This window comes from Streptomyces sp. NPDC041713, from assembly GCF_055591085.1.
Genome location: NZ_JBVIZY010000022.1, coordinates 1 through 56,188, shown reverse-complemented (window position 1 = coordinate 56,188; position 56,188 = coordinate 1). Strand labels below are relative to the sequence as shown.

Genomic DNA, 56,188 nt, shown 5'->3' with positions numbered 1-56,188 from the left:
GGGCCGGCTGCGGCCACGGGCAGGCCGGGGCGGCCGAGCAGGCCACCGTGCAGCGCGCGCCCGCGAGCCCCGACGCGATGGACGTCGACGCGCGGGACTTCTCCGACGCCGAGGAGCTCACGGACGGCGGCACCGACTCGGAGGCGGGCGAGTACGACTACGCCTCGTTCCTGGACGAGCGGAACAAGTACCCGCGGGAGACCACGCCGACCCCGCAGCCGACGGTGGGCTTCGGGGACAGCACGTACGGCCCCGATCCCGGCAAGGTGAAGTCGATGCGCGAGGACCGCAAGCAGGGCCGGGCCCTCCCGCCGCTGCGCTACCGCAAGGACAATGAGCTCCTGTACCGGTGGGACAAGCGCACCCCCGACCAGATCCTCGGCAAGGGCTTCGACTCCTGGAACGACAAGCTGCCCGCCAGCCTGCGGCACTACCAGAAGCTGCTGACCAAGACCGGCTTCGTCAGCACCACCCGCTCCCCCGGCGGATACGTGCCCGACTGGGCGCGCCAGCCCGACGGCAGCGGTTACCGCTATGTGATCAGCGCGCCCGGCGGCATCGACCTGGTGGACACCCTGGGCACCACGTCCTTCGCCCAGCAGCAGGAGGTCATCTTCTGGCGGGGCATGACGTCCGGTCACGTCCTGCGCGCGGAGCTGTGCGACAAGGACGGCAACATCCTCAAGGTCATTCCGGCCGGCGGCGCCGGGGCGGGGCAGCAGCAGGGCGACGCGATGGACGTCGACAGCGACTGAGCGAGGGCCGCTCGCGCGGCGGTGGCGGTCCCTCGCACGGAAGCGGCGGCCTCTCGCACGGAAACGGCGGCCCCTCGCGCGGGACCTGACCGCGCGAGGGACCGCCTTTGTACGTACGGGAGTTGACGGCGGGTCAGTGGGCCACGGTCTGGCCCGGCACCCGTGTCTCGGCGATCTCCCTGCCCGGCTCCATCGGCGACGTGACGTCGTCCTCGTCGGCGCCTCGCCCGATGTGGTTGAAGACCAGGTTCAGCAGCACGGCGGCCACGCAGCCCGTCGAGATGCCCGAGTCGAGGATGATCTTCGCGGTCTCCGGGAACGCGTGGTAGAACTCCGGCGCCGCGATCGGGATCAGGCCGACAGCCAGCGAGACGGCCACGATCAGGACGTTGTTGTCCCGCTCCAGGTTGGCCTTGACCAGCGTCTGGATGCCGCTCGCCGCGACCGAGCCGAAGAGCACCACGCCCGCGCCGCCGAGCACGGGGCGCGGCACGACCGCGATCAGCGAGGCGGCCATCGGGCACAGGCCCATGAGGACCAGGAAGGCGCCGCCGACGGCGACCACGTACCGGCTGCGGATCTTCGTCATCGCGACCAGGCCGATGTTCTGGGCGAAGGCGCTGCACATGAAGCCGTTGAAGAGCGGGCTGAGCGCCGAGCCGAGGGTGTCGGCGCGCAGTCCGGCGGCGATGGTCTTCTCGTCGGCGGGCCGCTCGACGATCTCGCCGAGGGCGAGCATGTCGGCGGTGGACTCCGTCATCGAGACGACCATGACGACGCAGAGGGAGACGATGGCGGCGGCCGCGAACTGCGGGGCGCCGAAGTGGAAGGGCGTCGGGAAGCCGATGACGTCCGCCTCGCCGATCGGGCTGAAGTCGGTGGCGTCGAACGGGATCGCGATGAGCGTGCCGATGACGAGGCCGAGCAGGACCGCGATCTGCTTCACGAAGCCGGTGGTGAAGCGGCGCAGCAGCAGGACGATGACGAGGGTGAGGCCGGCGAGCCCCAGGTTCTTCATCGAGCCGTAGTCGTCGGCGCCGGGGACGGGTCCCTGGGCCCAGCCGAAGGCGACCGGCATCAGCGAGATGCCGATGAGGGTGATGACCGTGCCGGTGACGACCGGCGGGAAGAAGCGGACCATCTTCGAGAAGAACGGGGCGGCGATGAAGCCGAGCACGCCCGCGACGATCACCGCGCCGAAGATGAGCGGCAGGGCGTCCTTCTTGTCGTCGGTCGAGTCGACGACGGCGAGCATCGGCGCGACACCGGCGAAGGTGACGCCGTTGACGAAGGGCAGCCGGGCACCGATCTTCCAGAACCCGAGGGTCTGCAGGAAGGTCGCGAGGCCCGCGGTGAACAGACAGGCGCCGGTGAGGAACGTCAGTTCCTTGGCCGAGAGTCCGACGGCCGCGCCCACGATGAGCGGTGGGGCGACGACGCCCGCGTACATGGCGGCCACGTGCTGCAGGCCGGTCGTCGCCATCTTCAGGGCGGGGAGCTTCTCGTCGACCGGGTGCACGGACCCGGTCGAAGGTATGGACCTCTCGTCGCTCTGTGGTGGTTCTGGGGTGGTGCCTTGCTTGGTGAACCTGGGCTGAGTGGCCACTGTGGCTCCTCCGGTTGTTTTCCGGTCCCGGCGGGCCGCCGGCACTTTTCGCTTCTGGGAGGTGGTGCGTGATGCAAGGACTTGCTCGATGTGAAGTTGTGGGTACCGCGGAGCACCGGCGTGACCGGTGGGGTAATGCGCCCAGGTAGTACGGACCGCCCCAGGAACGCGAAGCTTTGGGCCGCGTTCCGGGGCGGCTCTTGAGCAGCCCGCTCGGCTGCTCAAGTCCGGTCGAGGGCCGTCCCCCCCGACCGGAGTTCTCGGGTTCAGCTCCCGGCGGCGATCCGCGCGAGACGCTGGGCCTGCTCCCGGGTGGAGCGGGCGATGGCGTCCTCGTCGGCGTGCAGCAGGGTGCCGTTCTCGACGACCGGCTTGCCGTTGACGAGGGACAGGGTGACCGGGGCCGCCGCGCCGAAGACGATGGCGGTCACCGGGTCGGCGATGGAGGCGTGGCCGATGCCGTCGATCTTCCAGAGCACCAGGTCGGCGAGCTTGCCGGCCTCCAGGGAGCCGATCTGCGTGGCGCGGCCGAGGACCTGCGCGCCGCCGAAGGTGCCGAGGCGCAGCGCCTGACGGGCGTTCAGGGCGGCCTCGCGGTGGGCGCCGAGGCGGTTGATCAGGAGCGCGTTGCGCAGTTCGGTGTGGAGTTCGCCGGACTCGTTGGACGCGGTGCCGTCGACGCCGAGGCCGACCGGGACGCCCGCCTTCAGCATGTCGGGGACGCGGGCGATGCCGGCGGCGAGGCGGGCGTTGGAGGACGGGCAGTGCGCGACACCGGTCTTCGTACGGGCGAAGGCCTCGATGTCGGAGTCGTTCATGTGGACGCAGTGCGCCATCCACACGTCCTCACCGAGCCAGCCGGTGGACTCGAAGTAGTCGGTCGGGCCCATGCCGAACAGCTCGTGGCAGAACTTCTCCTCCTCGACCGTCTCGCTGCCGTGGGTGTGCAGACGCACGCCCAGGCGGCGGGCCAACTCGGCGCCCTGCTTGAGGAGTTCGGTGGAGACGGAGAACGGCGAGCACGGCGCGACGGCGACCTGCGTCATCGCGTCGAAGGAGGCGTCGTGGTGCTTCTTGACGGTCTCCTCGGTCGCGGCGAGCGCGCCTTCGAGCGTCTCGACGGCGAAGTCCGGGGGCAGCCCGCCGTCCTTCTCGCTGCGGTCCATGGAGCCGCGGGCCAGGGTGAAGCGGACGCCCATCTCGGAGGCGGCGCGGATGATCGAGCCGGAGAGGTCGCCGGAGCCCTGCGGGAAGACGTAGTGGTGGTCCATGGCGGTGGTGACGCCGCCGCGGGCCATCATGCCGAGGGAGCCCTGCGCGGCCGCGTACGTCATCTGCTCGTCGATGCGCGCCCACGTCGGGTAGAGCGCCACCAGCCAGTTGAACAGGTTGTGGTCGGTGGCCAGGCCACGGGTGATCCACTGGTAGAAGTGGTGGTGGGTGTTGACCAGGCCGGGGGTGACCAGGTGGCCGGTGGCGTCGACGCGGCGCACGACGTTCGCCAGGCCCTCGGGGGCCTTGCCCGCGCCGATCGACTCGATCTTGTTGCCGGCGACGACGACGTATCCCGAGGCGTACTCGGTGTCCTGGGCGTCGACCGTGGCGATCGCGGCGTTCTCGATGACGATGCGCTCTACGGCGCCGTCGTTTCCGTTGGGGGTTGCCGATGCTGCCATGGTGCTTCCTTCTCTACTGGTGGCGATGCGATGTGGGCACGGCATGACCCTAGGAAGATTTGAGTGCCGCGGCGCTGGAGCCACGGGTGCCGAGATGGTGGAAGAACAGATTGAGCGAGACCGCGACGAGCGCGCCGGCGCTGATGCCGGAGCCGAGCACCGTCTGGGCCCAGGCGGGGAACTCCGCGTAGAAGGTGGGCGCGGCGAGCGGGATGATGCCCGCCCCGAGCGACACGGCCACCAGGATGATGTTGGAGCTGTCGTCCAGGCCCGCCTCGGAGAGCGTACGGATGCCGCTGACCGCGATGGAGCCGAAGAGGACGATGCCCGCGCCGCCGAGGACCGGCATCGGGACGACGTTGACGACCGCGCCGAGCACCGGGAAGGCGCCGAGGACGATGAGCGCGCCACCGGCGACGGCGACGACGTACCGGCTGCGCACCCGGGTCAGCGAGACGACGCCGACGTTCTGCGCGAAGGCGGAGGTCGGGAAGCCGCCGAAGACCGGTCCCACCAGGGTGGCGATGCCGTCGGTGCGCAGGCCGCGGGTGATGGTCTTCCCGTCGGTCCTGCGCTCGCAGATCTCGCCGAGGGCGAGCATGCCGGCCGCGGACTCGGTCATCAGGACCAGCATCACGATGCACAGGGAGAGGATCGCGGCGGGCTGGAAGACGGGGGCGCCGGCGGCGAACGGCGTGGGCAGGGCGGCGAGCGGGGCCGTCCGCACCGACGTGAAGTCGGCCATGCCGAACGGGATCGCGGCGAGCGTTCCGATGAACATGCCTGCGAGCAGGGCGACTTGCTTGAGGAAGCCGCGTCCGAAGCGCTGGAAGAGCAGGATCACGACGAGCGTGAAGGCGGCGAGCGCCAGGTACTTCATGTCGCCGAAGGTCGGGTCGGTGTCGTCGCCGCCCTGCGCCCACTTCACGGGCACCGGCATCAGCGTGACGCCGATGAGGGTGATGACGACGCCGGTGACCAGCGGCGGGAAGAAGCGGAGCAGCTTGCCGAAGAAGGGCCCCACGGCGAGGCAGAAGACGCCCGCGACCATCACCGCGCCGTAGATCGCGGGGAGTTGGTCGCCCTTGGCGTTGGTCTCGGCGATGGCGAGGATGGGCGCGATGCCCGCCGAGGATGCGGCGTTCACGAACGGCAGACGGTTGCCGACGAAGCCCTTGACGCCGAGCGTCTGCAGGATGGTGGCGAGACCGGCGATCAGCAGTCCGGCGGCGATGAGCCGGGTCTGCGCCACGGTGTCCAGGCCGCAGGCCTGGCCGATGATGAGCGGAGGGGTGACCACACCCGCGTACATGGCGGCGATGTGCTGGAGCGCGGCGGGGACGAGCCGCGAGGGATGGAGCTTCTCATCCACCGGGTGACAGTCGGGAGTTGATGCGCTGTCAGCTGTGTCCGATGGGGTGGAACACGGGCCTTCGGCTGCTGCCGGCCCCTTTGCAGGCTGTGCCATTGCGGATGTTCCCTCCGGTGTGGCGCGCCCCCGTCCACTGCGGTGGGGTGGGGGCGCGCATCCCGCGTCAGAGGTTGGTCATGTCGACCGGGATCTTCGGCTCGACGCCGTCCCGCAGAATCGTGGCCTCGATGAGGCCGTAGGGACGGTCGGCTGCGTAGTAGACCGCTCCGTCCTTGGCCTCGTTGTCGAGGCCGAAGGGCGAGAGGTCCTGACGGAAGTGGTGCTTGTTGGGCGCGGAGAAGCGGATCTCGTCGATCTCGCTGCGGTTGTTGATGACCCGCGAGCCCATCTGGTAGAGCGTCTGCTGCAGCGACAGCGAGTAGGTCTCCACGAAGGCGTGCAGGATGTGCTTCTTCGCCTGCGCGTAGGACCGCTCCCAGCTGGGCATGCGCTGCTCGTCGCTGGTCCAGTTGTGCCGCCACCAGGTGGACAGGGAGGTGGCGAGGATGCGGTCGTAGTCTTCCTGGAGGGTCGTGTACTTGTCCTTGATGAAGCCCCAGAACTCGGAGTTCGTGGAGTTCATCACGGTCAGGTCCTTCAGACCCGAGAGGACCTCGAACTTCTCGCCGTCGTAGGTGATCTGGGCGAGCCGCGTCTCCTGGCCCTTGCGGACGAAGGAGTGGTTGACCTCGTCGGCGCCGATGAACTTGGCGTTGCTGTCGGAGCCGCCGATGCGCTCCCAGGAGTACTCCTCGATGCGGATCCGCGCGCGGTGGATCGAGGGCTGGCTGTCCACGAAGTGCCGGGCGAGGTGGATGCCGTACTGCTCGGCGGACTCGATGCCGTATTCCTTGGCGAACGCGAAGCAGGTGTTCTTCGTCGTGTCCGTCGGCAGGCAGTTGGCGTTCGAGCCGTTGTAGTGGACGTCGTCCAGGTCGCCGGAGAGGGCGACGGAGACGTTCAGGTCCTTGATGTGGTGGGTGTCGCCGTCCCGCGTGATCTTTACGACCCGGTTCTCAGCCTTGCCGTACTGGTTCTGTCCCAGAATGGTGGGCATGTCTGCTAGCTCCCTCGGTAAACGGAGTAGCCGAACGGGTTGAGCAGCAGCGGTACGTGGTAGTGCTCGCCCGGCGTGACGGCGAACGTGATCGCCACCTCCGGGAAGAACGCTCCGGTCGCACCGCTGTCCCGATTCGCGGGGGCGTCCTGCTGCGCCTCGGCTTGCTTGTTCTGCGTGTTCGTCCTGCTCAGGAAGTACGGCTCGGTCTCGAAGTCGAGCCGTACGTGCGAGGTCCCCTCCGGCAGTGCCGGCAGGTCCTTGCAGCGCCCGTCCGCGTCGGTCGCGCTGCCGCCGAGCGTCTTCCACTCCTCGCCGGCGCCGCTGCGGGCCGACAGGGAGATGGCGACGCCCTCGGCGGGACGTCCGACGCTGGTGTCCAGGATGTGCGTGGACACCGAGGCGGTCGTTTCCGTGCTCATGCGTCGTTTCCTTCTTCTACGAGGCGGGTCAGGCGGATGCGGTTGATCTTGCCCAGTTCGGTGCGGACGATCTCGCGCTCTCCCTCCGCCTCGTTCTCGATCCGGATCTTGAGCTGGCCGAGCATGAACTCGGCGGTCGCGCCGGTCGCGCAGATCAGGAAGACGTGACCGAACTTCTCCTGGTAGGCCAGGTTCAGTTCGAGCAGTTCGGCCTTGAGCTCCTCGGAGGCGTCGGCCATGCCCCGCTGTTCGCGGGACGAGGTCGGGTCCCCGGGCTTCGGGCGCCCGATCGGCGGGTGCCCCGCCATCGCCTCGGCGAGGTCCTCGGCGGTGAGCTCGGCCATGGCGGCGTCGCTCGCGGCGAAGAGGTCGTCGGCGGTGGCGTAGGGGCGCTGGGAGAGCAGTTTGCTTCCCCAGGCCGAAGAGGCGCAGACCTCGTGGAGCGCGGCGGTGACCGCGGCCTCCTCCAAGGCATTGAACCGGGTCAGACCCGCCGGGGGGGTGGGGGCCTCCCCCACAAAACGCTGTGTACTCGAAGTCACGGGAGCCTCCGTGGCCTTGTGCTGGACGGGCTGCGGAACAGCTAAGACCTTGAACAACACCGCGTCAACAGTTTGTTGAAATAACTTGAACAAAGAAGCCGTCACCCGGTGAAAGGGTGACGGCTCGGCCGCTCAGCGTGACGAAAGGGACGGGGTGCGCGGGGGTCCCACGGGGGATTTACTCCCCCTTCGCGGCATTCTCCCTGTTCAGGTAGTTGTAGACGGTGAAACGGCTGACGCCGAGCGCCCCGGCGACCGTTTCGACGCCGTGCCGGACGGAGAAGGCGCCCCGCGCCTCCAGTATGCGCACGACCTCCTGTTTGGCCTTGCGGTCCAGCTCGGAGAGGGGTCTGCCCTGCTTGCGCTCCAGGGCCAGCAGGATGTGGTCCAGCGAGTCGGCGAGCTGCGGCAGCCGTACGGCCACCACGTCCTCGCCCTCCCAGGCGAGGACGACGTCGTCGGTCCCCGCCTGCTCGGGCGGCATCATCTCGCCGCCCATGGCGTCCACCAGCGGTTTCACCGCGGTGACGAAGGGGTCGTCCCCGAAACCGGTCACTTATCCGCCTCCCCCGGGTCCGCCGGGCCGCCCGGCTCGCCGATCACGTTGACCTGGAGCGAGACGCGGGTGGCGCCCGCGCCCAGGGACCGGCGCAGCATCGCGTCGACGGCGGTCAGCACCGCGTCGACGTCCCCCTCGGCCGTATTGCCGAACGGACCTACGTCCACGGCGTCCAGCGGGGCCCCCTGGATGACCTCACGGGCCACCAGCGCATGCGCGGGGGCCTCGTCGAGATCGAAGGGTTCGGTCGTGAACTCCACTCTCAATCGCACGTCCACAACCTAATGCCGCCGATCGAAATTTCGGCAGCCCCCTCTTGACAGCTTCCGCAGACCAGAGGCAGTCTTCCATCAAGCAGAAATGAACTTCCGCAATACGGAAGGAGCGCGGAAGCCCCATGGGATACTCCGACCAGCGCTTCAATGTGAACCTGTCGATCCTCTTCACCGAGCTCCCGCTCCTGGAGCGCCCCGCGGCCGCCGCGAAGGCCGGCTTCAGCGCGGTCGAGCTGTGGTGGCCCTGGGTCGACGCCCCCACCCCCGAGCAGTCCGAGCTCGACGCCCTGAAGAAGGCGATCGAGGACGCGGGCGTGCGGCTGGTGGGTCTGAACTTCTACGCCGGGCAGCTGCCCGGTCCCGACCGCGGCGCCCTGTCGATCCCCGGCGAGGAGAGCGAGAAGTTCCGCGCCAACCTCGCGGTGGCGGCGGACTTCGCACAGTCGCTCGGCTGCACGGCGCTCAACGCGCTCTACGGCAACCGCGTGGAGGGCGTGGACCCGGCCACCCAGGACGAACTCGCCCTGGAGAACCTGGTGCTCGCCGCCCGCGAGGCCGACCGCGTCGGCGCGATCCTGCTGATCGAGGCCCTCAACAAGCCCGAGTCGCCGCGCTGCCCGATCGTGAGCGCGCCGAAGGCGATCGAGGTCGTGGACCAGGTGAACGCGGCCACCGGCCTCGGCAACGCCAAGTTCCTCATGGACCTGTACCACCTGTCCATGAACGGCGAGGACCTGCCGTCGGTCATCGAGCAGTACGCGGCCAGGACCGGCCACGTGCAGATCGCGGACAACCCCGGCCGCGGCGCCCCCGGCACCGGCTCGCTCCCCCTGGAAGACCTGCTCGACCAGCTCGCGAAGGCGGGCTACGAGGGCTGGGTCGGCCTGGAGTACAAGGCGGGCGACCGCCCGAGCGCCGAGGCCTTCGACTGGCTGCCCGCCGAGGCCCGCGCCGCGCGCTGAGCGCCAACTCACCGTCGTACGAAAGCAGTTAGAGAGGCACCCTCATGAGCAACCTTCCCAAGATCGCGTGGATCGGCCTCGGCATCATGGGCTCCCCCATGTCCGAGAACCTGATCAAGGCGGGTTACTCCGTCACCGGCTTCACCCTTGAGCAGGACAAGCTGGACCGCCTGGCCGCGGCCGGCGGCACCGCCGCGAAGTCCATCGCCGAGGCCGTCAAGGACGCCGACGTCGTCGTGACGATGGTGCCCGCCTCCCCGCAGGTCGAGGCCATCGCGTACGGTCCTGACGGCATCCTGGAGAACGCGAAGTCGGGCGCGCTGATCGTCGACATGTCGTCGATCACCCCGCAGACCTCGGTGGACCTGGCCAAGGCCGCCAAGGAGAAGGGCCTGCGCGTCCTGGACGCCCCGGTCTCGGGCGGCGAGGCCGGTGCCATCGAGGCCGTGCTCTCCATCATGGTCGGCGGCGAGCAGGCCGACTTCGACGAGGCCAAGCCGCTCCTCGACGCGCTGGGCAAGACCATCGTGCTGTGCGGTCCGCACGGCTCGGGTCAGACGGTCAAGGCCGCCAACCAGCTCATCGTCGCCGTGAACATCCAGGCGTGCGCCGAGGCCGTGGTCTTCCTGGAGAAGTCCGGCGTGGACCTGAAGGCCGCGCTCGACGTCCTGAACGGCGGTCTGGCCGGCTCGACCGTGCTGACCCGCAAGAAGGACAACTTCCTGAACCGCGACTTCAAGCCCGGTTTCCGGATCGACCTGCACCACAAGGACATGGGCATCGTCACCGACGCCGCCCGCAACGTCGGTGCGGCTCTCCCGGTCGGCGGCGTCGTCGCCCAGCTCGTCGCCTCGCTGCGCGCGCAGGGTGACGGCGGCCTGGACCACTCCGCCCTGCTGCGCTCCGTCGAGCGCCTGTCGGGCGCCGAGCTCTGAGCCACTCCGAGCTCCCCTGAACTTCCGGGCCGTGGCGGCGCTGACACCTGTCCTGTCGCGCCCAGGCGTCGCCGCGGCCCGGAACACCACCCGCTCCACCGGCTCCACCCGTCGCACCAAGGCCCACTCAAAAACTTCAACAAACTGTTGACGTAGCTGCTCAGGGCTCCATACGCTCCCGAACACCGTCTGCAGTCGAAGCAGTTCCGTACGGAAGGTCAACCTCGCCACCATGTCGAAGCGTGTGCTCACGACCGAGTCCGGCGCCCCCGTCGCCGACAATCAGAACTCCGCCACCGCCGGCGTCGGTGGCCCGATCCTGCTCCAGGACCAGCACCTCCTGGAGAAGCTGGCCCGCTTCAACCGTGAGCGCATCCCGGAGCGCGTCGTGCACGCCCGCGGCTCCGGCGCGTACGGCTACTTCGAGGTGACCGACGACGTCACCGGCTTCACCCACGCCGACTTCCTGAACGAGATCGGCAAGCGCACCGAGGTCTTCCTGCGCTTCTCGACCGTCGCGGACAGCCTCGGCGGCGCGGACGCGGTCCGTGACCCGCGCGGCTTCGCGCTGAAGTTCTACACCGAAGAGGGCAACTACGACCTCGTCGGCAACAACACCCCGGTGTTCTTCATCAAGGACCCGATCAAGTTCCCCGACTTCATCCACTCCCAGAAGCGCGACCCCTTCACGGGCAAGCAGGAGCCGGACAACGTCTGGGACTTCTGGGCGCACGCCCCCGAGGCCACGCACCAGGTGACCTGGCTGATGGGCGACCGCGGCATCCCCGCCTCGTACCGTCACATGAACGGCTACGGCTCGCACACCTACCAGTGGACGAACGCCAAGGGCGAGGCCTTCTTCGTCAAGTACCACTTCAAGACGAACCAGGGCATCCGCAGCCTCTCCGCCGACCAGGCCGCCGAGACCGTGGGCAAGGACGCCAACTCGCACCAGACGGACCTGCTGCAGGCCATCGAGCGCGGCGTGAACCCGTCCTGGACGCTGCACGTGCAGATCATGCCGGCGGCCGAGGCGGCGGACTACCGCTTCAACCCGTTCGACCTCACCAAGGTGTGGCCGCACGCGGACTACCCGCTGCAGCGCGTGGGCCGGCTGGTCCTCGACCGCAACCCCGACAACGTCTTCGCCGAGGTCGAGCAGGCCGCGTTCTCGCCGAACAACTTCGTGCCGGGCATCGGTCCCTCGCCGGACAAGATGCTCCAGGGCCGCCTGTTCGCCTACGCGGACGCGCACCGCTACCGCCTGGGCGTCAACCACACCCAGCTCGCGGTCAACGCCCCCAAGGCGACGAAGGTCGACAACTACGGCCGCGACGGTCTCATGGCGTCCAACGCCTACGGCCGTGACCGCAAGAACTACGAGCCCAACTCGTACGACGGCCCCGCCGAGACCGGCCAGCCGCTGTCGGCGCCGCTCGCCGTCGCCGGTTACACCGGTACGCACGCGGCCGCGACCCACACCAAGGACGACGACTTCTTCCAGGCGGGCGAGCTCTACCGTCTGATGTCCGAGGACGAGAAGTCCCGTCTGGTGGCGAACATCGCCGGCGGCCTGTCGCAGGTCTCCCGCGACGACGTCATCGAGAAGAACCTCGCCCACTTCCACGCCGCCGACGCCGACTACGGCAAGCGCGTCGAAGAGGCGGTCCGCGCCCTGCGCGAGGACTGAGCGAGCGCAGTAACCCCCAGGCTGTGCCGGTGGGTTGACGGGAGGTCGACCCACCGGTGCTGAGCCCGCACCGCCACGGACCCGGATGAGGGGTGGTCCCGTGCGCACCGCGGGCAGTCCGCTGACGCGGACAGGCACGGGTCCGCGGCGGCTCTGCGAGCCAGTGCGGTGGTCAAGGTCCGACGCTTCCCTTCTCGACCTGAGGGAGGGGAATACTCGGTCCATCGCAACCGGCCGCCGCGGCCCCGACCGATCCCTCCGCCCGCCACGGAGGCCCAAGGACTCCGTCCGGCAGCGCGTATGCATGTTCCGCCAGTCGCGCGCGGTCGGGCGGTCACCACGTCACACGACGTCAGGCCAGAGCGCCGAGTACGGACGGTCCCGTACTCGGCGCTCTTCCGTGTGCGGGGCCGGCGGTGTGCCGGGAGGGTCTCGAACCAGAACTGCTGATCGTCCTGGAACATCAGCTGCCGCCTCGCATCTCCCTCTCAAGGAGCGCTCGGAAGGTGCGCGGGGGCCGGCCGGTGAGGCGCTGGACGGTGCCGGTGATGCGGTCCTCCTCCCCTTCGGCGATGGCGCGGTCCATGTCGGCCAGCATTGCGGCGAACTCCACCGGCACCTGCGTCGCGAGGCGATCGCGCATCTGCGTGTAGGACAGACGACGGTGGGCCACGGGCCGACCGGTGACCTCGGTGATGATCGCGGCGATGTCGTCGTAGCAGAGTGCCTCGGGTCCGGTGAGGAGGAGGTCGGTGTTGGGGGCTTGCTCGTCGGTCAGAGCGCGGACGGCGACGGCCGCGATGTCCTCGGCGTCGACGAAGCCGACCCGGCCGCTTTCGGTGGCGGTCCAGATGATGCCCTCGTCGCGGATGCCGTGAGCGTGCGCGTGCGTGCCGGTGAAGTTCTGCATGAACCACGAGGGCCGCAGTACCGCCCACTGGTCGAAGAGATCGGGCAGGGCTTGGTGCACCGCTCCTACCGCCGGGCCGCCCTCGGGGATGGCCGAGGAGCTCAGCAGCACTGCGCGGTGCACGCCGGCGGTGCGGGCCTGATGGAGGAACGGCAGCATGGTCGCCGCGGGGTCGGAGTCACCCAGGGGCGGTATGAGGTAGACGCGGTCGACTCCGTCGAGGGCGGCCGCGTGGGTGGCGGGGTCGTACCAGTCGAAGGGGACCGGTTCGGAGCCGGCGACCGGGGTGGCCCGGCGGCCGGCGGCTTTGACGCGGTGACCCGCGGCGGTCAGCTGTGCAGCGGTGCGGCTTCCCGTGGTGCCGGTGGCGCCGATGACCAGTGTGGTGCCGGTGGTGGTCATCGGCTGCTCCCGGTGAAGTCGGCGCCGGGCTCCTGGACGGCGAGGGGGTTCCAGTAGTCGCGGTAGGAGGTGATGTGTCCGTCTCGAACGGTCACGACGGCGATGTAGGTCATGCCGAAGGGGGCGTCGCTCTCCACCCAGCGGCCGACGCCGCGCATCTCGACCACGATGGTCTGTGGATCGGTGGTCTGGTGGATCCGCAGGTCGGGGAAGTCGTGCAGCTCGATGTGGTCGGGGTAGTGGCGCATGTAGGCGGCGATGGCCTCCTTGCCCTCCAGGCGCTGGGGCCAGCCGTCGGGGGCGAACGGGAACTCCATGAGGCCGTCCTCGGCCCACAGCGCGATCCACGCGGATATGTCCTTGTCGAGCAGCAGTCGCAGGCTGTGGCGGTACAGATCCACCGGGGAGGTCGGTGCGGACATGAGTATCCTCCAAGTATCAGAATCCGGACCGTGGGTCCGCTTCAACGATATGGACCACGGGTCCGTTTTGCAATTGGAAGGAGCGGCATGCCCGAACGCCAGTCCTCTCGCAAGGACGCCATCCGCAACCGGGAGGCCGTGCTCGCGGCCGCCGACGCCCTCTTCGTCCGCCGCGAGAGTCCCGAGGACGTGACCATGGCCGACGTCGCTGCCGCGGCCGGCGTCGGCAAGGGCACGCTCTTCCGGGCCTTCGGCGATCGCGCCGGGCTGCTCCGCGCGCTGTACGAGGCACGGCTCGAACCGATCAGGCAGGCCATCGAGACCGGCCCACCACCCCTGGGCCCCACGACCCCACCGCGGGATCGTGTACCCGCCCTACTCGATGCCGTCCTGTGCTTCAAACTCGACAACCGGCGCCTCGCGCTGGCCCTGGAGGAAGGCGGGAGCAGCAGCCCGTACCAGGCGGAGCACTACGAGCGGTGGCACAGCCTGCTCCGAACCGTACTGGAGCAGCTCCCCGGCCTGGCCGACAGCGACTTCACCGCCCACGCCCTGCTCGCCGCCACACGAGCCGACCTCGTCGAGCACCTCGCCGGAGAAGAACGCATGCCGCGGGAAGGAATGCGGTCACAGTTGGCGAACTTCGTCACCAGCGTTCTGGCCTCCGGCCCACCGCAAGGGTTGACCGCCGAGAAATGATCGAGGATCGGGCAAGTCCTTGCTCAGCGGGGCCTCTCGCAAACGGCCCGATGCCCGAACAAGAACAACAACTGCCCACCGAACCCCTGCCGATCCCCGATCGCCTCTCAGAACCCCTCGCGTCGCGACGCGGACGACGTAGAACGCCGCCCCTGCCCCCGCTGCGACGTTCAGCCCGGCTCGCGAAGCTGCTGCGGGTGCAGACCCCAGCCGACCGCGGGCCGGGACAGCCGTGGCGGCCCGGCACCCCGCCTCCGGCGCCGGCTGTCGCGGACACCCCGGCCGCGGACATCCGTATCGGCTACGCCCGTTGCTCGCAGTCACGGTGCACGAGATGAAGCGGCTGGGACGTGACGCCGCCGAGCTGACCGCGCTCGCCGACCACCTCACCGCGCACGGCCTGGTCCTGGAGATGCTCGCCGGTCCCCTGCCCGGCAGCTACGACCCCACCGGGCCGGGGAAGCTGCTGTTCGCGTTCTCCGCGGCGATGGCGGAGAACGAGCGGGAGAACATCCGGGAGTCGACGCTGGAGGGACTCGACACCGCGGCTCGCAAGGGCAAGCACGGCGGCCGGCCGCCGGTCATCACCGATGACATGCTCCACACCGTGCTCCGCCGCAGGGCGAACGGCGAGTCCGTCGAGCAGATCCAGCCCGACCTGATCATCCGCACCGGCGAGCGCAAGGGACAGAACCCCTGGGTGGCCGGCATCTACCGGGCACTCTCCGAGCACGCCAAGCGCGAGGCGTACCCCGAGGCCATCGAGGCGGCGCACGCCGACTTCGCCGCCCTCCCGGTTCGTGAAGTCCCCGGCCCTCGTAGTGACCGAGCCTGCTCGGTGACATCGAGCCCCGTCAGTGGCTACCGCTAATTCTCCGTTCGGCCGTCTCCCTCTGGAGGCCCTGGGGCAGGTGGCGCCCGGCCGCCCCGCGAGGGGGGTCGCATGCCGTCCCTGCACGGCCGCGGCACTTACTCACGCCCGCGTCGGCGGCGGCTGCCGCAAGGTGTGCCGCCCGGCACTGACAACGCCCCGCGCACGCGTCCCCCCGCACGCCCCCCCGCGCGCACGCCGAAGGGGCGGCCCACCCCCCACGGGTGGGCCGCCCCGGCTTCGGAGAAGCGGTCGGTCAGACCTTCAGCGGGCGGATCGCCGTCGGCGCGTGACCCGGCTCCGTCGCGATCTCCTCGAACTCCTTGACCGCGCTGATGTCGGCCGTGGGGCTCATGGAGATGTTCGTGATGCGCTCCAGGATCGCCTCGACGACGACCGGGACCTGGAACTCCTGGGCCATCTTCTTGGCCTGCTCGAACGCGGTGGCCAGCTCGTTCGGGTCGGTCACGCGGATCGCCTTGCAGCCGAGGCCCTCGGCGACCTTGACGTGGTCGACGCCGTAGACGCCCAGCTCAGGACTGTTCTGGTTCTCGAACTCCAGGTTGACCTGGAAGTTGATGTCCAGACCGATCTGCGCCTGACGGATCAGGCCCAGGTAGGCGTTGTTCACCAGGACGTGGACGTACGGGATGCGGTGCTGCGCACCGACGGCCAGCTCCTCGATCATGAACTGGAAGTCGTAGTCACCCGAGAGCGCGACGACCTGCGCGTCCGGGTCGGCCTTCGCGGCGCCCAGCGCGGCCGGGATGGTCCAGCCCAGCGGGCCGGCCTGGCCGCAGTTGATCCAGTTGCGCGGCTTGTAGACGTGCAGCATCTGCGCGCCCGCGATCTGCGAGAGACCGATGGTCGTGACGTACCGCGTGTCCCTGCCGAACGCCTTGTTCATCTCCTCGTAGACGCGCTGCGGCTTCATGGGGATGTCGTCGAAGTGCGTGCGGCGCTGCAGCGTCTCCTTGCGCTCCAGGTGCGAGGCGACCCACGCGGAGCGGTCCGGCAGCTTGCCCTCGGCCTTGAGCTCCTTCGCCACCTCGACGAACAGCTCCAGGGCCACCTTCGCGTCCGAGGCGATGCCGTAGTTCGGCGCGAAGATCTTGCCGATCTGGGTCGGCTCGATGTCGACGTGCACGAACTTGCGGCCCTCGGTGTACACGTCCAGCGCGTAACCGGTGTGACGGTTGGCCCAGCGGTTGCCGATGCCGAGGACGAAGTCCGACTCCAGGAACGTGGCGTTGCCGTAGCGGTGACCGGTCTGCTGGCCGACCATGCCGGCGTTCAGGTCGTGGTCGTCGGGGATCGTGCCCCAGCCCATCAGGGTCGGCACGACGGGCGTGTTGGTGAGCTCGGCGAACTCGACCAGCAGGTCGGAGGCGTCGGCGTTGATGATGCCGCCGCCCGCGACGATCAGCGGGCGCTCGGACTCGACCAGGAAGCGGATCGCCTTCTCGATCTGGGCGCGCGACGCGGCCGGCTTGTAGACCGGCAGCGGCTCGTACGTCTCCGGGTCGAACTCGATCTCGGTCTGCTGGACGTCGATGGGCAGGTCGATGAGGACCGGCCCGGGACGGCCCGAGCGCATCAGGTGGAAGGCCTGCTGGAAGACGCCGGGGACCTGCGCGGCCTCCAGGACCGTGACGGCCATCTTCGTGACCGGCTTGGCGATGGTCGCGATGTCGACCGCCTGGAAGTCCTCCTTGTGCAGGAGGTGCGTCGGCGCCTGGCCGGTGATGCAGAGGATCGGGATGGAGTCACCGATCGCGGAGTACAGGCCGGTGATCATGTCGGTGCCGGCCGGACCCGACGTACCGATGCAGACACCGATGTTGCCCGGGTTGGCCCGGGTGTAGCCCTCGGCCATGTGCGAGGCGCCTTCGACGTGGCGGGCGAGCGTGTGGTCGATGCCACCGCTCTCCTTGAGCGCCTTGTAGAAGGGGTTGATCGCGGCGCCGGGCACACCGAACGCGTTGACGACGCCCTCGCGCTTGAGGATCTCAACTGCCGCACGGACAGCGGTCATACGAGCCATGGGGTTCTCCTGCTTCGACAGCTTCGACAGCTCTTCGGCTGCCGGATACGGCTGGCGGATCCGGCTCCCGTCGCGCCCCGCGGTGAGCTTCTGTTTCCGCATTGTGGAAATTTAGTTCTGCTATATGGAAGCAATGTAAGCGGGCTTGCGGGAGACCGTCAAGAGAGGGACCACGAGAGGGGGCGGTCGGCTCCTTCTCGCGGCCCGCCGACCCGTCCCGCGGGCCGTCCGCCCCGGGGTCCGGTTCGCCCGTTGAGCCAACTTCCAGCCGCGGGGGACGCGTTGGGTGGAGGATGGGTGGGGACGGCCCGGAGACGGGCCGCACGGCACGGCATTGCGGGGCGGGCGGGGCGGTTACGGCAGGCGGTGGTTACGGTGACGGACAGCGGCGCGCCGATACGGTGTCCGGGTTGCCGGCGCGAGCATGTGTACGTTCCTCCGGCCTACCCCTGCGCGTGCGGGGCCCCTGTGACCCCTCCGGTGGACCGGGGCGCCGCGCCGGAGCCGGTGACGGACCGGGCCTGGGCGGACGAGTGGGTCACCGTGCGGTGCGGGACCTGCGGGCGCCCGGGTCACTGGCCACGGCCGGAGCTGGACTGCGTGTGCGGGGTGGTACTGCGCGTTCCGGTCATCTCGGCCGGCGGGGAGGGGTTCGGGGGCGGTCCTGGTAGGGAGGCCCCCGGTAGGGAGGACCCCGGTAGCGGTCCCGGTCGCGAGGACGCCCCACCCGAGCCGCCCGACCCACCCGCTCACATCTCGCTGCCCCGCACAGCCCCGCGCCCGCGCCCCGCCTTCCGGCCCGTGACGATCCGCGACGCGCGCGACGCGGTGACGGTGGCCGCGCTGTATCTGCGGTGGCTCGGCTACCCGGACACCCGCAGCGCCGCCCGGCGACCGCCCTCCGGCGCCCGGATCGCGGCGCGCGGCCTGCTGGCCCAGGTCGAGGCCGCGCTGCGGCCCACCACCCTGCGCGATGTCGAGTGCCTGTGGCTGACCGCCATGACCGAGGCCGGGGACACCCCGGTGACCTGCGCCTGCTTCTCCCTCGCCGGGTATACGGCGGGCGCCCGCACCCGCGCCGACACCCTGGGCGTCCCCCTGTTCACCATGGACCTGACCGGCACGCCCCAACCGGTCAACAGCGCGGCGGACGAGCTGGTCGCCACGGGGGCGTGAGGGGCCTCAACCGTACGGGCCGGGCCGTACTCCCCGTACCCCCTACCGCGCGCCCCCTACTCCGCCGCCCCCGTACCCCCCAACCGCCCCATCCGTCCCGTCCGCCCTACCCGCATCAAATGCGCCACGTGCCGCCCGAGCGCGAGGCCGGTCAGCAGGACCACGAGCCCGCACACCCCCGCCCAGCCGAACGCGCCGTACGCCCGTACCGCCAACCAGGAGCCGACGCTTCCGCCCAGGTACGCGCAGGTCATGTACGCCGTGTTGAGGCGGGCCCGCGCCTCGTCGCTCAGGCCGAAGATCCGTACCTGGTTGGCGACCGTGCCCGACTGCATCGCCACGTCCAGCAGCAGCGAACCCACCGCGAGGGCCACGAGCCCCACCGCCCCGCCGAGGCCCCCGAAGAAGAGGACCGCGGCGGCCGCGAGGACGGCGACCATGCAGACGAGGTTCACCGCGTCGGAGCCCCGGCGGTCCACCTGCCGCCCGGCGACCGGCGTACAGATCATGGTCCCGGCGTTGACGAGGGCGAGCACGCCGACCGCCGAGGCGCCGAGACCGTACGTGGGACCGGTCAGGAGCAGCGCGACGCCGGTCCACAGGGCGGAGAACGCACCGAAGATCATCGCCTGGTAGAAGCCGGATCGGCGCAGGTCGGGCTCGGTGCGCAGCAGGCGCAGCGCCTCGGCGAGCAGCGCGGGGTAGCGCTGCCGGGACGGCGCGGTCGACCTCGGCAGGGCGCGGGCCAGGACGCAGGCGATGAGCAGGGTGACGACCGCGGTCATCAGATACGGGGCCCGCCAGCCCAGCCACTCCCCCACGGCACCGCCGAAGACGCGGGAGAGCAGCATGCCGCCAATGGACCCGCTCAGCAGCGTGCCGGTGACGGCGCCGCGTCGCTCCTCGGGGACGAGGCCCGCGGCCATCGGCGCGATGACCTGGGCGATCACGGTGGTGACGCCGACGAGGACGCTCGCCCCGACCAGCGGCGAGAGCCCCGGCGCGGCGCCCGCTCCGAGCAGGCCGAGCCCGGTGAGCGTGAGCAGGGTGACGATGAGCGTCCGGTACGGGATGCGGTCGCCGAGCGGCACCAGCAGGAAGATGCCGCCCGCGTACCCGAACTGGGTGGCCGTCACGACGAGCGCCGCGGTGTCGGCCGACACGTCGAGACCGTCGGCCACCAACGGGCTGACGGCCTGTGGGAAGTAGACGTTGCCGACGGCCACACCGCAGGTGACGGCGAGCAGCAGCACCATGCCGCGACTGAGTCCGGGTGGGCGCGGCGCGCGCTCCTGCCCGGCCCTGGGGCTCGCGGGCTCACCGGTCTGGGACTGGTGCGGCTTGTGCGGCTGGTGCGGCTGGTGCACTCTCACCTCACGGAATCGGCTGCCGGGCCGGCAGGCAAGCCAACCAGCTGAAGGACCGGCTCACGATCGCCGGTCGGCCCCTCGCCGCACAACCGGTTTTGGCCACGGCATACTCGCCGCATGCCCATGCCCATGCCCATGCACATGCCCGTGCCTACGCCCCGGCCCATCCTCCGTCCCGCCACGGCCGCCGATCTGCCCGCGCTCCAGGACATCGAGCGCGCCGCGGGCGAGGCGTTCCGTGCCCTCGGCATGACAGCGATCGCCGACGACGAGCCTTTCACGATCGAGGAGTTGGAGCGGTACCGCAGCGCGGGCGGGGCCTGGGTCGCCGCCGGTGTTCCGGCCGACGCGGGCGCCACCCCGGTCGCGTACCTCATCGGCGAACTCCTCACCGACCCCGTCGCCGAACCCGTCGCCGAATCCCGCGCCGAACCGCACGACCCCGGCCCCGCGTTCCACATCGAGCAGGTGTCCGTGCACCCGCGCGCCGCCCGGCGCGGCGTCGGCCGCGCCCTGATCGAGCACGCGGCGGACCACGCCCACACGCTGGGCGCGACCGCGCTGACCCTGACCACGTTCGCCGACGTGCCGTGGAACGCCCCGTACTACGCGCGCATCGGCTTCCGCCCGCTCGCGGACGCCGAACTCACCCCGGCCCTGCGGCGGATCCGCGCGCACGAGGCGGAGTCGGGCCTGGACCGCTGGCCCCGCCTCTGCATGCGCCGCGCTCTCCCGGACGGCCCGCTCACTCCCCGTACCGCTCCCTGAGCTCGATCTTGCGGACCTTCCCGGAGACCGTCATGGGGAAGGAGCACAGCACCCGCACCCCGGCCGGGATCTTGTAATGCGCCAACTGCCCCTTGCAGTACGCCTGGAGCTCCTCGAGCGTCAGTACGTCGTCGGGGTCCCGCAGGATCACGCAGGCCAGCGGCACCTCGCCGTACCGCTCGTCGGGGACGCCCACCACCTGCACGTCGGCGATCCTCGGGTGGCCGTACAGGAACTCCTCGATCTCGCGCGGGTAGATGTTCTCGCCGCCCCTGATGATCATGTCCTTGATGCGGCCGACGATCTGCACGTATCCGTCCTCGCGCATGACCGCGAGGTCACCGGTGTGCATCCAGCGCCCGTCGTCGATGACCTCACGGGTCCGTTCGGGCTCGTCCCAGTAGCCGAGCATGACGCTGTAGCCCCGGGTGCAGAGCTCGCCGGACGCGCCGCGCGGCAGGGTGACGCCGGTCGCCGGGTCGACGACCTTCACCTCGACGTGCGGCAGGACGCGGCCGACGGTGCCGGTGCGGCGCTCCAGGTCGTCGTCGCGGCGCGTCTGGGTGGAGACGGGCGAGGTCTCGGTCATGCCGTAGCAGATGGACACCTCCGCCATGTGCATCTCGGCGACCACCCGCTTCATCACCTCGACCGGGCAGGGCGACCCCGCCATGATGCCGGTGCGCAGCGAACTCAGGTCGTACGTCGCGAAGTCGGCGAGGTTCAGCTCCGCGATGAACATCGTCGGCACGCCGTACAGCGAGGTGCAGCGTTCCCGCTCGACGGCGTGCAGGGTGGCGACGGGATCGAAGGACGGTGCGGGGATGACGATGCACGCGCCGTGCGAGGTGGCGGCGAGGTTGCCCATCACCATGCCGAAGCAGTGGTAGAAGGGCACGGGCACGCAGATCCGGTCCTGCTCGGTGTAGCCGACCGTGCGGCCCACCCAGTACCCGTTGTTGAGGATGTTGTGGTGGGAGAGCGTGGCCCCCTTGGGGAAGCCTGTGGTGCCGGAGGTGTACTGGATGTTCACCGGGTCGTCGAAACTCAACTCGGCCTCACGGACGAGCAGTTGCGTGTCGCTTACCGTGCGCCCGGCGTCCAGGAGGGCGTCCCAGGAGCTGTCGCCGATGTAGTGGACGGCGCACAGGTCGGGGCAGCGGGGCCGCACCTCGTCCACGAGCGCGCGGTAGTCGCTGCTCTTGTGGGTCTGCGAGGCGACCAGGACGGAGATGCCCGACTGGTTGAGCACGAACTCCAACTCGTGGGCGCGGTAGGCCGGGTTGACGCTCACCATGATCGCGCCGATGCGCGCGGTGGCGTACTGCACGAGCACCCACTCGGCGCAGTTCACCGCCCAGATCCCGACGCGGTCCCCCTTGGCCACCCCCGCGCCGAGGAAGCCGCGGGCCAACTGTGCGACGGCCGTGCCGAATTCGGCGTACGTCCAGCGGGTGCCGGCCGCGACGTCCACGAGGGCGTCCCGCTCGGGCCAGGCGGCGACCGCCCGGTCGAGATTGCGGCCGATGGTGTCGCCGAGCAGCGGGGTGCCGCTGGTGCCGTGCGCGTACGAGAGTTCGCTCACGCGTAGTCCTCCTCACGGCGCCGGGCGCACCGGACCGGCCCGCCGCCGCACACAGATCGATGGAGGAGAAGTGTGACCCGGGGAGGCGCCGGGCGCCAGTACGTGATCGAGCGAGGTCCGGGGGCTACACCCCCGCCCGGGGGCTACACCCCCGTCCAGGGGCTACACCCTGACGCACGCGTCAACGCTCCGGCACGAGGTTCCGTCGGCACGGCCGACCGCAGGGCCGTCACCGCCGCCACGACGGCGGGATGCCGCTCCGCGCCGCTGCGGTAGGCGACGGCCGTGCGGCGCTCGATGGGCAGGCGGGTGAGGACGACGTTGCCCGGCGGGCCGTCGGCGATGCCCAGGTGCGGCACGAGCGCGACGCCCTGACCGGCCGCCACGAGACGCAACACCGTGCCGAAGTCGTCGACTTGATGGCGGACGCCCGGCGTGAAGCCCGCCGCCTCGCAGGCCCGGACGGTCATCGCGTGGCACAGCGTCCGTGGCGTCGCGGTGATCCAGGGTTCGTCCCGCCACGGCGCCGGCGACGTGAGCGCCCCGTCGGTCGCGGGGGCGGTGAGGGAAGCGAGGTACATGGGCTCGCTGAACAGGGGCGTGGCGCCGAGGCCTGGCTCCAAGGGGTGCGGGACGAAGTCGTACTCGTGGAGCAGGGCGACGTCCAGTTCGCCGGCTCGCAGGGCCCGCGCCACCTCCGCGGGGTCGACCTCCGAGATCATCGGTTCCAGGCCGGGGTGGTCGGCCGAGAGGGCGGCGAGCGCGGCGGGGAGCAGTGCCTTGACCGCCGTCGGGAAGGCACCGATGCGCAGGGGCCCGGCGGGCCCGGTGCGGAAGTCGCTGAGTTCACCGGCGGCCTGTTCGAGCCGCTCGAGGACCGCCTCGGCGTGACCGACCAGGCGACGGCCCGCGGGGGTCAGGGCGACGCGCCGCCCCGTGCGCTCCAACAGGGCGACGCCCGCCTCCCGTTCGAGGAGGCTGAGCTGCTGCGAGACGGCGGACGGGGTGTACGAGAGGGTCTGGGCGACGGCCGCGATGGTGCCCTGCAAGGACAGCTCACGCAGCAGCCGCAGGCGTCGGACATCAAGCATCGGCGAGCATCAGTTCTGCTGACTCTTCACTTCAGAAAGGCGACCTGGACCCGGCGCACGGGGCGGACCAGGCTGGTCGTCATGACAGACCAGACATTCCCCCAGGGTATTCACGTCCCTCTCATCACGCCGTTCACCGCTGCCGGAGGCGTGGCCCACTCGGCCCTCGAAGGCCTGGCGCGCCGGGTCCTGGAAGCGGGGGCGGCGGGAATCGTGGCGCTCGGAACGACGGCGGAGGCGGCCACCCTGAGCCCGGCGGAGAGACGGGAGGTGGTCGACACGTGCGCCCGCGTCTGCGCGGAGCGGAGCGCTTGGCTGACGGTGGGCGCGGGTTCGAACAACACGCGGGCCAGCGAGGCGGCGCTCACGGAACTGGGGCGGGGCCCTGCGCCGTCCGCCGCCCTGGTGACCGTCCCGAGCTTCACCCGCCCTTCCCAGGAGGGCGTGATCGCCCACTTCCGACGGCTGGCGGAGGTCAGCCCGGTGCCGCTGGTCGTGTACGACATCCCGTACCGCACCGCCCTCCCCCTCTCCGCGGCCACTCTGCGGACCCTCGGCACGATCCCGGGCGTGGTGGCCGTCAAGTACGCGCCCGGCGGCATCAGTCAGGAGACGGTCGCCCTCATGGCCGACCTGCCGCCCGACTTCACCGTCCTGGCGGGCGACGACCTCTTCGTCTCCCCCTTGCTGGCGATGGGCGCGACGGGCGCCATCCTCGCCACGGCCCACCTGGCCACGAGCCACTTCGTCGCCCTGGACACGGCGTGGCGCACGGGCGACGTGGCACGGGCCCGCCGACTGGGCCACGCGCTCGCCCGCCTGTCATCGGCATGCTTCAGCGAACCGAACCCCACGGTGATCAAGGCAGTCCTTCACGCCCGGGGGTTGATCCCGACCCCGGACGTACGTCTGCCCCTTCTGCCGGCGGGAAGGGCGGCGATGGAGGCGGCATTGGAGCAACTGGGCGGGGTCGAGGCCTGAGGGCCGCCGCGGCCGGGGCCTGAGGGTCGCCACGGCCGGGACCTGAGGCTCGGGGCTCCTGGCTCGGAGCTTGAGGCTTGGAGCTCGGGGCTCGGGGCCTGGGACCTGGGGCCAGAGAGAGGACGCGACGGCTGGGCTCAGCCCCTCCCCCGCTCCGTCCACTCCCCCTCCGCCGCACCCCCGGCCGCCGTCCGCTCGCGCAGGTCGACCCGGCGGATCTTGCCCGAGATGGTCTTCGGCAGTTCCGGCACGAACTCGATGCGGCGCAGCCGCTTGTAGGGGGCCAGCACCGAGCGCGTGTACGCGAAGATCGCCTCGGCCGTCTCCTCACCCGGCGACCAGCCGTTCGCCAGGACGACGTACGCCTTGGGGACCGCGAGCCGTACCGGGTCGGGGGCGGGGACGACGGCCGCCTCGGCCACCGACTCGTGCTCCAGGAGCGCGCTCTCCAGCTCGAACGGGGAGATCTTGTAGTCGGACGCCTTGAAGACGTCGTCGGAGCGGCCGACATACGTGATGTAGCCGTCCGCGTCGCGCGCACCGATGTCACCCGTTCGGTAGTGACCGTCCGCCATCGCCTCCGCCGTGCGCTCCGGATCACCGTGGTAACCGGCCATCAGACCGACGGGGTTCGCGCTCAGGTCGAGGCAGATCTCCCCCTCCGCGGCGCCCGGTTCGCCGGTCACCGGGTCGAGGAGTTCGACGACGAAGCCGGGCGTCGGTCGGCCCATGGAGCCCGGCTTCAGCTTCTGGCCGGGCGAGTTGGCGACCTGCACGGCCGTCTCGGTCTGGCCGAAGCCGTCGCGGATCGTGACCCCCCAGTCCCGCCGCACCTGCTCGATGACCTCCGGGTTGAGCGGCTCACCGGCGGCGACGACCTCGCGCGGCGGAGTGCGCAGCTGGGTCAGGTCCGCCTGGATCAGCATGCGCCACACGGTGGGCGGCGCACAGAACGAGGTCACGCCCGCCCGGTCCATCTCCGCCATGAGCAGCCCCGCGTCGAACCGCGCGTAATTGTGGATGAAGACCGTGGCCTCCGCGTTCCACGGGGCGAACAGGTTCGACCAGGCGTGCTTGGCCCAGCCGGGCGACGAGATGTTCAGATGGACGTCGCCGGGCCGCAGACCGATCCAGTACATCGTCGCCAAGTGACCGATGGGGTACGACACATGGGTGTGCTCCACTAGCTTCGGGCGTGCGGTGGTGCCCGACGTGAAGTAGAGCATCAGGGGGTCGTCGGCGAGGGTGACGCCGTCGGGCTCGAAGGGCTCGGGGGCGTCGTCGGCCCCGTCGTACGAGAGCCAGCCGCCACCGACGACGGCAGTCCCGTCGGCGGCGGTCCCGTTGGCGGTGTTCCCGTCGGCAGCGGTCCCGGTGGCGGTCCCGCCGACGACGATGCGCGTGTACGCGCCCGGTACGTCGTCGAACTTCGCCATGTCCTCGGGGCGTACGACCACATGTCGGGCCCGGCCCCGCTCGATGCGGTCGCGCAGGTCGACGGGGCCGAGCAGCGGGGTCGCCGGGATGACGACGGCGCGCAGCTTCATCGCGGCGAGCGCGATCTCCCACAGCTCGACCTGGTTGCCGAGCATCACGACGATGCGGTCACTGGCCCGTACGCCGTTCGCCCGCAGCCAGTTGGCGACCTGGTTCGAACGTGCGGAGAGCCGCGCGAAGGAGAAGCGGTCCTCCTTGCCGTCCTCCTCCACGATGTGCAACGCGGTCCGCTCGTTGCCGTCGGCGATGACGTCGAACCAGTCGAGCGCCCAGTTGAACCGCTCGGGCCGCGGCCAGGCGAAGCCCTCGTACGCGGTGGCGTAGTCCTCTCGGTGCCGCAGGAGGAAGTCCCGTGCGGTACGGAACTGCTCCGTGGCGCTCGTCCCGGTCGTCGTCATGTGCACCCCTACTCGATACCTGCTCGATACCTGCTCGATGACGGGGTTCCGGGCTGCTTCCGCAGCTTCCGTCACCCCGGCCGCCGTACTCAATGCCGGACGCTACGGAACATCGTGTAATCCGGGAGGCGGATCTCACCACCCCTGGTCGGGGTGTCGCAAGGTGGAGGGCGCATGGGTGTCGGCTGACGGGGGCGAGGCGGTGGCGCGGGAGGCGGCGGCCGCCCCCGGGGAGGCGGCCCGCACGGACCCGCGGACGCGGATTACTTGTCGGCGGTCAGCTTCCCCGCCGAGCCCCAGCTGTCCGCCGGGGTCTCGTGGATCCAGACGGTCAGGTCTCCGCCGGGATCTTGTACGCGTCCACGAACGCGTCGGTGATCTGCTTGACCAGCTCGCGCTTGAGCTCGATGTCGCGGGGGCCCTGCTGAACGGTCACGGTGGGCATGCTGAACTCCTGTGCTTCCAGGCCGGGTTCACCGGCGGAGTGGCCCCGGTGTGCGCCGGGGCGTTCGGTACGACTCCAGTCCATCGCGGCCGCGCCCCGCGACCAAGGGCCAGCCCGCGACCACAGCGATCAGCGTTCGAGATCGCCGCAGGTCAGGGAGGGTAAGAGACCGACGCGGGACCAGTCAGGAAGCAGGGGGAGATACGGGAGCAGACGAAGGCGCCGCTGCCCGGCAAGCCGCAAGAAAGATGTCGAGCACCGGCGCCACCTCCCCCGCCCGGAGCGCAAGTTGCGTCGGCAACGCCAGCCCCGGCGCCCGGAAGGGCAGAAACGCCACCCACGGACTCCGCAGCACCCGCGCATGCGCCGCGTACACGACGGTCCACTGCCGCGCCACCCCCGTACCGATCGTCGCGAGTCGGTCCTGCAGCGATCCCTCGACCGGCCCTGGCACCGGCTCGAACCCGGCGTCGTGACAGGCCCCGACGACCAGGTCGACGAGGGCGGGGTTGTTGCGCCGCGCGGTGATGGCGAGCGGAAGCACGGCCAGGTCGCCGAGTGCGACGTCCGGCCCCGCCGCCAGCGGGTGCCCGGCCGGCAGGACGGCGACCAGCGGGTCGTCCCACAGCGGCTCGACCCGCACGCCGGGCACGGGCTCCATGGACCGTACGAACGCGGCGTCGGCCCGCCCGTCGACGACCTGCTCGATCCGCTCGCCCGCACGGCCCGACACCAGCTCCACCGGCACCCCCGGCGCCCGTAGGGCGAACTCCGTGAGGACACGGTCAAGGTGCTCGCCGAGACCGGTACTGGTGGCGAGCCGCAGCCCGGCGGGCGGCGCCACCGCGGCCCGCGCCCGCTCGGCCGCGGCGAGCACCGCCCGCGCCTCGGGCAGCAGCCGCTCCCCCGCGCCGGTGAGCCGCACATGACGGGGCGAACGGTCGAAGAGCTCGGCCCCCAACTCCCGTTCCAGGCGCCGAATCTGCTGGCTGACGGCGGACTGGACGATGTGCAGCCGCTCGGCCGCCCGCCCGAAGTGCAGCTCGTCGGCGACGGTCACGAAGTAGCTGAGCTGCCGCAGGTCCATGCGGGGAAGCCTATGCAGCAGGCGGCGCCCCCGGGGCCGACGGGAGCCCCGCCCGCACGCACCCCGCCGGCTCAGGCACCGGCGGCGGCGCGGTCGCCGCTACTTCCAGGGCTCGCTGAAGGAGCGGCCGGGGACCGGCTTGGCGATGAGGGCGACGGCGATGAAGAAGTTGACCTGCCCGATGGCGAACATCAAGGTGGCGAGCGCCTTGGCGTCATAGTGCTCGGCCGCCCGCGCGTACAACTCGTCGGACACCCGCTCACCCCCCATGGACGGCTGGTGCACCGCCTCCACGAGCGCGAGCGCGGCGCGCTCGGCAGCGGTGAAGTACGGCGAGTCCCACCAGGACGCCACCGACGTGATCCGCTCCTCCGACTCCCCGCCCTTGCGCAGGAACCCGGCGTGCAGAACGGTCAGATACGTGCTCCCCACGATCTGACCCGCCCGCAACTGGACCAGACTGATCGTGGCCCGCGGAACGGAACCGTTGCCGACGAGCTTGAACAGCGCCGCCGACACGTCCGCCAGCTCGGGGACGAGCTCTCCAGGGTCCTCGGACATACGCGGAACCATAGGGACCTCTTCGGTGATCGCACGCGTTTCCATGGTCGACAACTCCTCAGGGTTGGGATGCTGCTGCTTTCGCTTTCACCTCCCTGACGGATCCCGGCGCAAAGACGTGACAGATCGCCGAAGGCTTCGTACGAAAAAAGTTTTCCCGCTCACCGGTCACACTCTCGTCGCGCCACCCGTCATGGCAGTGAGTCCACAAGGACGGCTCGCAAGATCCACCTCTGCCAGGGAGACAGCAATGACCAGCACCCCCGCCACCGGCCCCACCCCCACCTCCGCCCCCATCCTCGTCACCGGAGGCACGGGCACGCTCGGCAGCCACGTCGTACCGCTGCTGCGCGAGGCGGGCCACTCGGTCCGCATCCTGACCAGGAACAGCCGCGAGCCCGAGCCCGGCATCGAGTACCGGAGCTGCGACCTGCTGCGGGGCGACGGCCTGGACGACGCGCTGCAGGGCATCGACACCGTGCTGCACCTCGCGGGCGGCCCCAAGGGCGACGACGAGGCGACCGAGAACCTGGTGCGCGCCGCACGCGCGGCCGGGGTGCGGCACCTGGTCTACATCTCGGTGATCGGCGCGGATCGGATCCCGCTGGCGTACTTCCGCGCGAAGCTGGGCGCGGAGCGGGCCGTCGCCGAGTCGGGGATCCCGTGGACGACGCTGCGGGCGGCCCAGTTCCACGACCTCGCGCTGACGCTGGCAGAGAAGATGGGGAAGCTGCCGGTCGTACCGGCGCCGGGCGGGATGCGCTGGCAGCCGGTGGACGCCCGCGACGTCGCGGCCCGCCTGGTGGAGCTGACGCTGGGCGAACCGGCCGGCATGGTCGCCGACCTGTCGGGCCCGCAGGTGTACGGACTGGGTGAGCTGGTACGCGGCTACCTGAAGTCGACCGGCAAGCGCCGCCCGCTGATGCCGGTCCGCATGCCCGGAAAGGTCGGCCGGGCCTACCGGAGCGGGGAGAACCTCGCGACGGTCGGCGCGTCGGGCACGCGCACCTGGGAGGCGTTCCTGGCCGAGCGGACGAGTTGAGCGGACGGGGCGTGCGGACGGGGCGTGCGGATCCGCTTGCGGCGGACGAGTTGAGAGCCCTCACGTACGCCGGATGCTCCCGAAGCGGATGTCGTACGAGAAGGGGACAGGGGAAGAGCCCGGGGAGGAGGTTGGGGAGGTGGATGGGGAGGTGATTGGCGAAGAAATGGACGTCATCATCCGCTCGGCCTCCTCCGTCAACTCGTCCCGCTGCGCCCGGCTCGGCTTCCCGAACGGCTCGATGGTGAGGGTGGCGGTCCCGGCCTTCGCGTCCTCCCGCAGCCGCCACACCCCGGCGAGGAACCCGTCGAGGAGGAAGACGCAGTGCGGCTGGTTCCCCTCCCATGTACGCCCCTTGTACTCGGCCGGTACGACACGGCCACGGTCGGCGTGCGACAGCAGGAGGTTGTCGTACTCGGGCAGGAAGCGGGCCGGGGCCGGGGTGTCGGCGTCGGGGCGGGGCGCGTCGGGCAGGTCGAAGAGCTCGACGCCGTTCTCGTCGCGGAAGGTGCGCAGCCGGGGCCGGAGCCGCTCGAAGACGTCCCGCATCCGGGTGAGCCGGGCCCAGGTCTGCAGGTCCTTGACGGAGGCGGGGCCGAAGGCGGCGAGGTAGCGGAGGACGGCGGAGTCACGTCGTTGCGCGTGGAGTCGTTGCGCGTCGATACGGGTGGGGTCGCTGAGGCCAGGCGCCCCGTCGCCGGACGAGCGCGCGCCGAGCCCCTGCGCTCCGGGCTCCCGCTCTCCCGGCTCCCGCTTCCCGGACTCCCGCTCTCCCGGCTCCTGCTCGCCGAGCCACCGTTCGAGGGTGGTGAGGGCGACCTGTCCGCTGCGCCGCCAGAGCCCGCGCGGGGTGACCTGGACGAGCGGCAACGTACAGCGAGCGGCCACGGCGAGAGATTGCGGGTCGGCGTCGGGCCACCGGACGTGCAGGAGTTCGCGGAGCTGCTTCATGGTGCGGGGTTCGGCCTCGACGGCCTCGCGGGCGACGCGGGCGAGCGCCGTCAGATCAACGCTGGCCACCCCCCCTCGAAACGCGATGAGTTCGCGTTGCCGAGCCTCCTGGACGAGCGGCCGCAACGTACGGGCATCGGCGGCAGTGTGCAGGTGGATGGTGGAGCGGAGCGTGACGATGCGGACCAGCCGGCGCGACTCCAGGAGTGCGGAGAGTTCGGCGGGGTCGAAGCCGGCGAGCCGCGCGGCGAGGGCGTAATACGGCGGTTTGACGTTCTGCGCCTGGAGCCCGACGAGATGGGCGATGGCATCCTCGACGGACAGCCCACGGGCCCGGCGCAGGAGGAGCTGCCGGTCGAGCGTGGCGCGGTTGAGGGCACGGGCGCCGAGCAGAGGGGCGGGGGCGTCGGCCGCGGTCCGGGCCTGAATCCCGGGCCGGGTCTGGGTCCCGGGCCGGGTCTGGGTCCCGGGCCGGGTCTGGGTCCCGGTCCGGTGCGTCGACTTGGTCATGCGGGCACGCTAGCGGGACTCGCGGACACGTACGGTCCGCGATGCGTCCCGGCGGGCGCCACCGGGACGCATATCCTGCCTCCGGTGCCACGAGGTGGCCGTTCCGCGACCGCGCCCTGGTCGACGGGACAAGCGTTCGACAGAGGAGGCGGCCAGGATGGCGGAGCGCCGAGCGCGTCCTACGGGGTCGACGGGGCGGGAGAGGTCGGCGGGGCCGACGGGGCGGGAGACGCCGACGGGGCGGGAGACGCCCGCGACGCCCGAGCAGCCACCCACCTCCACCCCATCCAACCCGCCCGCGAGGAAGCACTCGTGGCTGCGCATGACGCGATCCCAGGCGACGCCTCAGCCGGGCGAATCAGCCAGAGGCTCCAAGGCCGCAAGGGGCACAAAGAAAACCAAGACCGCGGCGGCGCCACTATCGACGGACCGGAACGGCGTCGGAGCCGCCCGCCCGAACGGGGACACCCTCGTCCAGGCGGCGCTGTACCGAGACGGCGTACGGGTGGCGACCCCCGCCACCCTGGCGGACACCTTTCGCGAGCTGCGCGACCAGCCGGACGGCATGGCATGGATCGGTCTGGCACGCCCGACCGAGGCGGAACTCCTCTCCCTGGCAGCCGAGTTCGACCTCCACGAGCTGGCCGTGGAAGACGCGATGGAGGCCCACCAGCGCCCGAAGCTGGAGCGCTACGGCGAAACGCTCTTCGTCGTCCTGCGCGCTGCCCGCTACCTCGACGCGGCCGAGGAGGTCGACTTCGGCGAGCTGCACGTCTTCGTGGGGCCGGACTTCGTCATCACGGTCCGACACGGCGCGGCCCCCGACCTCACATCGGTCCGCCGCCGCATGGAGGACTCCCCCGACCTCCTCAAACTCGGCCCCGAGGCGGTCCTGTACGCCATCCTGGACGCGGTGGTCGACGGCTACGCCCCGGTCGTCGCCGGCGTCCAGAACGACATCGACGAGATCGAGACCGAGGTCTTCAGCGGCGACCCGGAGGTGTCCCGCCGCATCTACGAACTCTCCCGCGAAATGGTCGAGTTCCAACGCGCCACCCGCCCCCTGGTCAGCATGCTGCACGCTCTGATGGCGGGCTTCGCGAAGTACGGCACGGACGAGGAACTCCAGCGCTACCTGCGCGACGTGGCCGACCACGTAACCCACACCAGCGAACGCGTCGACGGCTTCCGCCAGGCCTTGGCCGACATCCTGACGGTGAACGCGACCCTGGTGACCCAGCAACAGAACGCGGAGATGCGAGCCCTGGCGGAGGCAGGCTTCGAACAGAACGAGGAGATCAAGAAGATCTCGTCCTGGGCGGCGATCCTCTTTGCACCCACTCTCGTCGGAACTATTTACGGCATGAACTTCGAGAGGATGCCCGAGCTGAGCTGGAGCCTCGGATATCCCTTCGCGGTGGGCTTGATGGGGGTTGTCTGTACGGGTTTGTACGTGATTTTCAAGCGACGGGACTGGCTGTAGAGCCGAACCGACCCCACTTGTACCGTGTACGCGGCGCCACCCCTCCCAATGCAGGTGAATCGCCTTGTCGACACCACCATTTCGCGCGGCCGGCACGACCGAAGACCCCTTTGCCGCTGCAAGGACCACGCGCACCAAACCGGCCCGCACCGCCCCGTTCAGCGTCGCCTGCGGCTCCGCGATGATCGTGTCGGTCACGCCGTCTCGGTTGAAATCGAAAGAACAAGGTCACCTCCTGCTGGTCAAATGGTGAGCAAGGCGGACAAATTGCAAAATTGCGCTTGACGGACCATCAGCCCGAAGCACATAGTTTCTTCACCGCGAACTCGCAGGCTGTTCGCGTTTTCGGCACTCCAGAGGATGCCGAAAAGGTTCGCAAGGGGGCGAACCGGCGAACTTTGCAGGTCGCCTGCTCGGGGGCCGAGGGGACGCAAAGCCTGTGGAACGCCTGTGGGTGCGCCTAGTTGCGTATGCGGCAATTGTCGCGGCTCTGCTAGTTCTTGACGTGTACCCCAGCGCCGCCGCAGAGCGCAGCGAAGCGACCGATTCGTACGGGTCACGCGCCCGGCAGGAACCCGACGTCTATCGGAGTACCTCGTACTCGAGCCAGCCGAGATTTGCCATCCTGCACGGCGGCTACTGGTACCAGAACTCCGGCTGGGCCACTTGGCCGCGCTACTTGGCCGACCAGGGATGCGCCGTCTCGTCCATCGACTGGATCAGGGGCAACGTTCCGCAGTTCGACCTCGACCCGGACCGGCTCGTCGTCCTCGGCTCCTCGGTCGGTGGCCGGATCGCAAGTCGCTCGCCACCTACGGGGTCGGCGGCGGTCGCGTCAGCGAAAGCGTCGCCCTGTCGCCGGGCCTACGGCGTCACAGACGAGACGGTCGCCGGCAGCCGCGCCCACGGCGGCGCCCTCCTCGGCATCCCCGGCATGCCGGACAAGATCCTCGCGTGGATCGAGGCCGACCTCTGACCTCCCGGAGGACAAGACCGCAACACCGGCGACCAATCTGACCCAGCAGGTGCCGTCACGCCAGGCGGCTCGACGGGGTGGCACCCGCACCGGCCACCACCCCAGGCAGGAAACCCTTATGTCCCCCCGCATCCATCGACTCGCCGACCGTCTGATGCCCGGGCGCGCCCGCGCCCGCGAGGAACAGGCCGCACGAGCCAAAGCTGCACAGGCCGCCGAAGCGGCCCGAAGACAACAGCAGAAGATCGCGGATCGGCGACTCGCCCTGCTGGAGTCGGACACCACGGTGCGCACCATCCCCTTCGAGGGCCGCACCTACTACGGCCGTACCGTCGACCGGTTCACCGCAGCCGGCGCCAGCGCCCACAACCTCGCCCTCATCGCCGACGCCCTGGAGCAGACCGGAATCGACTTCTTCCTCGTCCCCGGCCGCTCTCGCACCCGCCACGTGGTCGCCGTGCGCCGCGCCGACCGCAAGAAGCTCCTCGACGCCCTGCGGGCCGCCTACGGGACCAGCCCGCTGTACGCGCTCAGGCCCACCAGTCACCCCCTGCCGGACGACGCGGTTCTGTACGCCGACGGCTCCCTGCCCACCACGCTCAAGCGGCAGGACATCATCCGCTTCGGCGAAATCCTGCTCGGTCCGCACGGGCAAGTGCTCGCGGACCTCACCTACGGCTGCGACGTCGAGTTCTGGCAGGACGGCCGGCGGCTGCTGGACGACGACCGCGGCGCCACTCGCATCGAGGCTCTGCGCACCCAGGCACCGCCCGCGGTGCTCGCCGACGCTCTGGTCGCACCGCGCTCCAACGCGGTCACCGACGTACTGCCCTCGGTCGCTCGCACCACGGCCGTCCGCACCATCGAGCGCCGCGACTACCCGACATACGAGAGCCTCACCCAGCTCCGCATCGACGCCGCCAACTTCCCCATCGACCTCGTCTACACCTGGGTCGACGGCTCCGACCCCGACCTCACGGCCCGACGCGAATCCTTCCGCACCGGGCCCGACGCCCCACGTATCCACGCGCGCGAGACCGGCACCTCCCGCTACACCAGCCGGAACGAGCTCAAGTACTCCCTGCGCTCGGTGGAGATGTACGCCCCATTCATTCGGAACATCTACCTGGTCACCGACGGCCAGAGGCCCGACTGGCTCGCCCCGCACGCACCCGGCATCCAGGTCATCGACCACAAGGACATCTTCGCTGATCCGACCGCGCTTCCCGTCTTCAACTCCCACGCCATCGAAACCCAGCTGCACCACATACCGGGCCTGTCGGAGCACTACCTCTACCTCAACGACGACGTCTTCTTCACCCGCCCGGCCACCGCCGGACAGTTCTTCCACGGCAACGGCATCGCCAAGCTCCCCTTCTCTCCCTTCCAGCTCGGCGTCGACGCCCCTCACCCCGACGAACCCGCACCGAACTCGGCGGGAAAGAACGTCCGCGAGCTGATGCAGAAGACCCACAGCCGCTTCACCGTCTCCAAGTTCAAACACACCCCGCATCCTCAACTTCGCAGTGTGTTAACCGAGTTGGAGGAACTCTTCACAGAGGACGTGCAGCGGACGAGCCGGTCCCGGTTCCGTGCCACGACGGACATCGCCATGGCAAACTCGTTGCACCACCACCACGCCTACCTCACAGGACGCGCCGTACCCGGCACGTTCAAACTGCGCTACATCGACGTAGGCAAGCCGGGCCTGGCTGCGGCTCTCGACGAGTTCCAGCCGGGGCACCCACACGATTTTCTGTGCCTCAACGACGTCAACACCGCCGCCCCTGAGCTAGAGCGCGTAGCGGGCGCCCTCCGGGACTTCTTGGAGAGTCAATTCCCCTTCGCCAGCCGCTGGGAGACGCCCCACACGCAGGGCTCTCCGCTGGTTCCAAGCTGACTTGTCCGAGGGCGTGTGCAACCGGACGGTGACTAGGCAGCCCGCCACACCAACCAGGGTTAACAGGCCCGTACCGCTAGGTCCTCCACCTGGCGACCGCTGAGTACCACTCACTGCTCGATCAACACAGCAACACCCCTGATTTGTCACCGTCAACAGCCCAGCAAAGGCCCATCCATGAAGCGAACACTCACGTTGATCACCGCGCTTGCCATGACCGCGCTGTCGCCGACTACGGCGCACGCGGCAGTCAAACGGGCCAAGCCTCCCATCAGCTGCGAGTCGCGGACGTTCACCTCAAAACCGGGACCGAGCTTCAGCGATCCGGAGGATGCCAATGCCCGGATGAACGTCATGGGTCCGATCATCGAATCGATAAACAGCGCCAGTTGCGGGCAGACGATACGCGTCGCCATGTATTCGATAGGAAGCACGAACCCGGGCCCGGAATTCGCAGGTGCCCTGATCGCCGCACACCAGCGTGGCGTCATCGTCAAGGCGCTGATGGATGCCCACAGCGACAACGCGACCTGGCAGTCGATGGTCAGCGAGCTGGGCAACGACCCACAAGCCGAAAGCTTCGCCGCGCTGTGCCCGGGCGGCTGCCTGACCCACTTCTCCGGCTCCGCCCTGCACGCGAAGTACTACATGCTCAGTGGCGGCAGCGACGCAAACAGAACGGTGACCGTCAGCAGCGCCAACCCCACCTCCGCCCAGGCCAACACCGCGTGGAACAGTGCCGCCACCGTCAAGGGCAACGTCGACCTGTACAACTCCTATCTCCGCTACTTCACAGCCATGTCCAAGGGGGCACTCAACGGCCCGGGCCCGCTGGCGCCCGACTATTACAACTCCGACAGCGGTCTGGCGGCCCGAAAGCTGTATCCAGCCTCCTATCAGTGGCCCAAGGCGCGCGACAGAAGCGACACCTGGGTCGACTTCCTGAACAACGTCAAGGCGCCGGCCACGATCAACATCGCCATGTTCGAGTGGACCTCTCACGGCGAACCTGGCGACCGGAACTATTTGGAGCTGCCGAAGAAGCTGGTCAGCCTGGCAAAAACTGGCGTAAAAATCCACATACTCGTCACCGCCGGCATGGTTGATGACAGCGTGCAGGACTACCTGAAGGACCGGCCGAACATCAAGGTGCACGACACCACCCGCGGCACCGACGCGAACGGCAACGCCCTGCATTACACCCACGACAAATACATGCTGGTCAGCGGCGGATACGGGAGTGCGTCCGACACCAGAATCGTGTTCGTCGGCTCCTCGAACTGGACGAGCAACGGCATCTGGCACAACGACGAGTCGGACCTGCAATTCATCGGCCAGCCCGACTACGACGCGTTCAAGACGGACTGGCAGAGTCAGTTCAACCGCTGCTGTGGAACCAGGGCGCGGCAGTTGGGTGCCGAGGAGCGCGCCGAGAGTACGGCACGCGAGATTCCCGTCGATCCTCGGCAGGCCCAGGAGTAGGCAGAGTGGGCTGTGACGCAGCCAGCTGTTCGACTGGTTCTCTGACCTGAGGCCGAGCGTCCAATGGCTACACGCCCCACCCTAGGATGCGGCATCCAAGAGGTCGAGCCCCCACCCCTGCGTGGGGGCCTTGGTCTTTGGGCTGTCCAGGAGCAGCAGGCCCGGGACCGCTGCTCCGTCGTCGAGGTCAGCGGCCAGGGACAGGTCAGCGGTAACCCAGGAAGAGGAGCACCTCCAACTCTGCCCCCAGGGCTTGGTCCCAGGGCTTGGTCCCAGGGGCCGGGTGCCGCCGTAGAACGTAAGTTCACTGTCGTTGATGGTGATGGCGCCCTTGACCCAGCCGCGTTCACGGTAGCGGTGCGGGAATTCGTTCATTCGCTCGGCGAACAAGGCGCATCGCCGACGAAAGTAAGCGCAATTGTGTCAATTGCGGCGGCTCTTGGCGCCTGGCCAAGGGGGACGTGGTGACGAGGCCACGATCGCGCGCCCGAAGCCGGGCCGTCCTGCGTGCCCTCGATCTAATCTCCATCGGACAGAACGGACGGCTCGGCCTGCCCGGGGCAGGCCGACGTGGGAACCGGCAGGCTACGCGACGCTGGAACGGGTCCTGTCGACGGCCCGGTAGCGCTCACCCCGCGTCCAGCAACCGCACATCGTTACGGGCGACTGCGGCATTCGGCCGACGTCCGGATTATGAGGCGTAACGCCATCCGGTAGACGCTTGGCCACTGACCAACTGCCCTAAGGTCTCGCACTCTGCGACTACCCATCGTGATTGCCTCGCCTCATCAGACGGCCCCAGATACTCTGCAGCCCCGCATCTCCCAGGTGACCGCGGTGGGGAGAATCTGGGGAGAACGACGGCCGCTGGGGAGCGCATGGGGAGAACGAACCACGTAAACCACAGATGCAGCCGAAAGCCCCTCAAAGATCGGTTCAGGCAGCTCAGAGAGCAGCCTGGCTCCATCACTGCAGTTCAGAGTGGCCGGGCAGACAACTTCAAGAAGATCTCGTCCTGGGCGGCGATCCTCTTCGCCCCCACACTGGTCGGCACGATCTACGGCATGAACCGCGACGCGATGCCGGAACTCAACTGGACCTTCGGCTACCCGTTCGCGATCCTGCTGATGGCGGTGGTGTGCGTGAGCCTGTGCTTCATCTTCAAGCGGCGGGACTGGCTGTAGCGGGGAGCCAGCGGGCCTGATCAACTTCGCTTACGCGAAGGGTTCAGAGGGGCTCTCCCGGCCCCTGGGGAGAATGCGCGGCACTGGGGAGCAGGCACTGTCCGCACCACAAGCCATCCGGCGCTCCTCACCCGGCCAAGTTGAGGGTCGTCAGTGGTTCCCACGGTGCAGAGGCCAATGGAGTCAACCTCGCCCCGCCGCCCTCGGCCGAGGGAACCAATGGCACAGTGAGCGCATGCAGCCGCCTGCCTGGGCGGGGACAGTGGATACCCCGCTATCCGCGCCCGACGCCTTCGACGTCCCCGTCTTCCTCCGCCGTAGCTCACCGCTGGCCCCCGCGCCGCGGCCCACTCCTGTGATGGTGGCCTTGGCCCACCAACCACTGCCCCAGGGCGCTGGCATACCTGCGGACGGCGCGTATCTGGTCGGCACGACGTGGCGTGCGCTCCTGGACGCCACGATCGCGGTGGGACGGGACATCAGCTCCTGGATCACCGCTACGCCCCGTCTCGCACGCCACGAGATCAAGGCACGCCGGTATCCGCTCTCCGCCTACCTGGTACGGGCCGGGCGCGAGGTCGTACCCAGCGTCGTCTACACCCACGGAACGGAGAGCTCGACTCGTACCGCCTTCGGCTACCACGTGGGCATGACGATGGCCCAGTGGGCCTGCCAGACGATGGGGCTCGGCCCCACCACACACGCTGAGAGCGCGATACCCCAAGGCGCGGCGCCCGGCTGGGACAAGACGCCCAGTCTGCCGGACCTGTTCGGCACGCACCCGGCCACGTCCGAGCTTTGGCTGGTCGAGGCAAAGGGGAGCCGTCGGCTCGGCATGGGGCCCAGGGTCAAAGGGGCGCAGCAACTGGACGTCGGTGCTCTCGTCCCCGTTGCACACCAGAAGGTGCTGTGCGGGACCAGCTTGGAGCGGCGCCTGTTCATGATGATCGACGTCGAGGGCGACCTGCCGGACGGTGACCCCAGCAACACCTCCGACGAGGAAACGCTGCAGCAGGACGACGAGGCCCTCCTGGAACTCGCTCGGTCGCGCATGTTGACGTATCTGGCACTTTCGTCGTTGCCCCGGGGCGGGTTGCGCGTCACGGCAGTTGGCAGGCCCGAGGTGGAGGCAGCAACAACGCGAAGGGCTCCGATCCGACTGTTGGAGAGCGACGAGCCCACAGCCGAGCTACGTCGTCACGTCGCACCGGATTCCGGGGACGCCGACATCAGGCAACAGCACGGCCTGGACATGCTGACGGGACGGATTCCGGGCACGGATCTCATGCTGGGGATGTCCCGACGTCTGTACGGCGCGTGCCGCGAGCTGGCCTACGCAGAGCGTCGCGTCATCGCACGTGTCCGAGAAGAACGACCCATGTACATGGACGAGCTGCCCCGTGCGGTTCAGCGCCAGGAGAACGCGGTGGCGCAGCGGCCCGAACGGCAGATGAGCGATCGCGCGCGTGAGGAAAGAGCCGCTGCTGCTCAGGAGTACGCGCGCAGAGTTCGAGCGGAACAGCTAGACGATCAGCTCCGCTCCGTACGTGAAGGTTTCACGATGGGAAACAGCGGCTCGTGGATGCGCCTCATCGATCTCACTCCGCGTCTCGCGCTCCCCAGCGAGGAGGGCTTCCTGGAGGCAGCGACCTCGGACACCTACCTCGCGGTGGAGGAGGAGGCACTCGACCTGGATACCGACGTCGAGTAGCGGTGGCCGGCCGGAGCTGAGGGGCCGGCCTCCAGCAGTGTTCCGACGCGGACTGGCCAGCGACTCGAACGACTCCCTCAGCGCGATGCTTGGATGCCCCGATCAGCCGCGTTTCCTTGGTTGCAGTTCTGGTTGCATTCACCGGCGTACAGCACCGTTCAAAAGCCCAGCTCGACTCGGCTGCACCACAGGGCAGGACGCCCACGTGCGCATCAGAACCCCCAGATGAAGACTTGGAAAGCGTATTGGGGGCAACGCCGCAGGGTTCGAATCCTCTGTCATCCGCCAGTGCCTCACCGGGCACGATGGCGAAGGGCCCCACCGTTCGCGGTGGGGCCCTTCTTCGTGCGTGGTAGCAGTCGCCGTGTCCACGTCCACCATGTCCGTGAGGACGAGTGAGCCGCGCTGAGCACAGCGGGCACCACCACGGACACCGACCAGAGCACGGAGCCGGGCGGTCCGGAGAACACCCCATCCGGAAGAGCACCCTCCTGCGTAGCCTCAGCCTCAGACCGCGAGACGGCCCCATACTCGGTAGCCTGAGCCGCCGTCGAACTCCTGGCTGGGTCGCTTCGTTCGGGTCAGGCCGTTCCCGGTCGGGCAACGAAGTCGGCTTCGTCACGCCGACCACCTGCCCGTCGTGGTAGGTGAGCTCGACGTCCCGGCCGCCCGGAATGTCCAGGCCGTCAATGTCCTCAGGATCTGTTTGCTGTTGCGGTAGTTGGTGTGCAGCACCTGCCCGAGGTCTCCGCGGATGTCGATGCCCGCGTCCGCAAGGCGGAACCCGCGTGAGTAGACGGCCTGTTGGCCGTCGCCGACCAGTAGCAGCCCGTTGCGAGCGTCACCGACCGGCGCGTGCAGGAGGCGGACCCCGACGAGAGTGAGGTCCTGGACCTCATCGACAATCACAGCGGAATAGCGCGGCTCGTCGGTCCGCCGCGTCGCCTCCGTCAGGGCGAGGGTGAGGACGTCGCTGAAATCATGCGCGCCCCGTTCGATGCGTAAGGACTCGTCCGCCTCGTACTAGGCCCACACTGCCTGCCGGTGCGACCGGCGCCGGCTCGACCTCCGCCAGGCGCTGTCTCGCCCGATGTGCTTCCAAGCCAGGCTGAGGGCAGTCTCGGCCGTGTCCCCATGTAGCCGAACCTGGACGTCGCGCTCCTGCAAGCACTCCTGCGCCCAGGAACGCAGGCTGCGGAAGTCCACCCTGTCCGCGACGACCGGGGACACGGTCTTGAAGAAGGTGCCCTGCACCCCGGGGCAGGTTGTTGGCGAACGTGACGTACAGGATCGGCCGCTGGTGCGCCGGGCGAGGTGAGCCGCGCGGTGCAAGCCCACGAGTGTCTTGCCCGTGCCCCCGTTGGGGAGCACCTAGGAAGAATGGGCGGCGCTGGGGAGCGGGGCACCGTCCGCATCGCCAGCCATTCCGTAAGCCTCGACCAGCCAACTTCCGCCAACTTCCGCCAGCCTCCCTGCGTACGCCGTCACGGTGAGTCTTGGCTGACACGGTCACACGGAACGGCGTACACGGGGAGGACCGGTTGGAACCGAGGAGTGCCGCGGCGGCAGGGAAGGGCTTCCCATGTGCCGCACGTACGACGTGCTACATCGAGATCCACGAAGACGGCACAGTGACGCACGGGGGCGGGCACGCCGCGTACGAGCGGACCGCGGCCTGCAAGTCCCGCCACTTCGCAGTCTGGCCCGGCGAGTGGTCGAGCCACTTGTTCGCGGTCGACGACCTGGCCGAGTACACGAAGGCGCACGGAATCAAGCACCCGCCCACCAGCGCTTCGGCCTCCGGTTCCTCTCCCGTCTGCACACCACGACCGGCGTGGCAGTCGCGCTGCAGGAGGACGAGGTCGGCGGCATCGGGTGGCGTCCCGTGGACCGAGTAACCCGACCGACCCCGCGCGAGAAGCTCCTCAAGCTCCCCCTCCAGGCCGAACCGGAGACGGCCAACGCCTCCGTCCTGATCTACAACGACCGCGGCGAGTACCTGCTCCACCTGCGCGACAACTTCCCCGGAGGGATCTGGGAGCCGGGCATGTGGTCCCTGCTGGGCGGCGGCCGAGAGCCCCAGGACGCCACCCTGGAACACACCGTGCGACGCGAGTTGCACGAGAAGACCGGCCTGGACATCGCCGACCTGACCCCGTTCGGCACCGAGTACGCCACCGACGACGCCGGCGCGACCGTGTCCATCGCCATCTACGCCGGCCGTTGGAACGGTGACCCGCGCGACCTCCGCCTGACAGAAGGGGTGATGCTGGCCTGGTTCACCCCCGACAACCTCCACCGCCTGCGCATCGCGGACTCCACCAGCGATCTCGTACGGCGCCACGCCGCCAGCCACCCGGCGCCGCAGAGCGAGCCCGAACCCGAGGAAGAAGGTCCGGCTTCACCGCACGGCACGGTCCCCAACATCATCGGCGTCCACCTCTATCTGGAGCGGCCCGACGGGACGGTGCTGCTCGGGCTGCGCCACCCCAACTCCGCCTTCGCGCCGTCCACCTGGCACGTCCTGGCGGGCCACTGCGAACAGGAGAACGCCATCAACTGCCTGATCAGGGAGGCAGAGGAGGAAGCCGGCCTGCACATCGAGCGCGACGACGTCGAACTCGTCCACGTCATCCACCACATCGGCAGGCCCAGGAACCCGCCCCGCCTGGGCCTGTTCTTCCGCGCCCGCGCCTGGCGCGGCGAGCCGGAGCTGCGCGAGCCGGACAAGTGCACCCAGTGGAAATTCTGGGACCCCACCGCCCTTCCCGACGATCTCGTCCCGTATACCCGACTGGCTATCGCGAAGATCCTGAACGGCGAGCTGTACAGCGAGACGGGCTGGCCCGCATGACCGGCACAGCGACCAACACGCCCCGCCACGTGACCGCTGCGACAGCGGCCGGACGTCTCGACACCCGCCTCGTAGTGATCCGCGGAAACTCGGCGTCGGGCAAGTCGAGCGTGGCCCAGGGCCTGCGAGAGCACTACGGCCGCGGCGTCGCGATCGTGGGCCAGGACGTGATCCGGCGAAATGTGCTGCGCGAGCACGACACCACGGGCGGTGCCAACATCGCCCTGCTCGGCAGGATCGCCCGCGGAGCACTGGACGCCGGCTTTCACGTCGTACTCGAAGGGGTCCTCTACGCCGACCGCTACAGCCACATGATCACGTCTTTGGTCCGGGACCACCGCGGCGTCTCGGCCTGCTACTACCTCGACGTGCCTCTGGAAGTGACTCTGGCCCGGCACGCGTCGAAAGCGGACGCCGCGTACCTGAAGCAGGTCACCGACGCCCACCTCGCCTTCTGGTACCGCGAGTTGGACCTGCTCCCCGGCGGTCCGGAGACCGTGGTCCCGGCCGACAGCACGCTGCAGGACACGGTCGCCCGGATCGTGCGCGACACCGGTCTGACCGCCGTCGCCTCCGCCCCGCCACCGCAGTGCACGCCATCAGAGGGGAACTCGATGAACCTGGTGCTGATGTCCGATCCGCAGGTCGCCGCGGTCCCGGTGTGCGAGTGCGGGGAGCCGCTCGTCGACGTGCGCGACCATGACTTCCGCGTCGACTGCCGCAAGCAAGACCCACTGGGCGCGTTCGCCTACGTACGTGAAGGCGTCCTCGCCCGGTTGAAGCACGCCCGATCGCTCCTGCCCGCCGGCACCGACCTGCTGTTCATCGAGGGCTATCGTCCGCTGTCCCTCCAGCAGCGCTACTTCACCGAGTACGGTAACGAGCTGGCCGCCGCCCACCCCGACTGGACGCCTGAGCAGCTGCACCAGGCCGCCAGCCGGTACGTGTCGCCGCCCGAGATCGCGCCGCACTCCGCGGGCGCGGCCGTGGACGTGACCCTCGTCGACCAGGACGGCCACGAACTCGACCTCGGCACCCGCGTCAACGCCTCCCCGGAGGAGAGCGACGGGGCCTGCTTCACCCACGCGCCGAACCTCAGCGACCAAGCGCGCCACCACCGCACGCTGCTGCTCAAGGCGATGGAGGGCGCGGGTTTCACGAACTACGGAACCGAGTTCTGGCACTTCTCGGTGGCAGACCGGTACGACGCGCTGATGCGGCAGGAGTCGCACGCGCGCTACGGACCAATCGAACTGCCATAGCCCCGGCCCCGCGACCGCGACGGAAAGCATCGAACGGAGGCACGTATGCCTGACGACACCCAGCAGGCGATCCCAGCCGTCCCGAGTCCGGCGGCCGGAGACCAACCACGTGAGCACCACATGCGCCTGCTCGGGCGGTACTACCACCAAGTGGAAGCAGGCCGCAAGACGATCGAAGTGAGAGCGGCCACCCCGAACAAGCGCGCCGTCGGCGTCGGTGACACGGTCGTCTTCCACGACCGGGACACCGGGCGGGAACTCGACGTCATCGTGCGGCGGATCACCCCGTATCCCTCCCTCGGCGAGCTGCTCAACTCGGAGAACACCGCGTACATCGACCCGGACGGCCCGCCCGGAGAGCTGCTCGCCAGCCTCCGAAGCATCTACCCGCCGAGCAAGGAGGCGCTCGGCGTCCTTGCCCTCGCGTTCGACCACCGCCCTGCCCGGCCCGGCCGCCCCATGCCGATGACACCCGCCCAGTACGCGCAGACCGTGCCCCACCACACGGTGTACGGCTGCCTGTACATCCGCGACGAGCACGACCGGCCCGTCCAGCTCCGCTCGGTCTACGGCTCAAGGCTCTGGCAGTTCCCCGGCGGCAACCTGGACGCCCCGGGCGAGGACCCGCTGCAGACCGCTCGGCGCGAGACGGTCGAGGAGACGGGCCTCGAACTCGCTCTGGACACTCCGGAGTTGCTCCTCACGCACTTCCTGCACGCCAGTTCGCGTCTGCCGTTGAACAAGGTGGGGCTCATCTTCGACGGAGGCCGGCTGACCGCCGAACAGCTCGGCCGGATCCGCCTCGACCCCGCCGAGCACGACATGTGGGCCGTCCACGACCTCGCGGCCTGGCAGGAGCTGATGACACCGCGCGCCTTCGCCCGCCTCGACGCCACCGAACGAGCGAGGCGGGGAGAGGGCCCCAGGTTTCTGCTGACGCACACCTGAGCTTCCCACCCCTACCAGGAGGCAACCGTGCCCGCCGAGGACACCAACATCCGGGCCTGGCAGCTCTACGGACAGCGCCAACTCGCCCGCGCCTACACCCCACCCGTCCCCGACCAGCTCAGCTGGACACCCTGGGAAGGGATCGGACCGGGGGCAGAGATCCTCGGCGACATCGCCGGCCGCCGTGTCCTGGACATCGGCTCCGGAGCCGGCCATCACGCCGTCCATCTCGCCGCGGCTCACGGAGCCCGCGTCACCGGCATCGAACGGTCCCGGGCCCAGCACGAACGCGCGGTCACGGCCCACGCGGACGTGGACGGTGCGGAGTTCACCCAGGCAGACGTGGCCGAGTACCTGACCGGGGCCGAGCCGTTCGACGCCGCCTACGCGATCGGGACGCTCTCCTTCATCGACCCGCACCGCTCACTGCCCGCGCTGCGTGACGGCCTGCGCCCCGGCGCCCCTCTGATCCTCTCGCTCCTCCACACCGACCTGCACGGCCGCGGCCCCTCCACCGAAGTGGCACCACGCGAACAGACGCTCCTGCTGGGCGACGGCCCGCCCCTGCCGACGCAGATGTGGGTCCTGGCACCGCAGTTGTGGGAGGACCTGCTCACTCAGTACGGCTTCCGCGTCGAAGCCCTCGACCTGTTCTCGCACCCCGACAAGAACGCCTCGGTCATCCAGCAACTCATCCGCGCCCGGCGCTTGCCCGACCGCCCCGCACGGGTATCCAGCCGCCCCCGTGGCACCAGGCCCCCGGGCGGCCGTCGGCGTGGGTGCCATCCTCCTGAACGAGGAGCGCATCCTGCTCGGCCGTCATCGACGCGGCACCCTCGAACTGCCCGGGGGGACCGTCGAGGCCGGGGAATCCCTCGAAGAGGCCGTGATCCGCGAACTCGGCGAGGAAACCGGCCTGATCGCCCGTCCCAGCGACGTCACGCTCCTGGGCACACTCGTCGACCACGTGGAAAGCGTCTTGCGGGTCACCGTCGGAGCGCTCGTCGGCAATTGGCGGGGGCAGCCGACCACACAGCCGGACGAGAGCGTCGGAGACTGGGCCTGGCACCACCTTGATCACCTTCCGAACGGACTGTTCGTCTGCAGCGCCCAAATCCTCACGGCCTGGCGTCCCGACCTCCCCATCAATCACACACCGGCTCACTACACCCCCTTTACCCACGGCACACCATCAGCGGACGGCCTGTGACCGCGAGTCCGGAGACAATCCCCCCGACCTGCCGCGGGGCTCCCTTCGGCCCAGCGCATACACCAGGGCCGCGGCATACCGGCACGGCTTCAGACATTGGGGCCGGGGACCTGAACGGGAGCCCATGGGCAATTAGGTACCGGTAAGCGCGTAGATTCATCGACGATCAGCAGGCCGGACGAACTCGGTCCGCATCCCGTCGCACTCCCCGAAACCAACGGCTGCACCCCGGCCGTTAGCATCGGCGGCACAGGGACGGCTTCGGCGGGGGACTTCGCAATGAGCTTGGTACTGATTTTTGCCATCGTCGTGGCTGTCGTGCTGGTCGCCGTCGGCTTGGCCGATCAGCGCAGGTTGTGGCGGCGGTTCATGACGAGGTGGTTCCGTAACCCGGAGGCCCATGAGCCCTCTGACGCCGCGGTGACGGGGCTGCGCGTGTTCTTCTTCGCGTGGGCTGCGCTGCTGCTCTTCGCGGGGTGCCAGGCACAGGCGGCCCAGGACAAAATGGACCGGATCGAGCAAGAAATGGATTCCTCTACCAGTCGGTGAGGTCCACTGGATACAGCCCATTCCCAGGTGGAAGTGGCCCTGTTTCCCGGGTAGGTGTGTGTGCCGGTGCGGGCAGAATCCCGCGCACGTATTGGTCCTCCAGCAGCGGCGCGTAGACGCCACCGCTCACGCAGTAACCGTTCCTGCCTTCGAGCCCTCCGCGCGCGTCACGACGCCGACCCACCATGCCCCCGATCAGCCGGCTGCACACCCCCCGGTCAGCAGGTGGACCCCCTGATCGGCAGATGAGGGCACAGCGTCGACACGGTCCCGTTGTGCCCTCTTTGCGGTCTCTTTCTTGAGGCGTCGCAGGCCCCCGACCAAGATCAAGTCTCGGTCCCGGCAGACGCCGGGCCGAGCCTTCGACGAGGAGACAACGTGCAGATCAAGGCGTCCCGACGTATCCGAACCGCCGGCGTCGGCGCGGTCACCGCGGCCGCTGTCCTGACCACGCTCGCCCCCACGGCGCTCGCGGCGGAACCTGCTCACGGTGACGGCAGAGGCAACGCCGCCGAAGGCGTCGCGTACAACGACCAGGAGATCGTCGGGCTCTTCGCGCTCGGCAGCGGCCGCGCCGCACAGGAGAACCCGGACGTGCTCAGCAAGTTCGGCATCCCGCACCAGAACGTGGACGCCGCCAAGACCGCCGCCTTCACCGGCGCGCTGCGTACGGCGGACCCGCAGTTCCACGAGGCGGTCACCGAGAACGTGCAGAGCGGCGACCCGTACAAGGTCGACGCCGGCCTCACCCGTCTCGCGGCCGACGTGAACAAGGTGACCGACAAGAAGTCCCTCCCCGACGGCGTCGCGCGCGGTTCCTTCTGGGTCAAGACGGACAACGTCGTTCTCCAGACCGGCACGGTGGCCACCACGGTGGCGGCCGTCGCCGAGGTCGGCGTGGTCGTCGTGGTCGCGTACCGGCCCGCCGACGACACCTCGCAGTTCACCCGCGAGGCGCTGAACGTCGCGGTGGCCAAGGCTCTGTAAGCGTCCCGGTGGCCGAGGCGCGCGCTCGTGCGCCGAGGCTCCGTGCACCCGTGTACCGGATGCCGCCCCTGCAGAGCGGGCGGCACCCGCACGTCCGAGGAAACGTACATGAGCGACACGTCCCAGGCCGTACGGCGGGAGCGCCGGGCCTTCGTCACGGCTGCCGCCGCGCTGTCCGCCGTCCTGATCGCCTCCATCTACTTCGCCATGCCGCGCAACGTGACCACGCAGCCGTGGATGCCTCCGGTGAAGACGGCCTTCTCCGCGTTCGTGCCCCAGGGCTGGGCCTTCTTCACCAAGGACCCGCAGAGCGAACAGTTCGGCGCCTACCGGTTGCGCGGCGGTGGAGCGCAGCCGGAGAACCTCTCCTTGACCCCGCAGGGCAGGGCCGGGAATCTCTTCGGCCTGTCGCGGCGGCAGCGCGCGCAGGGGCCCGAGGAGGCGCTGCTCGCCTCCAAGGTCCGTGCTTGGGAGACCTGTCAGGGCTCCAACGACGACTGCCTGCGCGCGGCCGCCACCCGGCCCGCCGCCTCGGTCACCAACCCCTCACCCCTGCCCTCGCTCTGCGGAGACGTCGTCGTGACCAACCAGAGGCCCGTGCCTTGGGCCTACCGTGAAGTGCTGTCCGAGACCTCACGCGTGACCCGTGCGGCACATCTGAGGATCCGGTGCGATGACTGAGACGACGGGGACGACGGAGACCGGGCCGAGAGCGGCGCGAGCCTCGACGGCCGACGTCAACGGGCCGACGACCGAACCGAATACGGTGGATACGGCGAAGACGGCGAAGTCGGCGAAGTCAGCAAAGACGAGCTGTGCCCCATCGGGGACCGGCCAGAGCGGGAAGACGGCCGTGCGAGTGGCGGATCCGCCGCCGGGCCGGCTTCCCGACGCCGTGGACCGGGCACTGCGCAAGTTCGACCCACGCTCGGTGTGGTTCGGCTGGGGCCGGACGGTCATCGCCCTGGCGCATCTGGTCACGCTGGCCTTCACTCCGTCCGCCGCGCTGCTCCACCCTCTCCTCGGCGAGCAGCCCTACCCGCACTGTGCGGGTGTGCAGGCCATCTCCACGTACTGCGTGGGTGGTGACGCGGTCTCCCAGGAGTGGCGTCGCTGGATCATGGTCGCGCTGCTCGCCCTGGTCGCCAGCGGATACCGGCCCCGCTGGACGGTGTGGGTCCACGCCTGGATCGCGTACTCGATCGGCGTCAGCACCGCGTTGCCCGACGGCGGCGAGGCCATCGCGCGGATCGTCTGCCTGCTCCTGATCCTGATGGGCTTGGCCGACGACCGGCGTTGGCACTGGCAGCGGCCGACCACCGCGCTCGGACCGCGGCGTCGTGGCGTGGCCTTCGCCGCGTTCTGGGCGCTGCGCGTACAGCTGGTGATCCTTTATCTGCAGTCGGGCATCAGCAAGTTCGGCGTCGCGGACTGGTTGAACGGTTCGGCCGAGTACTACGTGTTGCGCGACCCGGTCTTCGGAGTGGCCGAGCCGCTCGCCGCGCCGCTGCTGAAGATGTCCGGAAACGGGCTGCTGGTCAGTGCGATGACCTGGGGTGCGATCCTCATTGAGGTGGTCATCGCCGCACTGTTGATCGGCCCGCAACGCTGGCGGAAGTTGGCCTTCCGGATGGATGTGCTGCTGCACGGCGCCATCATCGCGACCATCGGGCTGTGGAGCTTCAGTCTGATCATGATCGGTGCAGCCGCCGTCGCGGCCACTCCGGACCGCGTGGATCCCGATCGAGAACCGAAGCCGACCCGAGAACCGAAGCCGACCTGAGAACCGAAGCCGACCCTCACCTCCCACCCCGGCTCAAGGAGAGACACATGACTGCGGACACCATCATCGCGTGCGGAAAGGGCCACGTCTTCTGGGGAAGGTGGGTGCACGGAGCCTCGGTGACCACCATTCGCCTCGGGCCGCGCCGGCTGGGCATGTGCAAGGCGGGCCGGCATCTGTCGCTGCTCCGCCGCGTCGACGAGAGGGAGCTGACCGCCGCGCAGCGCGCCACCCTCTTCGACGCACCGTGACGGGGGTACGCCTCGACGGGGTCGTCGCCGGATACCGCGGACGCCCGGTGATCGGCCCCATCGACACGGAACTCGACCACGGGGTGCATGTCCTGCTCGGGCGCAACGGCGCCGGGAAGACCACGCTCATGCGGGTGTTGGCCGGTATTCTCCCGCCGCTCGCGGGCCGGGTGCTGATCGACGGCACCGACGTGGCCGACCACCGAGAGGCGAAGCGCGCCATCGGCGTACTGACCCACCGTGCCGCGCTCAGCCCGCAGCTGAGCGTGCGCGACAACCTGGAGTTCTGGGCCCGGGTGCAGGGCCTGGACGCCGCGCGGCGCGGCACGCGCATACGGGAGGCGGCCGCACGGTTCGACATCGAAGGGCTCCTCGACCGCCGCACCGCCCGGCTCAGCAGAGGCCAGCTCCAGCGCGCCGACCTGGCCCGGCTCACCCTGCCCGACCCTCATGTCCTGCTGCTCGACGAGCCGTTGACGGGGCTCGACCCGGTCAGCGCCGAACACACCCGCGCGCTCGTACGGTCGTGGGGCGAGCGGAAGACCGTCCTGTACTCCACGCACAGCGTGCCGGAGGCGCTGACGCTCGCCTCCCGGCTGCTGGTCCTCAGGGGCGGGGTGCTCACCCGACTACCCACGACCGCGGAACCGGAGCGGAGCGCGTCGCCCTCCGTGTACGACCTGCCGTCGCCCTCCGTGTACGACCTGCGGACCTCGCGCGGCGGTGGAGGCTGGGAGCGGATCAGCGTCGGGCCGGACACGACGATCGGTGAGCACATCGCCGGGCTCGTCGCCGACGGCGTCGAGGTCACCGGCGTACGCCCGGTTTCCGCGGTCGCCGTGGACACCGCCGACGCCACCGGCACCGCCGGGACCCTCGACGGCCGTGCGGGCGGCACCGGGGGCGTCGCGCGGTCCGCCGTCGAAACCGCCATCCATCGACTCCTGGACGATTCCTCATGACCACAGGTGGACTCCTCGGCGCCCTCCTCCTCCGCACCTGGCGTCACCAGGGCCGCCAGGCCCTGCTCGTACCCCTGGCCGCCGGGACGGGGCTCGTTGCCCTGCTGCTCGTGCTGCCGTACGTCTTTCCCGACGCGGTCCACGGAGAGCTCGTCGCCGCCGACAACGGTCTGGTCGCCGTGTCCGGTCTCCACTCCGACACCGCCCGTGCGCTGAGCACCGCGCTGCTCGTCGCACCCACGCTGCTCGGAGTGGCCGCCGCGCTGATCACGGGAGCGATCAGCCGCGCCGTGATCTCCGGGGACCTCGCCGGCGGCTCCATGGAAGCGCTGCTGGCCACACCGGTGCGCCTGCGTTCCGTGTATCTCGCCTACACCGCGTGCGCGTTGATCACGGGCGCTCTGTCGTGGCTCGTCCTGGTCCTCTGCTTCACCGGATTCGCCTGGGTGTCCCTGGCGTTGGGCGGCAGCAGCGTGCATCTCAGTGCCGGCTACTTGCTGTTGGGGCTGCTCGTCCCGGCCGCGTCCGTGGTGTGGGCCGCCGCCGCCACCGTGTTCATCGGCTTCCGCTGGCCCGCCGGACTGCGGCCGACGTCGGGGTTGGGCGGGGGACTCGCTCGGGCGGTCGCCCTGCTGCCCGCCCTGGGAGCGACCACGGCCGGGAGCGTGGCGCCGGAGGCGTACACGACGATGACGGGCTGGTACGTGAGCGGCACCGTTGCTCTGGCGGCCGCACTGCTCGTGCTGCTGCCGCTGATGTTCCGGGCGGAACGGGTGCTGGAATAGCGGATTCCGTCTGGAACGGCGGGTGCCGGGAGGGCCCCCTCGGCCGCTCAAGGCCGTACTCGCCCGGTTTGCGCAAGTCAGGACGGGAATCCCATGATGGGTACTTGATCATCAGGGGACCGCGGGGGCGACGGGGGCTACGGGGACAGTGGCGGGCAAACGGGTGGGCCGACCTGGTGAGGTCATCGACGCCAGGGACTCCAGGGACTCCAGGGTTGCCGATAGCAAGGGTGCCCGGGACGCCGGAGACGCCCTGAGTCTGATCGACGTCGTAATCGTCGATGACGAGGAGCTGTTCCGTACGGGATTGCGGATGCTCCTGGAGACGGCCGGGGACATTCGCGTGGTCGCGGCGTGCGAGGCGGACGGCGTGCTGAAGGCCGTCGCCGCCCACTCGCCCGACGTGGTGCTGCTCGACATCCGAATGCCTCAACGTGACGGCCTCGCCGTGCTCGAGGACCTCAAGGGGCGCATCCCGACACCGGCCGTGGTCATGCTGACCTCCTTCAGCGCCGACGCGTACGTGGTGCGGGCGCTGCGCGCCGGGGCGGACGGGTTCCTGCTCAAGGACAGCGATCCGGACGACCTCATCCGCGCCGTGCGCGCGGCGGCGGTGGGCGGTGGACATCTCTCCCCGTCCATCGCCACGGCGGTCGTGGAGGGGTACGCCTCCTCGCTCGGTGGCGGTACGGTTTCGGGCGCGGGATCGTCTGCGGGGCCACACAGTCAGCGGGACGCGACCTCGTCGCCGTCCGACCTGTCGGAACGCGACGCCGTGGAAGGCGACGCATCGGGGCACCACGCGGGACGCGACGCATCGGGGCGCGATGTCGTGGAACGCGGCGCATCGGGGCACGACGTCGTGGGACGCGACGCTGCCGGTGCGGAGCAGCGGGCCGCGTCGCGTGCATTGCGGGGGCGCCTGGCCTGGCTCACCGCCCGTGAGCGCGAAGTGCTCACCCTGCTCGGCACCGGCCTGTCCAACCCGGAGATCGCGGAGCGGCTCGCCATCACTCCCGGCACGGCCAAGGAGCACGTCAGCGCCACGCTGGCGAAGCTCGGCACGGACAACCGGGTACGAGCCGCGGTCATCGCCTACCGGGCCGGTCTCTTCGACGGCCCCGGCGCAGCCCCCATGCCGGGACGCGCTGACGAAGCGCCCCCGGAACCGGCGCGATGACCCCCGCCGCGCCCCGGCTCCGGCCCTTGCGTCGCCGCTGTGCCACAGAGGCCGTCGTGCTGCTTTTCACGGGCACCGACCTGCTGGTGGAGATCCTCGAGGGCGAGAAGCAGCGGCCGGGTCCGTACGGGTTGGCGCTGACGGTTCTCGCTTTGGCGGCGCTGCCGTGGCGGCGGCGCCGACCCGTGCTCGTGCTGGCCCTGACGCTGCCCGCGCTCCCGGCAGGCATGCAACTGGCCTCCATGGTGGCTCTGGTCGCGGCGGCTCGGGTGCTTCCGCTCCTGCCGGCGTCGCTCTGCGCGATCGTGGTGTCCGGGAGCGAGCTCTTGGACCAACTCCTGTGGCGCGACGGAACATCGCACGCGCCCGGCGATGTGCTGGAGGCGCTGGTGTATTGCGCCGTGTTCGGTGCGGCACCGGCCGCGCTCGGGCAGTTGCTGCGTTCCCGGGCCCGCGTGGCCGAACAGGTCGTGGCCCTTCGGCGGAGCCAGGAGCGTGCCCTGAGAAGTGAACGAGCCACCGTCGAGGAGGCCGCGCGAGCCGCGCTCGCCCGCGAGATGCACGACGTGGTGGGGCACGAGATGAGCCTGATCTCGGTGAGGGCAGCGGTGCTGGCGCGGCGGGCCCCGGACGCGGAGACCCGCCATGAGGCCGAACTGATCCGCGCGGTGAGCCTGCGCGCCCTGGACGAGACCCGGCACTTGGTCAGGGCGTTGCGGGGACAGCGTCCCGAGGAGTCGAGCGTGCCGATCGGCTCGCGCCTGGCCGACATCCCCGTCCTCGTCGAACGCAGCGGACTCACGGTGCGGCCTCTGATCGTCGCTCCGGGGGCAGGGACCCACTGGCCCGCCACAGTGGAACTCGCCGCCTATCGCACGGTGCAGGAGGCGCTGACCAACGTACTCAAACACGGTGACGTCGACGTCCCGGTCGCCCTGCGCGTCGAGTCCGTGGACGGCGACACGTGCCTGGTCGTCGAGGTCCGCAGCGGGCTGACCTGGGGCGCCGGGGGCGCGGCCACATCCGACAACACAAGGGCAGCCAACTCCACCGAGGGCGGCGGCCATGGTCTGACCGGCCTGCGTGAGCGCGCCCGCATCCTGGACGGCGCGCTCACCGCGGGCCCGACGCCGGACGGATGCTTCCTGCTCCGAGCCGCGTTTCCGGCCCCGGGGCACGGGCTCATGGGACCGGAGTACGAACGTGGGCGTGGTTGCCGTCGCCCCGGGTGATGCTCGTCCATGCCGGCCACCGCATCATCGGGCAGCCCGCCCGCTTCTCGTCGAGCGCCCGGACGGCGTCACACCACAAGAGCGAGATTGCCCTGGATGTGGCCCGTGTCGAGGAGCCGGTGGGCGCCGGACTCTTGGTCGTACGGGAACCTGTTCACGATGCTCTTGGTGCCCTTGCCCCTTGATGCGGGTGATGCGGGTGATGCGGGTGGTGCGCCGGCGTGAGGGCCTCTCTCGGCGCCGCGTCGTCGTACGTGCGGCGATCAGGCGGTCGCCAGGGAGATTTCCGTCGACTTGATCAGCGCGACGACGGAGGAACCGGCCGTGAGGCCGAGCTCGGTGACCGCGTCCTTGGTGATGGCTGCGGTGAGCGCGCCGCCCTCGACGTCGACCTTGACGGAGGCCATCGCGCCGCCGGTGGCGATGGCGGCGACGGTGCCCGCGATCTGGTTGCGGATGGAGAGGCCGGAGGCGGGGCCGGTGGCCAGGGACACCTCGGTGGACTTCACGAGGACCCTGACCTCGTCGCCCTCGGCGAGGCCGAGGTCCTTGACGGATTCGGTGGTGATCGCGGCGGTGATGTCCTGGCCGCCCGCGAGGCGGACCTTGACGGTCGCCATGGCCTCGCCGGTGGTGACGGACGCGACGGTGCCGGGGAGCTGGTTGCGGATGCTCAGGCTCAGGCTCATGGTCGTACTGCCTTACGGAGTCGGTTGCACGGGAGCGTGGCCGCCAAGGGGGCGGCCTGCCGCTTCCGAAGGTAGTACGTCCACAAAGGACCGTTTCGGGGCGCGCCGCGTCTGCGAGATGGAATGCCAGGAATGCCATATCCGTCTGGCAGAGCGCCCGAGGACGAAGGCGCGAGGTTTTCGCGTGCGTCGGCCGGGGGGGACACCCTCGCAGTAATCCGCCTATAGCTGCGCTCCTGAACGGCTTCAGGCTGTCAACGTGTCGGCCAGGATGCGCAGCGCGGTCTCCTGATCGCCGGTCCAGTGAAAGGCGGCGTCTGATCGGCGCATCCGTCCCCAGAGGAGCAGCAGGAGTTCCTCCGCCGTCGCGGAGAGCGTGGCCACTGCAGTGCCGGGGCCGTACACCCAGGATGTCCCGGTGTCCGTCGCGTGCAGACGCAGGGCGTGCTGCGGGCACTGTGCTCGTCCCCGTGCCATCTGCCGTGGTGCCATCGTGTCGAAGACCTCGGCCACGCCTTCGCCGGCCAGTGTCGGGTCGAGTGATCGCCTGATGCCCAGTGCGTTCTCGGCGTCCCAGCGGTGAATGAGCGTCTCCAGTGCACGGCGCCGCTGCCAGAAACCGACCGTGTGCGGCGGGTGGAAAGTCCAGGCTTTGACACCCGGGTCGGTGTCGAGCGCCTTGAGCAGAGTCGTTGAACTCTCCTCGAACCAACGCGCCAGCTCTCCAGGGTCACGCGGGGCCGGGGCTGCCTCGTACTAGCCGTGATGCTCGGTAACAGCGGTTGCCGCCCAAAGATTTGAGCTGCCCATGTGCTCAGCCAGATCATGGAGCACCCACTCGCCGCAGTGCTCGACAGGTACGGCCAAGTCACCGTCGAGGCACGCGTGGAACGCGTCGAGTTCGTCACTCAGGTGCTGCAGCAGAGATTCCGAGTCCATGACCAGCGAACCTAACTCAGTCGGCCGACTGACAGGGCGCCCCGGATCCGACCCATCGGACAGGCCCCAGGCGGCCGACAGCCGCACGGCCCCGCGGCTTAAACACACGTCAACCCAGACCCTCCCTGCCCACACCCACACCCACACCCACACCCACACCCAGGCCCAACAGAGCTCGCGCACCGGCAAGTTGGCCTCCCCGCCACCCCGTAGATCAGAATCACCCCATGGACAACACAACGACCACCGACACCTCCGCCCCTCCCCCCGCACAGGGGTTGCTGGCCGGCAAGGTTGCCTTCATCACCGGTGCCGGACGCGGGATCGGGGCCGCGGCGGCTCGGTTGTTCGCGAAGGAGGGGGCTCGGGTGATGCTCGCGGCGCGTACGGAGAGCCAGTTGCAGGCGGTGACCGAGGAGATCCGGGAGGCGAGCGGCACCGCGGACTACGTGGTGTGCGACGTGGCCGACGCGGCCGGTGTGCGCGCCGCCGTCGACCGCACGGTGGAGCTTTACGGCCGACTCGACGTCGCCTTCAACAACGCCGCGACGGGCATCCCTCCCGGCCCGATGGACCAGGTGACCGAGGCCGACTTCGACCACATCTACGGCGTGAATCTCAGGGGCCCCTGGCTGGCCATGGTCGCCGAGGTCACCGCCATCCGCGCCACCGCCGGGACGGGGGCCATCGTCAACAACTCCAGCGTCGGCAGTCTGAGGGGCAACCCCCAACTGCCCGCCTACGGCGCGATGAAGCGGGCGCTCAACAGCCTCACCGAGTCGGCCGCCGTCACCTACGGACCGGAAGGCATACGGGTCAACGCGATCGCCCCCGGCACCACGCTGACCGAGATGATCCGTTCCTGGGAAGCGAATTCTCCCGGAGTCATCGACCGGCTCAACGCGCAGACTCCCCTGCGCCGTGCGGCCGACCCCGACGAGATCGCCCAGGCCGCCGCCTGGCTCCTCAGCGACCGCTCCTCCTACGTGACCGGCACGGTTCTTCGGGTGGACGGCGGCATGCGGGCCTAGGTCGTGTCCGCATAGTCAGGGCAGCCAGAGCTGTAGGCAGGCGAGGGTGACCATGGCTTCGTAGTGGCGAGCCCGTTTGGCGTAGCGGGT

The 56,188-nt window shown here is 69.8% G+C and carries 53 protein-coding genes and 2 pseudogenes (1 of these 55 cut by a window edge); 32 read left to right on the top strand and 23 right to left on the bottom strand.

From position 1 onward, the window contains the following. On the top strand, positions 1-755 hold the 3' portion of the coding sequence (locus tag ACZ6CV_RS36200) for a scabin-related ADP-ribosyltransferase (RefSeq protein WP_469256004.1). Its footprint begins 190 nt before the window's first position; 755 of the gene's 945 nt are visible here — the last part of the coding sequence; its start codon lies off the left edge, out of view; the stop codon is at positions 753-755. A 133-nt stretch (positions 756-888) separates the two neighbouring features. On the opposite strand, the gene ACZ6CV_RS36195 is transcribed toward ACZ6CV_RS36200, so the two are convergent. The 8 genes from ACZ6CV_RS36195 to ACZ6CV_RS36160 form a co-directional block, all read right to left on the bottom strand. Then, on the bottom strand, positions 889-2,238 hold the full coding sequence (locus tag ACZ6CV_RS36195; RefSeq protein WP_469256015.1) for a nucleobase:cation symporter-2 family protein: 1,350 nt from the start codon (positions 2,236-2,238) through the stop codon (positions 889-891). A 389-nt stretch (positions 2,239-2,627) separates the two neighbouring features. After that, positions 2,628-4,037 carry an 8-oxoguanine deaminase gene (locus ACZ6CV_RS36190; RefSeq protein ID WP_355805643.1) on the bottom strand — a complete coding sequence of 470 codons (1,410 nt, stop codon included), beginning with the start codon at positions 4,035-4,037 and terminating at the stop codon, positions 2,628-2,630. Between the two features lie 49 nt (positions 4,038-4,086). Then, positions 4,087-5,505: a nucleobase:cation symporter-2 family protein gene (locus ACZ6CV_RS36185; protein ID WP_469256003.1), complete on the bottom strand. Its 1,419-nt coding sequence runs from the start codon at positions 5,503-5,505 to the stop codon at positions 4,087-4,089. A gap of 67 nt (positions 5,506-5,572) precedes the next feature. Then, positions 5,573-6,505: a factor-independent urate hydroxylase gene (gene pucL / locus ACZ6CV_RS36180; RefSeq protein WP_469256002.1), complete on the bottom strand. Its 933-nt coding sequence runs from the start codon at positions 6,503-6,505 to the stop codon at positions 5,573-5,575. 5 nt (positions 6,506-6,510) lie between these two features. Next, positions 6,511-6,927, bottom strand: coding sequence for a hydroxyisourate hydrolase (gene uraH / locus ACZ6CV_RS36175; protein ID WP_469256001.1), 417 nt, complete (start codon positions 6,925-6,927; stop codon positions 6,511-6,513). After that, a complete protein-coding gene (gene uraD / locus ACZ6CV_RS36170) occupies positions 6,924-7,469 on the bottom strand; it encodes a 2-oxo-4-hydroxy-4-carboxy-5-ureidoimidazoline decarboxylase (protein WP_469256000.1) in 546 nt (181 codons plus the stop codon). Before uraD ends, uraH begins: the two co-directional genes overlap by 4 nt. 178 nt (positions 7,470-7,647) lie before the next feature. Continuing rightward, on the bottom strand, positions 7,648-8,025 hold the full coding sequence (locus tag ACZ6CV_RS36165; protein ID WP_362365707.1) for a helix-turn-helix domain-containing protein: 378 nt from the start codon (positions 8,023-8,025) through the stop codon (positions 7,648-7,650). Then, positions 8,022-8,300: a YkoF family thiamine-binding protein gene (locus ACZ6CV_RS36160; RefSeq protein ID WP_355805625.1), complete on the bottom strand. Its 279-nt coding sequence runs from the start codon at positions 8,298-8,300 to the stop codon at positions 8,022-8,024. Before ACZ6CV_RS36160 ends, ACZ6CV_RS36165 begins: the two co-directional genes overlap by 4 nt. A 125-nt stretch (positions 8,301-8,425) precedes the next feature. Here ACZ6CV_RS36160 and ACZ6CV_RS36155 point away from each other — a divergent pair, with 125 nt between their 5' ends. The 3 genes from ACZ6CV_RS36155 to ACZ6CV_RS36145 all read left to right on the top strand — a co-directional run bounded on the left by ACZ6CV_RS36155 (position 8,426) and on the right by ACZ6CV_RS36145 (position 11,890). After that, positions 8,426-9,265, top strand: a complete 840-nt coding sequence (locus tag ACZ6CV_RS36155) for a TIM barrel protein (RefSeq protein WP_469255999.1) — start codon at positions 8,426-8,428, stop codon at positions 9,263-9,265. A 44-nt stretch (positions 9,266-9,309) separates the two neighbouring features. Next, complete coding sequence (locus ACZ6CV_RS36150; protein WP_362365713.1) at positions 9,310-10,200, top strand: 2-hydroxy-3-oxopropionate reductase; 891 nt, start codon at positions 9,310-9,312, stop codon at positions 10,198-10,200. 232 nt (positions 10,201-10,432) lie between these two features. Then, positions 10,433-11,890, top strand: coding sequence for a catalase (locus ACZ6CV_RS36145; protein ID WP_362365716.1), 1,458 nt, complete (start codon positions 10,433-10,435; stop codon positions 11,888-11,890). A gap of 463 nt (positions 11,891-12,353) precedes the next feature. Here ACZ6CV_RS36145 and ACZ6CV_RS36140 read toward each other — a convergent pair whose 3' ends face one another. Both ACZ6CV_RS36140 and ACZ6CV_RS36135 read right to left on the bottom strand, forming a co-directional pair. Then, positions 12,354-13,202 carry an NmrA family NAD(P)-binding protein gene (locus tag ACZ6CV_RS36140; RefSeq protein WP_469255998.1) on the bottom strand — a complete coding sequence of 283 codons (849 nt, stop codon included), beginning with the start codon at positions 13,200-13,202 and terminating at the stop codon, positions 12,354-12,356. Next, positions 13,199-13,624 (bottom strand): nuclear transport factor 2 family protein, encoded by a 426-nt coding sequence (locus ACZ6CV_RS36135; protein WP_469255997.1) that lies wholly within the window; start codon positions 13,622-13,624, stop codon positions 13,199-13,201. Before ACZ6CV_RS36135 ends, ACZ6CV_RS36140 begins: the two co-directional genes overlap by 4 nt. A gap of 87 nt (positions 13,625-13,711) precedes the next feature. Between ACZ6CV_RS36135 and ACZ6CV_RS36130 the strand changes: the two genes are divergently transcribed. Next, entirely contained in the window at positions 13,712-14,323 is a 612-nt protein-coding gene (locus ACZ6CV_RS36130) for a TetR/AcrR family transcriptional regulator (protein ID WP_469255996.1), read from the top strand. A 334-nt stretch (positions 14,324-14,657) separates the two neighbouring features. Next, a complete protein-coding gene (locus ACZ6CV_RS36125; RefSeq protein ID WP_469255995.1) occupies positions 14,658-15,194 on the top strand; it encodes a recombinase family protein in 537 nt (178 codons plus the stop codon). A gap of 256 nt (positions 15,195-15,450) precedes the next feature. On the opposite strand, the gene gcl is transcribed toward ACZ6CV_RS36125, so the two are convergent. Then, positions 15,451-17,238 (bottom strand): glyoxylate carboligase, encoded by a 1,788-nt coding sequence (gcl, locus tag ACZ6CV_RS36120; RefSeq protein ID WP_469256014.1) that lies wholly within the window; start codon positions 17,236-17,238, stop codon positions 15,451-15,453. 801 nt (positions 17,239-18,039) lie between these two features. Between gcl and ACZ6CV_RS36115 the strand changes: the two genes are divergently transcribed. After that, positions 18,040-18,414: a hypothetical protein gene (locus tag ACZ6CV_RS36115; RefSeq protein ID WP_469255994.1), complete on the top strand. Its 375-nt coding sequence runs from the start codon at positions 18,040-18,042 to the stop codon at positions 18,412-18,414. A gap of 56 nt (positions 18,415-18,470) precedes the next feature. Here ACZ6CV_RS36115 and ACZ6CV_RS36110 read toward each other — a convergent pair whose 3' ends face one another. Continuing rightward, positions 18,471-19,670, bottom strand: a complete 1,200-nt coding sequence (locus ACZ6CV_RS36110) for an MFS transporter (RefSeq protein WP_469256013.1) — start codon at positions 19,668-19,670, stop codon at positions 18,471-18,473. 231 nt (positions 19,671-19,901) lie between these two features. Here ACZ6CV_RS36110 and ACZ6CV_RS36105 point away from each other — a divergent pair, with 231 nt between their 5' ends. Beyond that, positions 19,902-20,552, top strand: a complete 651-nt coding sequence (locus ACZ6CV_RS36105) for a GNAT family N-acetyltransferase (protein ID WP_469255993.1) — start codon at positions 19,902-19,904, stop codon at positions 20,550-20,552. Here the strand turns inward: ACZ6CV_RS36105 and ACZ6CV_RS36100 are convergent. Together ACZ6CV_RS36100 and ACZ6CV_RS36095 are read right to left on the bottom strand one after the other, a co-directional pair. Beyond that, positions 20,530-22,137 (bottom strand): AMP-binding protein, encoded by a 1,608-nt coding sequence (locus ACZ6CV_RS36100; RefSeq protein WP_469255992.1) that lies wholly within the window; start codon positions 22,135-22,137, stop codon positions 20,530-20,532. The two genes, ACZ6CV_RS36105 and ACZ6CV_RS36100, sit on opposite strands and share 23 nt — an antisense overlap. 143 nt (positions 22,138-22,280) lie before the next feature. Then, positions 22,281-23,228 (bottom strand): LysR family transcriptional regulator, encoded by a 948-nt coding sequence (locus ACZ6CV_RS36095; RefSeq protein WP_469255991.1) that lies wholly within the window; start codon positions 23,226-23,228, stop codon positions 22,281-22,283. A gap of 81 nt (positions 23,229-23,309) precedes the next feature. On the opposite strand from ACZ6CV_RS36095, the gene ACZ6CV_RS36090 reads away from it, so the two are divergent. Next, complete coding sequence (locus tag ACZ6CV_RS36090; RefSeq protein ID WP_469255990.1) at positions 23,310-24,209, top strand: dihydrodipicolinate synthase family protein; 900 nt, start codon at positions 23,310-23,312, stop codon at positions 24,207-24,209. A gap of 137 nt (positions 24,210-24,346) precedes the next feature. Here the strand turns inward: ACZ6CV_RS36090 and ACZ6CV_RS36085 are convergent, their stop codons facing one another. From ACZ6CV_RS36085 to ACZ6CV_RS36070, 4 genes are all read right to left on the bottom strand, one after another. Next, positions 24,347-26,104: an AMP-binding protein gene (locus ACZ6CV_RS36085; RefSeq protein WP_469255989.1), complete on the bottom strand. Its 1,758-nt coding sequence runs from the start codon at positions 26,102-26,104 to the stop codon at positions 24,347-24,349. Between the two features lie 331 nt (positions 26,105-26,435). After that, positions 26,436-26,549, bottom strand: a complete 114-nt coding sequence (locus ACZ6CV_RS36080; RefSeq protein ID WP_469255988.1) for a tautomerase family protein — start codon at positions 26,547-26,549, stop codon at positions 26,436-26,438. Between the two features lie 184 nt (positions 26,550-26,733). Next, complete coding sequence (locus tag ACZ6CV_RS36075) at positions 26,734-27,636, bottom strand: LysR family transcriptional regulator (RefSeq protein WP_469255987.1); 903 nt, start codon at positions 27,634-27,636, stop codon at positions 26,734-26,736. 99 nt (positions 27,637-27,735) lie between these two features. Next, on the bottom strand, positions 27,736-28,242 hold the full coding sequence (locus ACZ6CV_RS36070) for a carboxymuconolactone decarboxylase family protein (protein ID WP_469255985.1): 507 nt from the start codon (positions 28,240-28,242) through the stop codon (positions 27,736-27,738). A gap of 205 nt (positions 28,243-28,447) precedes the next feature. Between ACZ6CV_RS36070 and ACZ6CV_RS36065 the strand changes: the two genes are divergently transcribed. Beyond that, entirely contained in the window at positions 28,448-29,239 is a 792-nt protein-coding gene (locus ACZ6CV_RS36065; protein ID WP_469255983.1) for an SDR family oxidoreductase, read from the top strand. A gap of 60 nt (positions 29,240-29,299) precedes the next feature. On the opposite strand, the gene ACZ6CV_RS36060 is transcribed toward ACZ6CV_RS36065, so the two are convergent. Then, positions 29,300-30,700, bottom strand: coding sequence for a winged helix DNA-binding domain-containing protein (locus ACZ6CV_RS36060; RefSeq protein ID WP_469255981.1), 1,401 nt, complete (start codon positions 30,698-30,700; stop codon positions 29,300-29,302). Positions 30,701-31,022: 322 nt separating this feature from the next. Between ACZ6CV_RS36060 and ACZ6CV_RS36055 the strand changes: the two genes are divergently transcribed. The 7 genes from ACZ6CV_RS36055 (at position 31,023) to ACZ6CV_RS36025 (ending at position 39,436) form a co-directional block, all read left to right on the top strand. After that, on the top strand, positions 31,023-32,183 hold the full coding sequence (locus ACZ6CV_RS36055; RefSeq protein WP_469255979.1) for a magnesium and cobalt transport protein CorA: 1,161 nt from the start codon (positions 31,023-31,025) through the stop codon (positions 32,181-32,183). A gap of 64 nt (positions 32,184-32,247) precedes the next feature. Further along, positions 32,248-32,436: a hypothetical protein gene (locus ACZ6CV_RS36050; RefSeq protein ID WP_469255978.1), complete on the top strand. Its 189-nt coding sequence runs from the start codon at positions 32,248-32,250 to the stop codon at positions 32,434-32,436. Between the two features lie 252 nt (positions 32,437-32,688). Further along, the gene (locus ACZ6CV_RS36045; protein ID WP_469255976.1) at positions 32,689-33,159 is read left to right on the top strand and encodes an alpha/beta hydrolase family protein; all 471 of its coding nucleotides are present in this window, start codon (positions 32,689-32,691) and stop codon (positions 33,157-33,159) included. A gap of 118 nt (positions 33,160-33,277) precedes the next feature. Next, on the top strand, positions 33,278-35,059 hold the full coding sequence (locus ACZ6CV_RS36040; RefSeq protein ID WP_469255974.1) for a stealth family protein: 1,782 nt from the start codon (positions 33,278-33,280) through the stop codon (positions 35,057-35,059). A 177-nt stretch (positions 35,060-35,236) separates the two neighbouring features. Continuing rightward, entirely contained in the window at positions 35,237-36,541 is a 1,305-nt protein-coding gene (locus ACZ6CV_RS36035; RefSeq protein ID WP_469255973.1) for a phospholipase D-like domain-containing protein, read from the top strand. 878 nt (positions 36,542-37,419) lie between these two features. Continuing rightward, complete coding sequence (locus ACZ6CV_RS36030; protein ID WP_469255971.1) at positions 37,420-37,725, top strand: CorA family divalent cation transporter; 306 nt, start codon at positions 37,420-37,422, stop codon at positions 37,723-37,725. A gap of 235 nt (positions 37,726-37,960) precedes the next feature. Further along, on the top strand, positions 37,961-39,436 hold the full coding sequence (locus tag ACZ6CV_RS36025) for a hypothetical protein (protein ID WP_469255969.1): 1,476 nt from the start codon (positions 37,961-37,963) through the stop codon (positions 39,434-39,436). Between the two features lie 618 nt (positions 39,437-40,054). Here the strand turns inward: ACZ6CV_RS36025 and ACZ6CV_RS36020 are convergent. Next, positions 40,055-40,390, bottom strand: coding sequence for a UvrD-helicase domain-containing protein (locus ACZ6CV_RS36020; protein WP_469256012.1), 336 nt, complete (start codon positions 40,388-40,390; stop codon positions 40,055-40,057). An 880-nt stretch (positions 40,391-41,270) separates the two neighbouring features. On the opposite strand from ACZ6CV_RS36020, the gene ACZ6CV_RS36015 reads away from it, so the two are divergent. The 14 genes and pseudogenes from ACZ6CV_RS36015 (at position 41,271) to ACZ6CV_RS35950 (ending at position 53,439) form a co-directional block, all read left to right on the top strand. Then, a complete protein-coding gene (locus tag ACZ6CV_RS36015) occupies positions 41,271-42,290 on the top strand; it encodes an NUDIX hydrolase (RefSeq protein ID WP_469255967.1) in 1,020 nt (339 codons plus the stop codon). 29 nt (positions 42,291-42,319) lie between these two features. Continuing rightward, positions 42,320-43,552, top strand: coding sequence for a M15 family metallopeptidase (locus tag ACZ6CV_RS36010; RefSeq protein ID WP_469255965.1), 1,233 nt, complete (start codon positions 42,320-42,322; stop codon positions 43,550-43,552). Between the two features lie 45 nt (positions 43,553-43,597). Next, positions 43,598-44,500: an NUDIX domain-containing protein gene (locus ACZ6CV_RS36005; protein ID WP_469255963.1), complete on the top strand. Its 903-nt coding sequence runs from the start codon at positions 43,598-43,600 to the stop codon at positions 44,498-44,500. A 27-nt stretch (positions 44,501-44,527) separates the two neighbouring features. Further along, positions 44,528-45,082: pseudogene (locus ACZ6CV_RS36000) on the top strand (class I SAM-dependent methyltransferase); the annotation flags it as partial. Positions 45,083-45,275: 193 nt separating this feature from the next. Further along, the gene (locus tag ACZ6CV_RS35995) at positions 45,276-45,710 is read left to right on the top strand and encodes an NUDIX domain-containing protein (RefSeq protein ID WP_469255961.1); all 435 of its coding nucleotides are present in this window, start codon (positions 45,276-45,278) and stop codon (positions 45,708-45,710) included. Positions 45,711-45,989: 279 nt separating this feature from the next. Continuing rightward, on the top strand, positions 45,990-46,259 hold the full coding sequence (locus tag ACZ6CV_RS35990) for a hypothetical protein (protein WP_469255959.1): 270 nt from the start codon (positions 45,990-45,992) through the stop codon (positions 46,257-46,259). A 378-nt stretch (positions 46,260-46,637) separates the two neighbouring features. Continuing rightward, the gene (locus tag ACZ6CV_RS35985; RefSeq protein WP_469255958.1) at positions 46,638-47,246 is read left to right on the top strand and encodes a hypothetical protein; all 609 of its coding nucleotides are present in this window, start codon (positions 46,638-46,640) and stop codon (positions 47,244-47,246) included. A 108-nt stretch (positions 47,247-47,354) separates the two neighbouring features. Next, positions 47,355-47,927: an SdpA family antimicrobial peptide system protein gene (locus tag ACZ6CV_RS35980; protein WP_469255956.1), complete on the top strand. Its 573-nt coding sequence runs from the start codon at positions 47,355-47,357 to the stop codon at positions 47,925-47,927. Then, positions 47,920-49,029, top strand: a complete 1,110-nt coding sequence (locus ACZ6CV_RS35975; protein WP_469255954.1) for a sporulation-delaying protein SdpB family protein — start codon at positions 47,920-47,922, stop codon at positions 49,027-49,029. Before ACZ6CV_RS35980 ends, ACZ6CV_RS35975 begins: the two co-directional genes overlap by 8 nt. A 47-nt stretch (positions 49,030-49,076) precedes the next feature. Continuing rightward, positions 49,077-49,280: a hypothetical protein gene (locus ACZ6CV_RS35970; RefSeq protein WP_469255952.1), complete on the top strand. Its 204-nt coding sequence runs from the start codon at positions 49,077-49,079 to the stop codon at positions 49,278-49,280. Further along, entirely contained in the window at positions 49,277-50,242 is a 966-nt protein-coding gene (locus ACZ6CV_RS35965) for an ABC transporter ATP-binding protein (protein ID WP_469255950.1), read from the top strand. Before ACZ6CV_RS35970 ends, ACZ6CV_RS35965 begins: the two co-directional genes overlap by 4 nt. Continuing rightward, positions 50,239-51,027 carry a hypothetical protein gene (locus tag ACZ6CV_RS35960; RefSeq protein ID WP_469255949.1) on the top strand — a complete coding sequence of 263 codons (789 nt, stop codon included), beginning with the start codon at positions 50,239-50,241 and terminating at the stop codon, positions 51,025-51,027. The genes ACZ6CV_RS35965 and ACZ6CV_RS35960 overlap by 4 nt, the downstream gene beginning before the upstream one ends. A gap of 163 nt (positions 51,028-51,190) precedes the next feature. Continuing rightward, positions 51,191-52,207: a response regulator gene (locus ACZ6CV_RS35955; protein WP_469255947.1), complete on the top strand. Its 1,017-nt coding sequence runs from the start codon at positions 51,191-51,193 to the stop codon at positions 52,205-52,207. 56 nt (positions 52,208-52,263) lie between these two features. Beyond that, complete coding sequence (locus tag ACZ6CV_RS35950) at positions 52,264-53,439, top strand: sensor histidine kinase (RefSeq protein ID WP_469255945.1); 1,176 nt, start codon at positions 52,264-52,266, stop codon at positions 53,437-53,439. Positions 53,440-53,702: 263 nt separating this feature from the next. Here ACZ6CV_RS35950 and ACZ6CV_RS35945 read toward each other — a convergent pair whose 3' ends face one another. The 3 genes and pseudogenes from ACZ6CV_RS35945 to ACZ6CV_RS35935 form a co-directional block, all read right to left on the bottom strand. Further along, on the bottom strand, positions 53,703-54,122 hold the full coding sequence (locus ACZ6CV_RS35945) for a TOBE domain-containing protein (protein ID WP_469256011.1): 420 nt from the start codon (positions 54,120-54,122) through the stop codon (positions 53,703-53,705). 252 nt (positions 54,123-54,374) lie between these two features. Then, positions 54,375-54,866: pseudogene (locus ACZ6CV_RS35940) on the bottom strand (maleylpyruvate isomerase family mycothiol-dependent enzyme); the annotation flags it as partial. Positions 54,867-54,884: 18 nt separating this feature from the next. Then, a complete protein-coding gene (locus ACZ6CV_RS35935; RefSeq protein ID WP_469255943.1) occupies positions 54,885-55,067 on the bottom strand; it encodes a maleylpyruvate isomerase N-terminal domain-containing protein in 183 nt (60 codons plus the stop codon). Positions 55,068-55,294: 227 nt separating this feature from the next. On the opposite strand from ACZ6CV_RS35935, the gene ACZ6CV_RS35930 reads away from it, so the two are divergent. After that, positions 55,295-56,098 carry an SDR family NAD(P)-dependent oxidoreductase gene (locus ACZ6CV_RS35930; protein ID WP_469255942.1) on the top strand — a complete coding sequence of 268 codons (804 nt, stop codon included), beginning with the start codon at positions 55,295-55,297 and terminating at the stop codon, positions 56,096-56,098. Positions 56,099-56,188 lie beyond the last annotated feature (90 nt).

Excerpts from the sequence above, each read along its gene's own strand:
- ACZ6CV_RS36005 (WP_469255963.1), top strand. The coding sequence starts at position 43,598 with ATGCCTGACGACACCCAGCAGGCGATCCCAGCCGTCCCGAGTCCGGCG.
- gcl (WP_469256014.1), bottom strand. The coding sequence starts at position 17,238 with ATGGCTCGTATGACCGCTGTCCGTGCGGCAGTTGAGATCCTCAAGCGC.
- ACZ6CV_RS36080 (WP_469255988.1), bottom strand. The coding sequence starts at position 26,549 with ATGCCCACCGTGACCGTTCAGCAGGGCCCCCGCGACATCGAGCTCAAG.
- ACZ6CV_RS35990 (WP_469255959.1), top strand. The coding sequence starts at position 45,990 with ATGAGCTTGGTACTGATTTTTGCCATCGTCGTGGCTGTCGTGCTGGTC.
- ACZ6CV_RS36095 (WP_469255991.1), bottom strand. The coding sequence starts at position 23,228 with ATGCTTGATGTCCGACGCCTGCGGCTGCTGCGTGAGCTGTCCTTGCAG.
- ACZ6CV_RS36110 (WP_469256013.1), bottom strand. The coding sequence starts at position 19,670 with ATGGTGCTGCTGCTCGCCGTCACCTGCGGTGTGGCCGTCGGCAACGTC.
- ACZ6CV_RS36040 (WP_469255974.1), top strand. The coding sequence starts at position 33,278 with ATGTCCCCCCGCATCCATCGACTCGCCGACCGTCTGATGCCCGGGCGC.
- ACZ6CV_RS35970 (WP_469255952.1), top strand. The coding sequence starts at position 49,077 with ATGACTGCGGACACCATCATCGCGTGCGGAAAGGGCCACGTCTTCTGG.
- ACZ6CV_RS35980 (WP_469255956.1), top strand. The coding sequence starts at position 47,355 with ATGAGCGACACGTCCCAGGCCGTACGGCGGGAGCGCCGGGCCTTCGTC.
- ACZ6CV_RS36185 (WP_469256003.1), bottom strand. The coding sequence starts at position 5,505 with ATGGCACAGCCTGCAAAGGGGCCGGCAGCAGCCGAAGGCCCGTGTTCC.
- ACZ6CV_RS36130 (WP_469255996.1), top strand. The coding sequence starts at position 13,712 with ATGCCCGAACGCCAGTCCTCTCGCAAGGACGCCATCCGCAACCGGGAG.
- ACZ6CV_RS36070 (WP_469255985.1), bottom strand. The coding sequence starts at position 28,242 with ATGGAAACGCGTGCGATCACCGAAGAGGTCCCTATGGTTCCGCGTATG.
- ACZ6CV_RS36155 (WP_469255999.1), top strand. The coding sequence starts at position 8,426 with ATGGGATACTCCGACCAGCGCTTCAATGTGAACCTGTCGATCCTCTTC.
- ACZ6CV_RS36135 (WP_469255997.1), bottom strand. The coding sequence starts at position 13,624 with ATGTCCGCACCGACCTCCCCGGTGGATCTGTACCGCCACAGCCTGCGA.
- ACZ6CV_RS35960 (WP_469255949.1), top strand. The coding sequence starts at position 50,239 with ATGACCACAGGTGGACTCCTCGGCGCCCTCCTCCTCCGCACCTGGCGT.
- ACZ6CV_RS36125 (WP_469255995.1), top strand. The coding sequence starts at position 14,658 with ATGAAGCGGCTGGGACGTGACGCCGCCGAGCTGACCGCGCTCGCCGAC.
- ACZ6CV_RS36035 (WP_469255973.1), top strand. The coding sequence starts at position 35,237 with ATGAAGCGAACACTCACGTTGATCACCGCGCTTGCCATGACCGCGCTG.
- ACZ6CV_RS36195 (WP_469256015.1), bottom strand. The coding sequence starts at position 2,238 with ATGGCGACGACCGGCCTGCAGCACGTGGCCGCCATGTACGCGGGCGTC.
- ACZ6CV_RS36085 (WP_469255989.1), bottom strand. The coding sequence starts at position 26,104 with ATGACGACGACCGGGACGAGCGCCACGGAGCAGTTCCGTACCGCACGG.
- ACZ6CV_RS36090 (WP_469255990.1), top strand. The coding sequence starts at position 23,310 with ATGACAGACCAGACATTCCCCCAGGGTATTCACGTCCCTCTCATCACG.
- ACZ6CV_RS36030 (WP_469255971.1), top strand. The coding sequence starts at position 37,420 with ATGGGGAGAACGAACCACGTAAACCACAGATGCAGCCGAAAGCCCCTC.
- ACZ6CV_RS36105 (WP_469255993.1), top strand. The coding sequence starts at position 19,902 with ATGCCCATGCCCATGCCCATGCACATGCCCGTGCCTACGCCCCGGCCC.
- ACZ6CV_RS35935 (WP_469255943.1), bottom strand. The coding sequence starts at position 55,067 with ATGGACTCGGAATCTCTGCTGCAGCACCTGAGTGACGAACTCGACGCG.
- ACZ6CV_RS36145 (WP_362365716.1), top strand. The coding sequence starts at position 10,433 with ATGTCGAAGCGTGTGCTCACGACCGAGTCCGGCGCCCCCGTCGCCGAC.
- ACZ6CV_RS36055 (WP_469255979.1), top strand. The coding sequence starts at position 31,023 with ATGACGCGATCCCAGGCGACGCCTCAGCCGGGCGAATCAGCCAGAGGC.
- ACZ6CV_RS35930 (WP_469255942.1), top strand. The coding sequence starts at position 55,295 with ATGGACAACACAACGACCACCGACACCTCCGCCCCTCCCCCCGCACAG.
- ACZ6CV_RS36075 (WP_469255987.1), bottom strand. The coding sequence starts at position 27,636 with ATGGACCTGCGGCAGCTCAGCTACTTCGTGACCGTCGCCGACGAGCTG.
- ACZ6CV_RS36150 (WP_362365713.1), top strand. The coding sequence starts at position 9,310 with ATGAGCAACCTTCCCAAGATCGCGTGGATCGGCCTCGGCATCATGGGC.
- pucL (WP_469256002.1), bottom strand. The coding sequence starts at position 6,505 with ATGCCCACCATTCTGGGACAGAACCAGTACGGCAAGGCTGAGAACCGG.
- ACZ6CV_RS36140 (WP_469255998.1), bottom strand. The coding sequence starts at position 13,202 with ATGACCACCACCGGCACCACACTGGTCATCGGCGCCACCGGCACCACG.
- ACZ6CV_RS36060 (WP_469255981.1), bottom strand. The coding sequence starts at position 30,700 with ATGACCAAGTCGACGCACCGGACCGGGACCCAGACCCGGCCCGGGACC.
- uraH (WP_469256001.1), bottom strand. The coding sequence starts at position 6,927 with ATGAGCACGGAAACGACCGCCTCGGTGTCCACGCACATCCTGGACACC.
- ACZ6CV_RS35975 (WP_469255954.1), top strand. The coding sequence starts at position 47,920 with ATGACTGAGACGACGGGGACGACGGAGACCGGGCCGAGAGCGGCGCGA.
- ACZ6CV_RS36065 (WP_469255983.1), top strand. The coding sequence starts at position 28,448 with ATGACCAGCACCCCCGCCACCGGCCCCACCCCCACCTCCGCCCCCATC.
- ACZ6CV_RS36025 (WP_469255969.1), top strand. The coding sequence starts at position 37,961 with ATGCAGCCGCCTGCCTGGGCGGGGACAGTGGATACCCCGCTATCCGCG.
- ACZ6CV_RS36190 (WP_355805643.1), bottom strand. The coding sequence starts at position 4,037 with ATGGCAGCATCGGCAACCCCCAACGGAAACGACGGCGCCGTAGAGCGC.